The 57,671-nt window shown below is 64.8% G+C and carries 48 protein-coding genes and 1 tRNA gene (2 of these 49 cut by a window edge); 30 read left to right on the top strand and 19 right to left on the bottom strand.

Going from position 1 to position 57,671, the window contains the following annotated elements; genetic code table 11:
• The 13 genes from OOB33_RS22885 to OOB33_RS22825 form a co-directional block, all read left to right on the top strand.
• Positions 1-237: the end of a UDP-N-acetylmuramoyl-tripeptide--D-alanyl-D-alanine ligase gene (locus tag OOB33_RS22885; RefSeq protein WP_271010527.1), read on the top strand. It extends 1,167 nt beyond the left edge of the window; the window shows 237 of its 1,404 coding nt (coding positions 1,168-1,404); its start codon lies off the left edge, out of view; it ends in the stop codon at positions 235-237.
• 4 nt (positions 238-241) lie between these two features.
• Complete coding sequence (gene mraY / locus OOB33_RS22880; RefSeq protein ID WP_102766233.1) at positions 242-1,420, top strand: phospho-N-acetylmuramoyl-pentapeptide-transferase; 1,179 nt, start codon at positions 242-244, stop codon at positions 1,418-1,420.
• Between the two features lie 16 nt (positions 1,421-1,436).
• Positions 1,437-3,299 carry a UDP-N-acetylmuramoyl-L-alanine--D-glutamate ligase gene (gene murD, locus OOB33_RS22875; RefSeq protein ID WP_271010341.1) on the top strand — a complete coding sequence of 621 codons (1,863 nt, stop codon included), beginning with the start codon at positions 1,437-1,439 and terminating at the stop codon, positions 3,297-3,299.
• 11 nt (positions 3,300-3,310) lie between these two features.
• Positions 3,311-4,558 (top strand): putative lipid II flippase FtsW, encoded by a 1,248-nt coding sequence (gene ftsW / locus OOB33_RS22870; RefSeq protein WP_171827615.1) that lies wholly within the window; start codon positions 3,311-3,313, stop codon positions 4,556-4,558.
• Positions 4,555-5,643: an undecaprenyldiphospho-muramoylpentapeptide beta-N-acetylglucosaminyltransferase gene (gene murG / locus OOB33_RS22865; RefSeq protein WP_271010340.1), complete on the top strand. Its 1,089-nt coding sequence runs from the start codon at positions 4,555-4,557 to the stop codon at positions 5,641-5,643. Before ftsW ends, murG begins: the two co-directional genes overlap by 4 nt.
• Positions 5,640-7,046 carry a UDP-N-acetylmuramate--L-alanine ligase gene (murC, locus tag OOB33_RS22860; protein WP_102766237.1) on the top strand — a complete coding sequence of 469 codons (1,407 nt, stop codon included), beginning with the start codon at positions 5,640-5,642 and terminating at the stop codon, positions 7,044-7,046. The genes murG and murC overlap by 4 nt, the downstream gene beginning before the upstream one ends.
• A complete protein-coding gene (locus tag OOB33_RS22855; RefSeq protein WP_102766238.1) occupies positions 7,043-8,029 on the top strand; it encodes a D-alanine--D-alanine ligase in 987 nt (328 codons plus the stop codon). Before murC ends, OOB33_RS22855 begins: the two co-directional genes overlap by 4 nt.
• 53 nt (positions 8,030-8,082) lie before the next feature.
• On the top strand, positions 8,083-8,964 hold the full coding sequence (locus tag OOB33_RS22850; protein ID WP_171827613.1) for a cell division protein FtsQ/DivIB: 882 nt from the start codon (positions 8,083-8,085) through the stop codon (positions 8,962-8,964).
• A 13-nt stretch (positions 8,965-8,977) separates the two neighbouring features.
• Positions 8,978-10,207: a cell division protein FtsA gene (gene ftsA / locus OOB33_RS22845; protein ID WP_102766240.1), complete on the top strand. Its 1,230-nt coding sequence runs from the start codon at positions 8,978-8,980 to the stop codon at positions 10,205-10,207.
• Positions 10,208-10,345: 138 nt separating this feature from the next.
• Entirely contained in the window at positions 10,346-11,626 is a 1,281-nt protein-coding gene (gene ftsZ, locus OOB33_RS22840) for a cell division protein FtsZ (protein WP_271010339.1), read from the top strand.
• 296 nt (positions 11,627-11,922) lie between these two features.
• Positions 11,923-14,025, top strand: coding sequence for a sensor histidine kinase (locus OOB33_RS22835; RefSeq protein ID WP_171827611.1), 2,103 nt, complete (start codon positions 11,923-11,925; stop codon positions 14,023-14,025).
• A 17-nt stretch (positions 14,026-14,042) separates the two neighbouring features.
• Positions 14,043-14,978, top strand: coding sequence for a UDP-3-O-acyl-N-acetylglucosamine deacetylase (gene lpxC / locus OOB33_RS22830; protein ID WP_102766243.1), 936 nt, complete (start codon positions 14,043-14,045; stop codon positions 14,976-14,978).
• 57 nt (positions 14,979-15,035) lie between these two features.
• Complete coding sequence (locus OOB33_RS22825) at positions 15,036-15,221, top strand: hypothetical protein (protein WP_102766244.1); 186 nt, start codon at positions 15,036-15,038, stop codon at positions 15,219-15,221.
• Positions 15,222-15,266: 45 nt separating this feature from the next.
• On the opposite strand, the gene OOB33_RS22820 is transcribed toward OOB33_RS22825, so the two are convergent.
• On the bottom strand, positions 15,267-16,940 hold the full coding sequence (locus OOB33_RS22820) for a M20/M25/M40 family metallo-hydrolase (RefSeq protein ID WP_271010338.1): 1,674 nt from the start codon (positions 16,938-16,940) through the stop codon (positions 15,267-15,269).
• A 435-nt stretch (positions 16,941-17,375) separates the two neighbouring features.
• On the opposite strand from OOB33_RS22820, the gene OOB33_RS22815 reads away from it, so the two are divergent.
• The 4 genes from OOB33_RS22815 (at position 17,376) to OOB33_RS22800 (ending at position 23,270) form a co-directional block, all read left to right on the top strand.
• Positions 17,376-19,199 (top strand): M4 family metallopeptidase, encoded by a 1,824-nt coding sequence (locus tag OOB33_RS22815; RefSeq protein WP_271010337.1) that lies wholly within the window; start codon positions 17,376-17,378, stop codon positions 19,197-19,199.
• A 197-nt stretch (positions 19,200-19,396) separates the two neighbouring features.
• Complete coding sequence (locus OOB33_RS22810; protein WP_271010336.1) at positions 19,397-21,238, top strand: HDOD domain-containing protein; 1,842 nt, start codon at positions 19,397-19,399, stop codon at positions 21,236-21,238.
• A gap of 156 nt (positions 21,239-21,394) precedes the next feature.
• A complete protein-coding gene (locus OOB33_RS22805; RefSeq protein WP_271010335.1) occupies positions 21,395-22,867 on the top strand; it encodes an HDOD domain-containing protein in 1,473 nt (490 codons plus the stop codon).
• On the top strand, positions 22,812-23,270 hold the full coding sequence (locus tag OOB33_RS22800) for a GAF domain-containing protein (RefSeq protein WP_271010334.1): 459 nt from the start codon (positions 22,812-22,814) through the stop codon (positions 23,268-23,270). Before OOB33_RS22805 ends, OOB33_RS22800 begins: the two co-directional genes overlap by 56 nt.
• A gap of 25 nt (positions 23,271-23,295) precedes the next feature.
• Here the strand turns inward: OOB33_RS22800 and OOB33_RS22795 are convergent, their stop codons facing one another.
• The 12 genes from OOB33_RS22795 to OOB33_RS22740 form a co-directional block, all read right to left on the bottom strand.
• Positions 23,296-23,583 (bottom strand): hypothetical protein, encoded by a 288-nt coding sequence (locus OOB33_RS22795; RefSeq protein ID WP_102766249.1) that lies wholly within the window; start codon positions 23,581-23,583, stop codon positions 23,296-23,298.
• 62 nt (positions 23,584-23,645) lie between these two features.
• Positions 23,646-24,149 carry a DUF6265 family protein gene (locus OOB33_RS22790; protein ID WP_271010333.1) on the bottom strand — a complete coding sequence of 168 codons (504 nt, stop codon included), beginning with the start codon at positions 24,147-24,149 and terminating at the stop codon, positions 23,646-23,648.
• 818 nt (positions 24,150-24,967) lie between these two features.
• Positions 24,968-25,387, bottom strand: a complete 420-nt coding sequence (locus tag OOB33_RS22785; protein ID WP_271010332.1) for a hypothetical protein — start codon at positions 25,385-25,387, stop codon at positions 24,968-24,970.
• A gap of 641 nt (positions 25,388-26,028) precedes the next feature.
• On the bottom strand, positions 26,029-26,349 hold the full coding sequence (locus tag OOB33_RS22780; RefSeq protein WP_271010331.1) for a hypothetical protein: 321 nt from the start codon (positions 26,347-26,349) through the stop codon (positions 26,029-26,031).
• A 110-nt stretch (positions 26,350-26,459) separates the two neighbouring features.
• Entirely contained in the window at positions 26,460-26,879 is a 420-nt protein-coding gene (locus tag OOB33_RS22775; protein WP_271010330.1) for a hypothetical protein, read from the bottom strand.
• Positions 26,880-26,990: 111 nt separating this feature from the next.
• On the bottom strand, positions 26,991-27,413 hold the full coding sequence (locus tag OOB33_RS22770; protein ID WP_271010329.1) for a hypothetical protein: 423 nt from the start codon (positions 27,411-27,413) through the stop codon (positions 26,991-26,993).
• 762 nt (positions 27,414-28,175) lie between these two features.
• Entirely contained in the window at positions 28,176-28,496 is a 321-nt protein-coding gene (locus tag OOB33_RS22765) for a hypothetical protein (protein WP_271010328.1), read from the bottom strand.
• A gap of 794 nt (positions 28,497-29,290) precedes the next feature.
• Positions 29,291-29,734 (bottom strand): hypothetical protein, encoded by a 444-nt coding sequence (locus tag OOB33_RS22760; RefSeq protein WP_102766724.1) that lies wholly within the window; start codon positions 29,732-29,734, stop codon positions 29,291-29,293.
• A gap of 709 nt (positions 29,735-30,443) precedes the next feature.
• Complete coding sequence (locus OOB33_RS22755; protein ID WP_271010327.1) at positions 30,444-30,992, bottom strand: hypothetical protein; 549 nt, start codon at positions 30,990-30,992, stop codon at positions 30,444-30,446.
• A gap of 1,639 nt (positions 30,993-32,631) precedes the next feature.
• Entirely contained in the window at positions 32,632-33,048 is a 417-nt protein-coding gene (locus tag OOB33_RS22750; RefSeq protein WP_271010326.1) for a hypothetical protein, read from the bottom strand.
• A gap of 324 nt (positions 33,049-33,372) precedes the next feature.
• Complete coding sequence (locus OOB33_RS22745) at positions 33,373-35,091, bottom strand: ABC transporter ATP-binding protein (protein WP_271010526.1); 1,719 nt, start codon at positions 35,089-35,091, stop codon at positions 33,373-33,375.
• A 100-nt stretch (positions 35,092-35,191) separates the two neighbouring features.
• Positions 35,192-36,979: an ABC transporter ATP-binding protein gene (locus tag OOB33_RS22740; protein WP_271010525.1), complete on the bottom strand. Its 1,788-nt coding sequence runs from the start codon at positions 36,977-36,979 to the stop codon at positions 35,192-35,194.
• Positions 36,980-37,319: 340 nt separating this feature from the next.
• On the opposite strand from OOB33_RS22740, the gene OOB33_RS22735 reads away from it, so the two are divergent.
• Together OOB33_RS22735 and OOB33_RS22730 are read left to right on the top strand one after the other, a co-directional pair.
• Positions 37,320-40,358 (top strand): ExeM/NucH family extracellular endonuclease, encoded by a 3,039-nt coding sequence (locus tag OOB33_RS22735; RefSeq protein ID WP_271010325.1) that lies wholly within the window; start codon positions 37,320-37,322, stop codon positions 40,356-40,358.
• A gap of 63 nt (positions 40,359-40,421) precedes the next feature.
• A complete protein-coding gene (locus tag OOB33_RS22730; protein WP_271010324.1) occupies positions 40,422-40,937 on the top strand; it encodes a PEP-CTERM sorting domain-containing protein in 516 nt (171 codons plus the stop codon).
• Here OOB33_RS22730 and OOB33_RS22725 read toward each other — a convergent pair.
• The 3 genes from OOB33_RS22725 to OOB33_RS22715 form a co-directional block, all read right to left on the bottom strand.
• On the bottom strand, positions 40,927-41,541 hold the full coding sequence (locus OOB33_RS22725) for a LysE family translocator (protein WP_271010323.1): 615 nt from the start codon (positions 41,539-41,541) through the stop codon (positions 40,927-40,929). The genes OOB33_RS22730 and OOB33_RS22725 overlap by 11 nt on opposite strands.
• Positions 41,542-41,700: 159 nt before the next feature.
• Positions 41,701-42,249, bottom strand: coding sequence for a crossover junction endodeoxyribonuclease RuvC (ruvC, locus tag OOB33_RS22720; protein ID WP_102766266.1), 549 nt, complete (start codon positions 42,247-42,249; stop codon positions 41,701-41,703).
• A 43-nt stretch (positions 42,250-42,292) separates the two neighbouring features.
• Positions 42,293-43,492, bottom strand: coding sequence for a S1C family serine protease (locus OOB33_RS22715; RefSeq protein WP_171826794.1), 1,200 nt, complete (start codon positions 43,490-43,492; stop codon positions 42,293-42,295).
• A 37-nt stretch (positions 43,493-43,529) separates the two neighbouring features.
• On the opposite strand from OOB33_RS22715, the gene OOB33_RS22710 reads away from it, so the two are divergent.
• The gene (locus OOB33_RS22710) at positions 43,530-44,279 is read left to right on the top strand and encodes a Nif3-like dinuclear metal center hexameric protein (protein ID WP_271010322.1); all 750 of its coding nucleotides are present in this window, start codon (positions 43,530-43,532) and stop codon (positions 44,277-44,279) included.
• Complete coding sequence (pdxA, locus tag OOB33_RS22705; protein WP_102766295.1) at positions 44,276-45,334, top strand: 4-hydroxythreonine-4-phosphate dehydrogenase PdxA; 1,059 nt, start codon at positions 44,276-44,278, stop codon at positions 45,332-45,334. Before OOB33_RS22710 ends, pdxA begins: the two co-directional genes overlap by 4 nt.
• Before the next feature lie 18 nt (positions 45,335-45,352).
• On the opposite strand, the gene OOB33_RS22700 is transcribed toward pdxA, so the two are convergent.
• Positions 45,353-47,848, bottom strand: coding sequence for a DUF1631 family protein (locus OOB33_RS22700; protein WP_271010321.1), 2,496 nt, complete (start codon positions 47,846-47,848; stop codon positions 45,353-45,355).
• A 212-nt stretch (positions 47,849-48,060) separates the two neighbouring features.
• Positions 48,061-48,501 carry a large conductance mechanosensitive channel protein MscL gene (gene mscL / locus OOB33_RS22695; protein ID WP_102766297.1) on the bottom strand — a complete coding sequence of 147 codons (441 nt, stop codon included), beginning with the start codon at positions 48,499-48,501 and terminating at the stop codon, positions 48,061-48,063.
• A gap of 239 nt (positions 48,502-48,740) precedes the next feature.
• Here mscL and petA point away from each other — a divergent pair, with 239 nt between their 5' ends.
• The 6 genes from petA (at position 48,741) to OOB33_RS22665 (ending at position 53,230) form a co-directional block, all read left to right on the top strand.
• Positions 48,741-49,337 carry a ubiquinol-cytochrome c reductase iron-sulfur subunit gene (gene petA / locus OOB33_RS22690; RefSeq protein WP_102766298.1) on the top strand — a complete coding sequence of 199 codons (597 nt, stop codon included), beginning with the start codon at positions 48,741-48,743 and terminating at the stop codon, positions 49,335-49,337.
• A 44-nt stretch (positions 49,338-49,381) separates the two neighbouring features.
• Complete coding sequence (locus OOB33_RS22685; RefSeq protein ID WP_102766299.1) at positions 49,382-50,794, top strand: cytochrome b; 1,413 nt, start codon at positions 49,382-49,384, stop codon at positions 50,792-50,794.
• A gap of 21 nt (positions 50,795-50,815) precedes the next feature.
• On the top strand, positions 50,816-51,598 hold the full coding sequence (locus tag OOB33_RS22680) for a cytochrome c1 (protein ID WP_102766300.1): 783 nt from the start codon (positions 50,816-50,818) through the stop codon (positions 51,596-51,598).
• Between the two features lie 162 nt (positions 51,599-51,760).
• Positions 51,761-52,378 (top strand): glutathione S-transferase N-terminal domain-containing protein, encoded by a 618-nt coding sequence (locus OOB33_RS22675; protein WP_102766301.1) that lies wholly within the window; start codon positions 51,761-51,763, stop codon positions 52,376-52,378.
• A 36-nt stretch (positions 52,379-52,414) separates the two neighbouring features.
• Entirely contained in the window at positions 52,415-53,068 is a 654-nt protein-coding gene (locus OOB33_RS22670) for a ClpXP protease specificity-enhancing factor (RefSeq protein ID WP_271010320.1), read from the top strand.
• Positions 53,069-53,154: 86 nt separating this feature from the next.
• Positions 53,155-53,230, top strand: a tRNA-Thr gene (locus tag OOB33_RS22665).
• A gap of 107 nt (positions 53,231-53,337) precedes the next feature.
• On the opposite strand, the gene OOB33_RS22660 is transcribed toward OOB33_RS22665, so the two are convergent.
• On the bottom strand, positions 53,338-53,685 hold the full coding sequence (locus OOB33_RS22660) for a hypothetical protein (protein WP_223696641.1): 348 nt from the start codon (positions 53,683-53,685) through the stop codon (positions 53,338-53,340).
• A gap of 332 nt (positions 53,686-54,017) precedes the next feature.
• On the opposite strand from OOB33_RS22660, the gene secA reads away from it, so the two are divergent.
• From secA to OOB33_RS22640, 3 genes are all read left to right on the top strand, one after another.
• The gene (secA, locus tag OOB33_RS22655) at positions 54,018-56,762 is read left to right on the top strand and encodes a preprotein translocase subunit SecA (protein ID WP_271010319.1); all 2,745 of its coding nucleotides are present in this window, start codon (positions 54,018-54,020) and stop codon (positions 56,760-56,762) included.
• Between the two features lie 274 nt (positions 56,763-57,036).
• Positions 57,037-57,600, top strand: a complete 564-nt coding sequence (locus OOB33_RS22645; protein ID WP_108724336.1) for a PEP-CTERM sorting domain-containing protein — start codon at positions 57,037-57,039, stop codon at positions 57,598-57,600.
• A gap of 53 nt (positions 57,601-57,653) precedes the next feature.
• On the top strand, positions 57,654-57,671 hold the beginning of the coding sequence (locus OOB33_RS22640; protein WP_102766609.1) for a PEP-CTERM sorting domain-containing protein. The gene runs 678 nt beyond the window's last position; the window shows 18 of its 696 coding nt (coding positions 1-18); its start codon is at positions 57,654-57,656; its stop codon lies off the right edge, out of view.

Below are 57,671 nucleotides of genomic sequence, written 5' to 3'. Positions count from 1 at the left end.
TATGCCGCCGAGCGCGGCCTGGCGGCGCTGTGGACCGCCGGTTCGGCCGCGGCCGATGCCGCCGCGGCGTACGGCGCGAAGGCGCGCGCCTTTGCCACTGTGGCGGATCTGCTGGCCGCGCTGGCCGAGTCCGCGCCGAAGGTGCAGAACATTTTGATCAAGGGATCTCGCTTCATGCGTATGGAACAAGTGGTCGCTGCCCTGCTGCAGACGGCCGACACGAAAGCGGGGGCCTGAAGACATGCTGCTGACCCTGGCTCAATGGCTGCAAGGCCTTTACCCGGATCTGGGCTTTCTGCGCCTGTTCCAGTACATCACTTTCCGTGCCGTGATGGCCGCCATGACGGCGCTGCTGATCGGCCTGGCCTTCGGCCCCTGGGTGATCCGCCGCCTGACCGAGATGAAGATCGGCCAGCCCATCCGCGAGTACGGCATCCAGCAGCATCTGGCCAAGAACGGCACGCCCACCATGGGCGGCGTGCTGATCCTGATCGGCATCGGCGTCTCGACCCTGCTGTGGTTCGACTGGAGCAACCGCTTTGTCTGGGTGGTGATGCTGGTGACCATGGGCTTCGGCGCCGTGGGCTGGGTCGATGACTGGCGCAAGGTGGTAGACAAGAACCCCGAGGGCATGCGCAGCCGCGAGAAATTCTTCTGGCAATCGCTGATCGGCCTGGTGGCCGCGCTCTACCTGGCCTTCAGCGTGTCCGAGACCTCCTTCCTGGGCGTGGTGCAGCTGTTCTTCCGCTGGATCAGCAGCGGCTTCTCGACCGATCTGCCGCCCAAGGCCGACTTGATCGTGCCCTTCTTCAAGACGGTCAGCTATCCGCTGGGCGTGTTCGGCTTCATCGCGCTGTCCTTCTTCGTCATCGTTGGTTGCAGCAACGCGGTCAACTTCACCGACGGGCTCGATGGCCTGGCCATCATGCCGGTGGTGCTGGTGGGCTCGGCCTTGGGTCTGTTCGCCTACCTGACCGGCTCCTCGGTGTTCTCCAAGTACCTGCTGCTGCCCTACATCCCGGGCGCGGGCGAGCTGCTGATCTTCTGCGCGGCCATGGCGGGGGCAGGTCTTGCTTTCCTCTGGTTCAACGCCTACCCGGCCCAGGTCTTCATGGGCGATGTGGGCGCGCTGTCCCTGGGCGGGGCGCTGGGCACCCTGGCCGTGATCACGCGCCAGGAAATCGTGCTGGGCATCATGGGCGGTGTGTTCGTGGCCGAGGTGCTCTCGGTCATGTTGCAAGTGAGCTGGTTCAAGTACACCAAGAAGAAGTACGGCGAGGGCCGGCGCATCTTCAAGATGGCGCCACTGCACCACCACTTCGAGAAGACCGGCTGGAAGGAAACGCAGGTGGTCGTGCGTTTCTGGATCATCACCATGCTGCTGTGCCTGGTCGGCCTGGCCAGCCTGAAGCTGCGTTGAAGCGGGCGAGGCGAGCATGAAGCATCTTCAAGGCCTGCGCGTGCTGATCCTGGGGCTCGGTGACTCAGGCCTGGCCATGGCCGCCTGGGTGGCGCGCCATGGTGCGGAGCGCATTGCGGTGTGGGACTCGCGCCCGCAGCCGCCGCAGGCGGCGGCCCTGGCCGAGCAGGTGCCGGCCGCCCGTTTCTTCAGCGGCGAGCTGTCGGCCGACGAGCTGATCGGCGTGCAGCTGGTGCTCAAGAGCCCGGGCCTGTCGCCCCAGGATGCCCGCCTGCAGCCGCTGCTGAACCAGGCGCGCCAGACCGGCGTGCCGGTGCAGGGCGAGCTGGACCTGTTCGCCCGCGCCCTGGCCGATCTCAAGTCCGAGCGCGGCTATGCGCCCGCCGTGCTGGCCATCACCGGCACCAATGGCAAGACCACGACCACCTGCATGACGGCTTTGCTGGCCGAACGTGCCGGCAAGCGCGTGGCCGTGGCCGGCAATATCGGCCCCAGCATGCTGACGACCCTGGGCACGGCCCTGGATCTGGAGCCGGCGCCGGTGCTGCCGGAAGAGGTTCCGCAGGAGCTTGCTGCTGAAGCCGAAGTGCCGAATCCGGTGGCCGATGAAGCTGTGGCATCTGAAGCTTCACCTCAAGCCGCACCCGAAGCTGCGACAGAAGCAGAGGCAGCCCCGGCCGAGCTGGCTGTCGAGCCCGCTGCAGAGTCTGAAGCAGCTGAACCCGCGCCGGCCGAGGCCGTGCCCGCGACCGCGAGTGCAGAAGCCGCCGAGGCGCTCAGCACCCTGGACATGGTCGAAGCCCTGCTCGACGAGGCGCCCCTGCCCATCAAGCCGCCGCCCCCCAAGGGCCCGGTCTTCGAGCACCTGCCCGAGGTCTGGGTGCTGGAGCTGTCCAGCTTCCAGCTCGATGGCGTGCAGGGCTTCGAGCCCACGGCCGGCGCGGTGCTCAATCTCACGCAAGACCATCTCGACTGGCATGGCGATATGGCCGCCTACACCCGGGCCAAGGCGTTCGTCTTCGGCCAGAACGGGCTGATGGTCATCAACCGCGACGATCCAGTGGTCGAAGGCCTGGTGCCGGCCGCCGTGATGGTCAAGCAAGGCCGCGGCCGCGCTGCCAAATCGGTGCAGCGCGCCGTGACCCGCTTCGGCCTGGATGCGCCGGACCGCCCGGGCGACTTCGGCCTGGTGGAAGAGGGCGGCATGGCCTGGCTGGTGCGTGCCCGCGAACAAGACGAAACCCTCAAGCGCCGCAAGGACGAGGAAGAGGAAATCGTGCTGCAGCGCCTGATGCCCGCCGACGCCCTGCGCGTGCGCGGCCGCCATAACGCTGCCAATGCACTGGCCGCCCTGGCCCTGGCCAGCGCCGCCGGCTGCGCGTTGGCGCCCATGTTGCACGGCCTGCGCGAGTACCGCGGCGAGCCGCACCGCGTCGAGCATGTGGCCTCCATAGCCGGCGTGGATTTCTACGACGATTCCAAGGGCACCAATGTCGGCGCCACCGTGGCGGCCATCACCGGTCTGGGTGCCGACCGGGCGCCGGCCAAGCTGGTCTTGATCCTCGGCGGCGACGGCAAGGGCCAGGACTTCAGCCCCCTGGCCGCCGGCGTGGCTCGCCATGCACGCGCCGTGGCATTGATCGGACGCGACGGCCCGCAGCTCGCTGCCGCCCTGGCCGATTGCGGCGTGCCCATGCAGTCGCATGAGAGCCTGGAGGCCGCCACGGCCTGGTGCCAGGCGCAAGCGCAAAGTGGCGACAGCGTGCTGCTGAGTCCGGCCTGCGCCAGCCTGGACATGTTCCGCAACTACGCCCACCGCGCCGAGGTCTTTGTGGCCGCCGTGCAGCAGCTGGCCGAAGACCGGGGCTTGAGCCTGTGAGCCTCTCCGCCATGATCCAGCCTTGGTCCGAGCGCCTGCGTGCGCTGTGGGCAGGTCGCAAGGGCGGCGTGGAGAACGTGCCGGTGCGCGATTGGGTCAGCGTGTCGGCCGGTCAACCGACCAAGCTCAGCGGCTTTGACAGCACCCTGGTCTGGGTGGTTCTGGCCTTGATGGGCCTGGGCCTGGTGATGGTGTATTCCGCCTCCATCGCCATGCCGGACAACCCACGCTTTGCCAAGTACCTGCCCACCCATTTCCTGACCCGTCACATCGTGGCCATTTCCTTCGGTCTGGTGGCGGCCCTGATCACGGTGCAGGTGCCGGTGTCGACCTGGGAACGTTATGCGCCCTGGATGTTTGTGCTGGCCCTGGTGCTGCTGGTGGCCGTGCTGATCCCCGGCGTGGGCAAGGTGGTCTACGGTGCGCGGCGTTGGATTCCGCTGGGCGTGATGAACTTCCAGCCCTCGGAACTGGCCAAGATGGCGATTGCCATGTATGCGGCCAGCTACATGATGCGCAAGATGGATGTGAAGGAGAACTTCTTCCAGGCGGTGTGGCCGATGGCCGTGTCGCTGGCCATCGTCGGCGTGTTGTTGCTGGCCGAGCCGGACATGGGTGCCTTCATGGTGATCGCAGCCATCGCCATGGGCATCTTGTTCCTGGGCGGTGTCAACGGCCGCATGTTCTTCCTGATCGTGGCCGTGCTGGTCGGCGCCTTCGTGCTGATGATCACCTTCAGCGAGTTCCGCCGCGAGCGCATCTTTGCCTACCTCAACCCCTGGGACGAGAAGTACGCCCAGGGCAAGGCCTACCAGCTGACGCATTCCTTGATCGCACTGGGCCGTGGCGAATGGCTGGGCCAGGGCCTGGGCAGCAGTGTCGAAAAGCTGCACTACCTGCCCGAGGCTCACACCGACTTTTTGCTCGCCGTGATCGGTGAGGAGCTGGGCTTTGTCGGCGTGGCCTTGACCATCATCGGCTTCTTCTGGCTTTCGCGCCGCCTCTTCCACATCGGCCGCCAGGCCATCGCCCTGGACCGCGTGTTCGCCGGCCTCTATGCCCAAGGCATCGGCATCTGGGTGGGTGGCCAGGCCTTCATCAATATGGGAGTGAACCTGGGTGCGCTGCCGACCAAGGGCCTGACCCTGCCGCTGATGAGCTTTGGTGGTTCGGCCATTTTGATGAACTGCGTGGCCTTGGCCATCGTGCTGCGGATAGACATCGAGAATAGGCAATTGATGCGCGGAGGTCGCGCATGAGCACCAAACACCTCGTCATCATGGCGGCCGGCACCGGCGGCCACATCATTCCGGGCCTGGCTGTGGCCGAGGAGATGAAGCGTCGCGGCTGGAGCGTCAGCTGGATGGGCACCGAGCTGGGCATGGAAAACAAGCTGGTGCCGCCCACCGGCATCCCGCTCGATCGCCTGGCCTTTGCTGGCCTGCGCGGCAAGGGGCTGCTGCACACGGTCAAGGGTGTGTTCAAGCTGGTGCAGGCCTTTGTGCAAAGCCGCCAGGTGTTCGTCACGCGCAGCGCCGATGCGGTGCTGGGCATGGGCGGTTATGTCTGCTTCCCCGGTGGCTTGATGGCCTGGTTGATGCGCCGGCCCCTGATGCTGGTCAATGCCGATGCGGCCATGCTGCTGAGCAACCAGAGCCTCAAGCCCATGGCCCAGACCATTGCCTTTGGCTTTGACGGCGCGGCCGCGGCCTCGACGAGCAAGGCCGTGGTCACCGGCAACCCAGTGCGTGCCGAGATCGAAGCCCTGGCGCCGCCGGCCCAGCGCTATGCCGGCCGCAGCGGCCCGTTGCGCCTGCTGGTGGTGGGGGGCTCGCTGGGCGCACGCGCCATCAACGATCTGCTGCCCAAGGCCCTGGCCCTGTGGCCGGCCGATCAGCCGCGCCCGCAGGTGATCCATCAAACCGGTCAGGCCAATCTGGCGGCGGTGCAGGCGGCTTACAAGGCGGCCGGCGTGCAAGCCGACATCCGGCCCTTCATCGATGACATGGCGGGTGAGCTCGCTGCGGCCGATGTGATGCTGTGCCGCGCCGGTGCGGTGACCGTCAGCGAAATCTGCGCCGCTGGCCTGGCCTCGGTGCTGGTGCCTCTGGTGGTGAGCACCACCTCGCACCAGCGCGACAACGCCCGCTTCATGGCCCAGCATGGCGCGGCCGTGCACCTGCCGCAAGACGAGATGACGGCTGAATCTCTGCAGCAGCTGTTGCAAAACTTGGACCGCGAGCAACTGCTGGCCATGGCCGACAAGGCCCGTGCTCTGGCCCGGCCGCGCGCCGCCTCGCGGGTGGCCGATGAGATTGAAAAGATGACAGGGGCCCGCCCATGAAACACGCCTTGCAACGCATTCACTTCGTGGGCATCGGCGGCGCCGGCATGAGCGGCATTGCCGAGATCCTGCAAGCCCAGGGCTATCGCGTCTCGGGCTCGGACCAGTCCGACAGCGCCACTTTGCAGCGCCTGGCCAGCCTGGGCCTGCGCGTGCAGATCGGCCATGCGGCCGAGCACATCGGCGATGCCCAGGTGGTGGTCACCTCCACGGCCGTGCGCGCCGACAACCCCGAGGTGCTGGCCGCACGCGCACGCCACATCCCGGTGGTGCAGCGCGCCGTCATGCTGGCCGAGCTGATGCGCCAGCAAAAAGGCATCGCCATCGCCGGCACCCATGGCAAGACCACGACCACCTCCCTGGTCACCGATGTGCTGATCGAGGCCGGCCAGGACCCGAGCTTTGTGATCGGCGGCAAGCTGGCCAGCGCGGGCGCCAACTCGCGCCTGGGCCGGGGCGAGTTCATCGTCGTCGAGGCCGATGAGTCGGACGCCTCCTTCCTCAAGCTGCTGCCCATGCTGGCCGTCGTCACCAATATCGACGCCGACCACATGGATACCTACGGCCATGACTTCGCCCGCCTGAAGCTGGCTTTCGTCGATTTCCTGCACCGCATGCCTTTTTACGGCGCGGCGGTGATGTGCGCCGACGATGCCGGCGTGCGCTCCATCCTGCCGCTGCTCTCGCGCCCGGTGGTGACCTACGGCTTCGACGAAGACCTCGATGTGCGCGCGGTCGACATGCAAGCCCTGGCTGGCGGCGGCATGCGCTTCACCGTGCAGCGCCAGGGTCGGCCCGACCTGCCGGTGGTGCTGAATCTGGCGGGGCGGCATAACGTCTTGAATGCACTGGCCGCGATCGCCGTGGCCGACGAGCTGGAGCTACCGGACGCGCCGGTGCTGGCTGCGCTGGCCAAGTTCGGCGGCGTGGGCCGGCGTTTCCAGCGCTACGGCGAACTGCCGGCAGCGGGGGGCGGCCAGTTCAGCCTGGTCGATGACTACGGCCACCATCCGGTGGAGATGGCGGCGGTGCTGTCGGCCGCGCGCGGCGCCTTTCCGGGCCGCCGACTGGTGTTGGCCTTCCAGCCGCACCGCTACACCCGCACCCGCGACTGCTTCGCAGAGTTCGTGCGTGTGATCGCCGGCTTCGACGCTGTGCTGCTGACCGAGGTCTACGCCGCTGGTGAGGGCGTGATCGCCGGCGCCGATGGCCGCGCGCTGCTGTCCGCGCTGCAGAAGACCTCGCTGGCCGAGGCCGTGAGTTTTGTCGACGACGTCGCCGCCCTGCCGCAGGCCATTGCCGCGGCGGCGCGCGCCGACGACGTTGTGATCGTGATGGGCGCTGGCTCCATCGGTGCCGTGCCGGCACAAACCGTGACTTTTTTGAAGGGTGTCCAGCCATGAAACTGGATCTGAATATCGATCCCCGTTCGCTGGGGAAAGTGGCCGTGCTGATGGGCGGCTCGTCGGCCGAGCGCGAGGTCTCGCTGACCATGTCGGGCCCGGGCGTGCTCAAGGCCTTGCGTTCGCAAGGCGTGGATGCGCATGGATTCGATCCGTCCGAGCGGCCGCTGCAAGTGCTCAAGGACGAGGGCTTCGAGCGTTGCTTCATCGCCTTGCATGGCCGCCATGGGGAAGACGGCACGGTGCAGGGTGCACTGGAGCTGCTGGGCATCCCCTACACCGGCTCGGGCGTGATGGCCTCCAGCATCGCCATCGACAAGATCATGACCAAGCGCTTGTGGCTGGCCGATGGCTTGCCCACGCCGCGCTATGTCAAGCTCAAGAAGAGCGAGATCAGCCGCGAGAACTGCATGGCCATCCCCGACGAGCTGGGTCTGCCGGTCTTCGTCAAGCCGCCGCACGAGGGCTCGACCATCGGCAGCAGCAAGGTCGAGGGCTATTCGCAGATGCAAGAAGCGGTCGAGCTGGCCGCGCGCTACGACGACGAGATCCTCTGCGAGGAGTTCATCGACGGCCCCGAGCTCACCTGCCCGGTGCTCGGTGAGGGCGACACCGCCGTGGCCCTGCCGGTGGTGCAGATCGAAGCGGTCGGCGGCAACTACGACTACCAGAACAAGTACTTCACCGACACCACCCGCTACCTGACCGACACCCTGAGCGTCGAGCTCGAGCGCGAGGTGCGCGAGCTGACCCTGGCCGCCTACCGCTCGCTGGGCTGCCGTGGCTGGGCGCGCGCCGACGTGATGCTGCGCAAGCGCGACAACAAGCCCTTTCTGCTCGAGATCAACACCTCGCCCGGCATGACCTCGCATTCCCTGGTGCCCGTTTCGGCCAAGGCCGCTGGCATCAGCTACGAGCAGCTGTGCATGTGGGTGCTGTCTCAAGCTCGCCTGGACGGCCAGGTGCCGAGCAAGCAGGGCTGAGCCCGAACCCGCCCTCCTTTCAACCCGGAAGCTGAACCTCCTTCAACCACGCCATGCGCGCCGCCTCCGCCACCGTCAGCAGCCCGCTGCCGCCCGACATCCGCCTGATGAATGCGGTGACGGCGGTCTTGCTGCTGGGCGCGCTGCTATTGGCCGCGGGTCTGAGCCTGCGCTGGGTGTCCCGCCTGCCGGTGTTCGCCATCCGCGCCATCCAGGTGGAGGGTGATGTCTCACGCAACAGCGCTGCGTCCTTGCGCGCCAATGCCTTGCCCCAGCTTTCGGGCTCCTTCCTGAGCATGAGCTTGCAGCAGGGGCGCGAGGCCTTTGAGGCCGTGCCCTGGGTGCGCCGTGCCGTGGTGCAGCGGGTGTGGCCGAACCAGCTCAAGGTGCAGCTGGAAGAGCACAAGCCTGCCGCTTACTGGGAAACTAAGGCCGAAGGGGCGGATGCCAACAGCGACGCCACCGTTGAGCGCCGCTTGGTCAACAGCTTCGGTGAGGTGTTCCAGGCCAACCTCGGTGATGTCGAGGATGAAGATCTGCCGGTGCTGGCAGGCCCGGCCGGCACGGCCGCCAGCATGCTGCACATGTGGCAACGCCTGCAGCAAGCCAGCCGCGCCATGGATGACAGCATCGACCGGCTCGATCTATCCGGCCGGGGCTCCTGGCGCATCACCCTGGACAAGGGCGCGGTGATCGAGCTGGGCCGTGGTGAGGAAGACGAGGTGCTGGCCCGCTATGCGCAGCTGGTGCGCACGGTGACCCAGCTGACCTCACGCTTCCAGGCGCCGCTTTTGTCTGCCGATCTGCGTCACGCCGATGGTTATGCCGTGCGATTGCAGGGCTACTCCACCGTCGCCAAACCCGTCAAATCCAACAAACCGGCAGCCGCCGCGGCCAAACCCGCCGCAGCCGGCGCCGGAACCATAAGAAACTGAAGGAAGAACAAGCATGGCCAAGGAATACAAGGATTTGGTCGTTGGGCTCGATATCGGCACGGCCAAGATCATGGCCGTGGTGGCCGAGGTGCTGGGCAATGGTGAATTGCGCATCGCCGGACTTGGCGTGGCCAGCTCGAATGGTTTGAAACGCGGTGTGGTTGTCAATATCGACGCCACCGTGCAATCGATCCAGCAGGCCTTGAAAGAGGCCGAAATGATGGCCGACTGCAAGATTTCCCGGGTTTACACCGGCATCACCGGCAGCCATATCCGCGGCCAGAATTCCACCGGCATGGTGATCGTGCGTGACAAGGAGGTGACGCCGGTCGATGTTGCTCGGGTCGTGGAAACCGCCAAAGCCATCAATATTCCCAACGACCAGCGTCTGTTGCTGGTCGAGCCGCAGGAATTCGTGATTGACGGCCATGAGGTCAAAGAACCCATTGGCATGAGCGGTGGCCGCCTGGAAGTGAAGGTCCATATCGTCACCGGCGCCCAAAGCGCGGCCGAAAACATCGTCAAGTGCGTGCGCCGCTGCGGCCTGGAAGTGGACCAGCTGGTTTTGAATTCCAGCGCCTCCAGCCTGGCCGCCCTGACCGCCGACGAACGCGATCTCGGTGTCGCCCTGGTCGATATTGGCGCCGGCACCACCGATGTGGCGATCTTCACCGGCGGCTCGATCCGCCATACCGCCGTCATCCCCATCGCCGGTGACCTGATCACCAGCGATATCGCCATGGCCCTGCGCACGCCGACCAAGGATGCCGAGGAAATCAAGGTCGAGTATGGCGTCGCGAAACAGATGCTGGCCGACCCGGCCGACCAGGTCGAGGTACCCGGTTTGGGTGATCGCGCCCCCCGAATGCTTTCAAAACAAGCACTTGCCGGCGTTATTGAACCCAGAGTCGAGGAAATATTCTCGCTGGTGAATCAGGTCATCCGCGAAAGCGGGTATGAGGAACTGCTGTCCTCGGGGATTGTTCTGACCGGCGGATCGGCGGTCATGCCCGGTATGGTGGAACTCGCCGAGGACATATTCCTGAAACCCGTGCGACGTGGCAACCCGACCTATGGCGGTGCTTTGTTCGACATGGTTTCCAACCCGCGTTCGGCCACCGTCATGGGTTTGCTGGAAGAGGCCCGCCTGTCACGCACCCGGGGTTTGAAGGCGGCGCAGCAGGCCGGTTCGATGAAAACCCTGTTCGGCCGGGCCAAGGATTGGTTCCTGGGTAACTTCTGAAATTCACATCTGCTTACCGCTGGGGTAAGGAAGTGATCGATTAACTGTCGGAAAACAACGGCAGCGCATGAAAAAAAAGGGTCATCCCTATAGTTTTTCGGGCTTAGCAGCGGCACAATTGCTCAAGGAGAATTGATTATGGCGATCGAGATGATCGAAGAGTTTGACCAAGGCACCCAAATCAAGGTGATTGGTGTTGGCGGCGGCGGCGGCAACGCGGTGGACCACATGATCGCGCAGGGCGTGATGGGTGTGGAATTCATCTGCGCCAATACCGATGCCCAAGCCCTGAACCGATCCAAGGCGGACCAGCTCCTGCAGCTGGGCAGCACCGGCCTCGGCGCCGGCGCCAAGCCTGAAATGGGTAAAGCTGCAGCGGAAGAAGCCGAAGCACGCATCCGCGAGTCCATCCAGGGCGCGCACATGCTCTTCATCACCGCCGGCATGGGCGGTGGCACCGGCACCGGCGCCGCCCCCGTGATCGCTCGCGTGGCCAAGGACATGGGCGTCCTGACCGTGGGCGTGGTGACCAAGCCCTTCGAGTTCGAAGGTGGCCGTCGCTCCAAGGCGGCTGACGCCGGCCTGGCCGAGCTGGAAGCCAATGTCGACTCGCTGATCGTCGTGCTGAACGACAAGCTGCTCGATGTGCTGGGTGACGATGTCACGCAGGATCAGGCTTTCGCGCACGCCAATGACGTGCTGAAGAATGCGGTGGGCGGTATCTCCGACATCATCCACATCCCCGGCCTGGTCAACGTCGACTTCGAAGACGTCAAGACGGTGATGAGCGAACCCGGCAAGGCCATGATGGGCACGGCGCAAGCCAGCGGCCCGGATCGCGCCGCCAAGGCCGCCGAAGCAGCCGTGGCTTGCCCGCTGCTGGAAGGCATCGATCTGTCCGGCGCGCGTGGCGTGCTGGTGCTGATCGCGGCCAGCCGCGCCAACTTCAAGCTGAGCGAGTCCCGCAACGCGATGAACGCCATCAAGCGTTACGCCTCGGACGACGCCCATGTCATCTACGGCACGGCCTACGACGAATCGCTGGGCGATGCCCTGCGTGTGACCGTGATCGCCACCGGCCTGTCCTCGCAGCGTGCCCGCCAGCAGGCGCCGCTGCAGGTGGTGCAGCAGACGGCACAAACGCAGCTGCGCACCGGGACTTATGACGTGCCGGTCCTGACCGACCACGTCAAGATGCAGCAAGGCGCTGCCACCGTGGCGCAAGCCGGCGGTGCCGCGCTCGGCGGTATGGGTGGCATCAGCACCGGCGTGGCCTCGGGCCTGGGTGCCGATCTGGGCGGCTCGCACAGCGTCTGGCGCCATGGCCGCATGGCTGCGGCCACCAAGGTTGAAGCCCTGTCTTCCAACGGCATGGACGAGATCGAGATCCCGGCCTTCCTGCGCAAGCAAGCCGACTGATCTTGATCGACCACCGCTGCCGGCTTGGGTCAACAGGCTCCCCTTCTTGGGAGCTTGCTGCCTGAAGGCATGAGACCGAATTGAACGGACCCTGCGGGGTCCGTTTTTTTATGCCCTGAGGCGGCGCGTCGGTGAACGCCTGGCTCGCAGCAGGCGGCGACTTCCTCCCCGCATCGATCCGGGGGCTGTGTCCCCACGGCCTGTGGCATGCTCCAGCCTTTCGCCACGCTGAGGTGCTTTCGAGACCTCAGGTTCGACCGAGCTCCCTTGATAGAGAAGAAAAGAGGCTGCCGGGCATGCCCCCACTGCTTGTGTTTTCGTCCTTCTGGCGCCGCATCGAGCGGCTGGGCTCCGTGTCGGCCCTGGGTCTGCGCATGCGGTTGCTGCGCGCCCTCTGGCTGGGTCTGACCGGGGCCTGTCTGATCTTGCCTGCACAGGCGCAGGTGCAAGCCCTGGCGCTCGAAGACCTGCCGCCGAGCGCCGGTGGCGAACAGGCGCACAGCGCCGAGTTGGCGGTCAGCGTGTGGAGCCGCGCCGATGTAGAGGCCTGGTGGGCGGCGTTGCGTTCGATGGAGGGCACGCACGCCACGCTGCCTGCGCGCCTGCAGCCGCCTGCCGATCCCGCCGCTTGGGCCACGGTGTCTCTGCCCGATGTGCGCGCCCGCACGGCCAGCGCTGCCTCGGCCACGCCCGGCATGCCGCGCGAGTACGAGATGCGCTGGTACCGGCTGCGCTATGCCCCCCCGCAGGGGCGCTGGCCCACCAGCGTTGCGCTCTACACCCCGCGCCTGGTGTCCATGGCCGCGGCGGTGCTGGTCAAGACCGATGAGGGTTGGCGTCAGGTCTTCGACAACCAGTACGGCGCGCGCGAGCAATGGGTGCGCCCCTTGTGGGCCCTGTTCCCGCCGGCCCTGACCGAGCTGCACCACGACCGCAGCATCGAGCTGGTGGTGGCCGTGCCGGTGGTGCGCCACAGTTTCTACTCGGTCTCCACCGTCTGGCTGGGTTCGCGCGAGCAGCTGGAAAGCCTGCCGCGCAAGCGCTGGATGCTGCAGATCGGCGTGCCGCAGGCCATCAGCCTGACCCTGGTGGCTTTGGGCATGTTCTCGCTGGCGCTGTGGGTGCGCCGGCGTTCGGAGCCCGCCTATCTGCTGTTTGCCTTGGCCTCGGTGGCCTGGCTGGTGCGCAATCTGCATTACCACCTGAACCTGCCGCGCACGCCTCTGGGACTGGAGTGGTTCTGGTGGATGACGCATGCCTCCATGTCCTGGGTGATGCTGCTGACCTTCTTGTTTGCCCTGCGCTTCGCGCGACGGCAGTTTCCCCGCCTCGAGCGCGGTGTCGCCTTGCTGGTGGCCGCGGGCACGGTGCTGACCATGCCGCTCTGGGGCTTGTCACTGGACCCGGTTTTGCAGCAATCCATCAATGCCTTGGTCAGCGTGGCTGGCACGGTCTTCGTGGCCGTGGTGGCTTTGCGCGAAGGCAGCCGAGAACTTCGCCTGATTGCCCTCAGCCTGGCGCTCAGTCTCGCCCTGGGCGTGCACGATGTGATCCTGCTGGCCGGCTGGGCCTGGCCCCAGCACATCTATCTGATGCCCTACGCCACCTTGATCATCGTGGCCAGCTTTCTCTACGCGGTGCAGCGCCGCTACATCGGTGCGCTGGAAGAGGTGGAGCAGCTCAATGCGCATCAGGCCCAGCGCCTGCAGCAGCAGAGCGATGAGCTGCTGGCCCAGCACGAGCGCCTGCGCGAGGCCGAGCGCCAGCAGGCCTTGCTGCTGGAGCGCCAACGTCTGATGCAGGACATGCACGATGGACTGGGTTCGTCCCTGCTCTCGGCCATGGTGGCGGTAGAGCAGGGCCGCATGGAGCAGGACAAGGTGGTCGAGGTGCTGCGCGAATGCGTGGACGATTTGCGCCTGGTCATCGATTCGCTGGAGCCGGTCGGCCATGACTTGGTGTCGCTGCTGGCCACCATGCGTTACCGCCTGGGCAAGCGCCTGCAGATCGGTGGCCTGAGCCTGGAGTGGGATGTGCAAGACCTGCCCCCACTGACCTGGCTGGAGCCGCCCGACGCCCTGCATGTGCTGCGTTTGCTGCAGGAGGCATTGACCAATGCACTCAAGCATGCGCGGGCCACGCGTGTGCGCATGGTCACCCGCAACCAGGGCAGCCATGTCGAGATCCGGGTCGAGGACGACGGTGACGGTTTCGATCTCGCCACGGCACAGCGCGGCCGCGGCCTGAAAAGCCAGCAGCGCCGTGCTCAGCGCCTGGGCGGTTCGCTGAAGATCGAGTCCAGCCCAGGGCAGGGCACACGCTTGAGCTTGCGCCTCCCGGTGCAGCGCACTGCCACGGCTGAGGCCCCAGCAGCCCCAGGCCAGCAAGCCGCGCCCTGATCGCCGACAATCGGCACATGCTGAAACAAAGAACCCTGAAGGCGCTGACCAAGGCGGTCGGCGTCGGCATCCACAGCGGCCAGCGCGTGGAGCTGGTGTTGCGCCCGGCGGCCCCCGACACCGGCATCGTGTTTCGTCGGGTCGATCTGAGCAACCCGGTGGACATCCCTGTGCGCCCGGACACGGTCTGTGACACCCGCATGGCCACCACCATCAGCCCCGGCGGCGACCCCGGCGCGCCCAAGGTGCAGACGATTGAGCACCTGCTCTCGGCCTGCGCGGGCCTGGGCCTGGACAATCTGTACGTGGACATCAACGCCGACGAGGTGCCCATCCTCGACGGCTCGGCCGCCAGCTTTGTCTACCTGCTGCAAAGCGCCGGCATCGAGCAGCAGAACGCGGCCAAGAAGTTTCTGCGGGTGAAAAAGACGGTGGAAGTCCGCCAGGGCGAAGGCAAGCGCCTGATGTGGGCCAAGCTGGAGCCGCACCACGGCTACACCCTGAGCTTCCAGATCGAGTTCGACAACCCGGCGGTGTCGGCCACCGGCCAGCACTATGTCTTCGACATGGGCTCGGGCCAGTACAAGAAGGAAATCGCCCGCGCCCGCACCTTCGGCATGACCAGCGACATCGAGCTGATGCGCAGCCGCGGCCTGACCCTGGGCGGCTCCATGGACAACGCCATCGTCGTGGACGACTACCGCGTGCTCAATGCCGACGGCTTGCGCTACGACGACGAGTTCGTCAAACACAAGATCCTCGATGCCATCGGCGATATGCAGGTCGCCGGCTATCCTCTGCTGGCCGCCTACACCTCCTTCAAAGGCGGCCATGCGCTCAACAACAAGCTGGTGCGCGCCTTGCTGGCCGATGCCGAGGCCTACGAGATCGTCACCTTTGAAGACGCGGCACGCGCGCCGCAAGGCTTTGCCCAACTGGCTCCGGCCTGGTGAGGCAGGGGCCATGTCGGCTCGGCCGTGCTGCCTGAGGGTCAGGCCTGGAGTTTGCTCATGATGATGTTTCGCCTGGTCGCCGGCTTGCTGATGTTTGCCGGCATCGTCAGCTTCGCCCTCTACATTGCGACTGGCAAGGTGGTCTGGCGGCGTCGCGGCCTGGTCATCGTCAAATGGACCTTGTTGGCCGTGTTGGGCTTTTTTGCCGTGCTCCTTCTCGAGCGTCTGGTCCTCATGCTTTGAGGGCGCCCGCCCGGCACGCAGTGCGTGTCGGGCGGTACGTGCCGCTTACTGCGGCGTGTAGCTCACCGTCAGCTGGTAGTTGCCCGCGGTGTAGCCTTTCAGCAGCACATAGACATCGCTGTTGGCTGTGGCGGGAACGCTGCAAGTCTCGGTGGCGGTGCTGCCATCGCTCTTGCAGTCGAAGCTGCTGGTGGTGGGCACCGCGCCCTTCTTGACGTACAGATCGATGTCGCCGGTGCCGGTGGTGCTGGCCTTGAGCGTGCCACCCGCCTTGACCTTGAAGGGGCCGAAACTCTTGGTCTGGTTCTTGGTCAGGCTGCCATTGAAGTTCTCCACCTTGTCGGTAGGTGGTGGCGTGCCGGGGCCATCAGCGCCCAGCTCCACCGCATAGGCCAGGGCCATGCGTGCGAACTTGAGCGAGTGCTCGGCATTGCTGCCTGTGTTGGCATAGGTGTCGTTCGCCGTATGGATGCGGGGGTTGCTGGATGAGAAGGAGGCCTCAAACGGCATGGTCGCGTAGTAGCCCTGAGCGTTCCAGCTGGCATGGTCCGAACAGGCATAGCCGCAGCGATCGGTGCCGATCTTGAGTGTGGGCAGGTAGGTCTTGATCAGGTTGGTGACAAAGGTGTTCTGGCTGGCGTCGGTGTAGTCGGTGAAGATGTAGATGTCGTTCGCGGCGCCCTTGTAGTTGGTCATGTCCAGCTGCATCACGCCCACCACATTGGTGTTGGCCGCGGCGAAGCTGCGCGCAATCTCGGCCGAGCCACGCAAGCCCACTTCTTCGGCGGCATAGGCCATGAATTTGATGGTGCGCCGAGGTTTGAAGTTATTGGCCGTCAGCGTGCGGATGATCTCGGTCAGGCTGGCGACGCCGGAGGCGTCATCATCGGCGCCGGGTGCGCGCGTGGTTTCGCCCGTGCCGGAGCCGGCGATCGAGTCTAGGTGAGCGCCCAGCACCACCACCTGTGCGGCGTTGTCCGTGCCTTTGAAGGTCAGGATCACCGATTTCTGTGGCCAGCTGGCGTGGGTGAACTGTTCCACCGTGATGTCGCTGCGGCCGCCGGCCAGCGAGGACCAGCGGTTCTTCAGCCAGTTCGATGCATTGGTGCCGCCGCTGGTGGTGTAGTAGCGGTTGGTGTTGGCCGAGAGATCCAGAATGGTTTGCCCGATATTGCTGGCCTGCATCTGCGAGAGCATGGGCGTGATCAGGGCTTGCTGGTCGATCACATAGCTGGGCCGGGTGACCGTCGCCAGTGCCTGCATGGGGCGGCTCAAGGCGTTCAAGGTGCGCATGCCTTCGGCCTGGTTGGCATGGAACATATAGCCGCCGCAGCGCTTGAGCGTTTCATGCACGGCTGCCGACAACTCGTTCAGCAAGGACTCATCCACTTCGAGCAGATGCACCTGCTCGGCCGGCCGGGCACCGGTGTCATCGCTGATGGCGCGGCCATCGTTGGCCTGCTCCAGGGCACCGCTCAGCGAGGCGAGGGCCTTGACGCTGGCCGCTGGCCTGGCGCTGGGTTGAACTTTTTGAAGCTCACGGAAAGCGGCGTCGCCGAGGCTGATCCAGACCTTGTTGCCGCTGGCGGCAAGAGGGGTGGCCGCTTTGCCGGCCTTGGCCGCATCGTGGGCGTTGCTGCTCAAGGGCAGGCCGGCCAGAAGAATCAGACCGGCCAGGGCCGGGGCCAGGCGGGCCGGGAAGCGAGGGTGGGTGGACATGGTGAAGGTCTCCTTGTGGGTGTGTGGCGCAGGCGGTTGCCGGCGAGCGCGCCGAGGGTGGGGCGGGGCTTCGCGAGGAATCGGTGGCACCGCGTTTCGGCCGGTTTCGGGTGTGAGACCGGTCGAGCGCGCAACCATCTCGCCAGCTGTCTCAATCTGAAATTGGGGCGAATGCGGATGTCAGTTCTTACAGCTTGTGCGGAAACCGCCCGTAACTAGGATTCGCTCCCACTGACCGGCCGCCCTTGCGGGCAGCCGGCCCGGGTACTGGAGTCGAAACGGCTTGGCAGGCGGGTTGAAGCGGTCAGACGGTAAGGGGCACGGCCTTGCGATCCAGGGTTTGACCTTGCCGGCCTGCGGCGCTGCTTTTGGCGCTGGCGGGTCCACAAGCAAAAGGGGGCCGACAAGCCTCCGACAAACCTAGGAGTCCAACACATGCAAGCACGTTTCCAACTGTTGACCCGCGGTGCCCTGCTGGCCGCCGCAGCTTCTCTGGCCTGCCAGGCCATGGCGGCTGACCGCGTCGAACTCGAAGGCGCCGATCTGGCGCGTGTCGGCCTGGTGGCCGCGCGCGGCGTCACCGGCCCGGCCGCTCTGGGCCTGGCTGCCGACGAACTCAAGCTCTTGCGCAGCCAAACCTATGCCAGCGGTCTGGTCGTCACCCGCTACGAGCAGCACTACCAAGGTGTGCCCATCTGGGGCGAGGCCGTGGTCGAGCACCTGCCCAAGGGCAGCCGCACCCCGACTTTCTCGGGTGCCCTGGTTCGCAACATCAACCAGGACCTGGGTCATGTGCAGCCCAGCCTGAGCGAGCAAGCCGTCTTGGCCGTGGCCAAGAGCCGCGCCAAGGACGCATCCAAGGTGGGCAAGACCAGCAACGAGCAGGTCAAGCTCTTCGTCAAGCTCAATGAGCGCAATGTGGCCCAGCTGGTCTACCTGGTCTCCTTCCTGACCAGCCATGGCGATGAGCCCAGCCGTCCGCACCTGCTGATCGACGCCAACAGCGGCGCCGTGCTTGAGCAGTGGGAAGGCCTGAACCATGCCAACGCCACCGGCCCCGGCGGCAACACCAAGACCGGCAAGTACGAGTACGGCACCACCTACGGTCCCCTGGTCGTGACCAACGATTGCCAGATGAACAGCGGCAACGTCATCACGGTCGACCTCAAGGGCGGCACCAGCGGCAGCACGCCCTTCAAGTTCACCTGCCCGCGCAACGAGTACAAGCTGACCAACGGCGCCTACTCGCCCTTGAACGACGCACATTACTTCGGCAATGTGGTCTTCAATATGTACCAAGGCTGGTTCAACATCCGCCCGATCAGCCAGACCCTGTACATGAAGGTGCACTACGGCAGCAGCTACGAGAACGCCTTCTGGGACGGCTCGGCCATGCACTTCGGTGACGGCAAGACCACCTTCTATCCCCTGGTCTCGCTGGATGTGTCCGCGCACGAAGTCAGCCACGGCTTCACCGAGCAGAACTCGGGCTTGGTCTACTCCAACCAGTCGGGCGGCATGAACGAAGCCTTCTCCGACATGGCCGGTGAAGCCGCCGAGTACTTCATGAAGGGCACCAACGACTGGCTGGTCGGCTCGGAAATCTTCAAGGGCACCGGCGCTCTGCGCTACTTCGCCAACCCGACCCAGGACGGCCGCTCCATCGATCACGCCAGCAAGTACTACAACGGCCTGGACGTGCATCTGTCCAGCGGTGTGTACAACAAGGCCTTCTACCTGCTGGCCACCAAGCCGGGCTGGAACACCCGCAAGGCCTTTGAAGTGATGGTCGATGCCAATCGCCTGCACTGGACGGCCAGCAGCACCTTCAACCAAGGTGCATGCGGTGTCGAAAAGGCAGCAACGGCGCGCGGCTATGCCGTCGCCGATGTGACGGCAGCCTTCTCGGCCGTGGGCGTCAGCTGCGGCACCACGCCGCCCCCGGCCACCATCCCCCTGACCAAGGGCGTGGCCAAGACCGGCATCAGCCTGGCCAAGGGTGCCAAACTGACCTACACCCTGGTGGTGCCGGCCGGTGCCACGAACCTGAGCTTCAAGCTCTCGGGTGGCTCGGGTGATGGCGACATCTACCTGAAGTTCGGCTCGGCCCCGACCACCACCAGCTACGAGAAGAAATCCGATGGTTCGACCAACACCGAAACCATCACCGTGGCAGCCCCCAAGGCCGGCACCTACTACCTGCTCCTGAATGCATACTCTGCAGTCACGAACACCAGCCTGGTGGCCAACCACAACTGAGTCTGAAGGCCTGTGGGCGGCCGGCTGCTGACGCCGCCCGCCTCATGTCCGCAGCCAAGCCGGCCCTGCCTCCCGCAGGGCCGGCTTTCTTTTTTGCGGCGCAACTGCGCCCTTGATTGCGCTTTGGCCTGCGGCGGAACTGGTGCGAAGATGACTGCCGCCCCGTTCCTCGACCGTCAGCCACCACGCATCACCCCATGACTGAAGCTGGACCGCAAGACCCCGACGCCCCCGTGCCTGCCGCAGCTGCAGCGCCAGCTGCTGCTGCCGCCACCGCCCCCGCGGACGCTGATGCACCCACGGCGGAGGCTGCAGCGCAGGAACCCGGCGCCGAGGCGGGCCCGGTCACCGACCCCGAGGAAGCCGAGCGCCTGGCCGCCCAGCGCGAGGCCGAGGAAAAAGAAGCCGCCGAACGTGAGGCGCGCCTGCAACGCCTGATGCAGAAAATTGCCGCGCATTCCGACTTCGCCACGATGAAGGACTCGGTGCGCTCGATGCAGAAGATCAGCCGCTCCGAGAAAGCCCATGCCCGGGCTCTGACGGGTGAGATCTCCAACGACATCGCCATGACCGGCAAGCTGCTGCGCCTGGTCAATGCCGCCTTCTACAGCTCGGCCGGCGGCGGCAGCATCACCAGCATGGAGCGGGCCGTGGCCCTGATGGGCTTCCAGACCATCGGCATGGTGGCCAGCTCCCTCATGCTGTTCGAGCGCCTACCCAAGACCGCCGACGGCAACCGCCTGCGTCAGGAATTCGGCCGTGCGCAAATGGCGGCCCTGCTGGCCCATGAGCTGTGCAACAGCAGCAAACACATCGAGGGCGCCTACCTCAACGCCCTGTTCCAGAACCTGGGCAGCATGCTGGCCGGCATGCACTTCGCTGAAGACACCGCCGCCATCGAGGCGCGCTTGCAGGAAGAGGGTCTGGTTGAGGGCGAACCCGCCTGGCACGACAAACGCGAGAAGCTCGCCCGCCAGCAATGGGGCCTGGGCTTCGAAGAGATCGGCGTCGAGGTGGCCAAGAGCTGGGGCTGGCCCGAATCGGTGCGTGCTGCCATGCGCAGCCTGCCCCCCAGCAGCCTGGAGCGACCGGCCGGCCCCGAGGAATACCAGCGCGTGCTCTGCACCGCCGCCAACCGCCTGGCCGGCGATTTGCTGCGTCTGCCGGGTGGCGGCACGGCCGAGGAAAAGGCCGAGGCACGCAAAGCCTGCGTGCAGCGCTTTGCCGCCGAAATGGGTGTGCCCCTGAGCCTGGACCCCGAGGTGCTGCCCGGCGTGGTCGAGCAGGTCAAGCTGGTCTGGGACGATCTGGCCAAAGCCCTGGGCTTCGACCCGGTGCCGGCGCCTGCGGCCAAGGGCAAGCCGGCCGAGAAAAGCTCTGACAAAGCGGCCCCCGCCAGACCCGGGGCCAAAGCCCCAGAGCCAACCGCCGCCAAGCCTGTGGCGCCCGCCAAATCACCTGAAGCCGCATCGGCGCCCGCGCGCGCGCCGATGCCGGCCGCTGCCGCCAACCCGGTCATGGCCGAGGCTCTGTCGGCGGCGCTGGAACGCGTCAGCGATCTGGTGCTCTCCGGCGCCCCGGCGGCCAAGCTGCTGCAGCTGTGCATGAAGGAGATGCACGAGGCCTTGCAATTGCAGCGCGTCATCGTCTGCCTGCGCGACCCCGCCAGCGGCGGCCTGCGCGGCCGCATGGGCCTGGGCGAGCGAGCCCAGGAGCTGGCGCCGGTGTTCGACATCCCGCTCAAACCGCCCAGCGAGCTCTTCGGCCTGCTCTGCAGCAAGGGCGCCGACACCTTGATCTCTGACGCCTCCGACCCCGTCATCGCCCAGCGCTTGCCGCCCTGGTATGCCAAACAGGTGCGCGCCCAGACCTTTGTGCTGCTGCCCATGGTGGCGGGCGAGCAGGTGCTGGGCGCTTTTTACGGCGACCAGGCCGAGGCCGGCCGGTTGCAGATTGGCGAACGCGAGCTGCGCCTGCTCAAGACCCTGCGCAACCAGGTGGTCATGGCCATGCGCTTTGGCGGGGCGGCACCGGGCTGAAGGGGGGGGCTTGGCGGCCTGGCGGTGGGGCCAGGCCTTGTGCACAGTGCACAAAGCGGGGCAGCCCTTTGGCCTGGGTGTTGAGTTCGGCGTGGTGCGGCCGATGTAGCAGGGTCTGTCATCCGCTGCGCTTGATCCTGCTGCCCTCACACCTCCATGAATCTCGACTCCAGCCCTGAAGTCATCGTCACCGCGACCGCCGATTCCGCCGCTCCTTCGTCCTACCCCCACACAGAGCTCGACGCTTCCGAGGGTCAGGTCTTGCCTGACCCCGATCCCCACCTTGACTTCGACCCCGAGCAAGAGGCGGCTCGGCTGGCCGCGGAGCGTGCCGAGGCCGAACGCTTGGCTGCGGAGCAAGCCAAAGCCGAGGCCGAAGCGCAGGCCGCAGCCGAGCGCGAGGCGCGGCTGCAGCGCCTGATGCAGCGCATCGCCAAGCACGCCGACTTCGCCTCGATGAAAGACTCGACCCGGCTGCTGCAGAAGATCGCCCGCTCCGAGACCGCCCATGCCCGCGCGCTCAGCGGCGCCATCTCCGACGATGTGGCCATGACGGCCAAGTTGCTGCGCCTGGTCAATGCCGCCTTCTACAGCTCGGCAGGCGGCGGCAACATCACCAGCCTGCAGCGCGCCGTGGCGCTGATGGGCTTCCAGACCATCGGCATGGTGGCCAATTCGCTGATGCTGTTCGAGCGCCTGCCCAAGGGCGCCGATGGCAACCGCCTGCGCGGGGAGTTCGGCCGCGCCCAACTGGCGGCCCTGCTGGCCCACCAGTTCTGCAACAGCAGCAAGCAGCTCGATGGCGCCTACCTGATTGCCCTGTTCCAGAACCTGGGCGGCATGCTGGCCGGCCTGCATTTCGCCGAGGACATGGAGGTCATCGAGGCCGCGCTGCAGGCCAAAGGCCTGGAGGAGGGCGGCCTGGAGTGGCAGACCATGCGCGAGCAGCTGGCCCGCGAGCAATGGGGTCAGGGTCTGGAAGAGATCGCCGTCGAGGTGGCGCGTCAGTGGGGCTGGCCGGAATCGGTGCGCGTGGGCATGCGCACGCTGCGGCCCAGCAAGCTCGAGCGTGCCTGCAGCCCCGAGGAATACCAGCGCGTGCTCTGCACCGCGGCCAACACCCTGGCTGCCCAGCTGCTCAAGCTGCCGCACAGCGGCACGCCCGAAGAGCGCGCCGAGGCGCGCAAAGCCTGTGTCGAGCGCTTCGCCGCCGAGCTGGCCGTGCCCCTTAGCCTGGATCCCGAGCCCTTGCCCGAGGCGGTGGAAAGCGTCAAACAGGTCTGGGACGATCTGGCCAAGACCTTGGGTTTTGGTCCGGTCGTGGCAGCGCCGGGCCCAGCCAAGCCCAAGCCCGCGGACCCCAAAGCACTCCAGGCACAGAAGCCGCGGGCGGGCGGGCGTTGCGGCGCAGGCACCCGCTATGGCCGCACGGCCGGCACCTCCAGCCACGCCTGCGACTTCGCGCCCGGCCGCCTCCAACCCCGCCATGGCCGAGCCCTTGTCCAGCGCCCTGGAGCAGCTCAGCGAAATGGTCTTGTCCGGCGCCGCGCCGGGCCAGCTCTTGCAGCTGTGCATGAAGCAGATGCATGCCGCACTGAAGCTGCAGCGCGTCATCGTCTGCCTGCGTGATGCCGACGGCGCTTACCTCAAGGGCCGCATGGGCCTGGGCGAGCGCGCCACAGCCCTGGCGCCCCTGTTCGACATCCCGCTGGCGCCGCCAACAGAGCTCTTCGGCCTGCTCTGCAGCAAGGGCGCCGACACCCTGATCTCCGACAGCTCCGATCCCGTGATCGCCCAGCGCCTGCCCGCCTGGCACCGCCAGCAGGTGCGCGCCGGCACGTTTGTTCTGCTGCCCCTGGTCGCCGGCGGCCAGGTCCTGGGCGCTTTTTATTGCGACCGCGCCGAGGCCGGCACCTTGCACATCAGCGAGCGCGAGCTGACCCTGCTCAAGACTCTGCGCAACCAGGTGGTGATGGCGATGCGCTTTGGCGGCGGTAATGGCTGCGGCGGTGGCAGCAGTAGCAAAGGCTGAGTCGCCGTCTGCCTTGTGGGGCAAGCTAGTGCCACAGCCCGGCTTTGCGGTACCAGCGAAGGCAAAGGACCTCAGCCAGGTACAGCGAGCCCAGCGCCGGCAGCAGCAGCCACCCGTTCAGCAGGCTGCCCGCAAACAGGGGCAGGACCAGCAGCCAGCACAGTGCTTTGTAGCGAAACGGCAGGGCGCGGTAGCGCGCCGCCTTGTCCGGCGAGCGTTTGAATTCGCGGCGGTGCAAGCCTGCCACGGCGAGTGCGCTGAGCAGCCAGGTGCCCAAGAAGAGCAAGAGGTCGGCGCTGAGTTGCGAATTCATCGCCGGGGTTCAGCTGGCGTGGCTTCTGGCCATGGCTTGTGGTTGGCGCAACTTGTGTGGAATCACCCGCCTGCCAATGCTTCGCAAGCAACGCGCTTCATTGGAAATTCGATGCCGCGCAGGGCGCCGCCGCGTTGGCCTTCGATTCGCGCGAGCAGGCGATCACCGGGCAGTGCGCGGTAGCTGATGCGCTGCGGAAAGTCGTGCTGCGGGTTCTCAAATGTGACCGCGGTTTCGCTGACGCTTGTGCCCGTGAAGGTCGCCTCTCTCTGCCCTGAAGGCAGGGCGATGTACACGATCTGACCTTCGGCATTCAGCCGGATCTGCAAGAACTCATGCGCCACGGTCTTGCCCTTTTTCACCGTCCGGGCGACACCCAGCATGCTCCCGCCGGCCGGCGGCAACCAATGTTCGCCGGAGCCCGGCTCGCCCGACTCCGATGCCCAACAGCCGGACATCCAACGCAATGACGACAAGGGCGCCTCCTGGCTCTGGGCCGCCGAAGTCAGGCAAAGCGCTGTCAGTGCGGTGAGGGTGGCCAAGGTGGCGATGCTGGGGTATCGCATGGAGAAGCTGTCCTTCCGAGATTCATCGGCGGCGTCGTGGCAACAAGCCCGCTACTAGAAATGCAGTCTGTCTTGCTCAGTGCCCCAGCAGCGCACGATTCCCAAACCCGGTCAGCGCCGATGCCCGGTCAACTCGATAACCCGTCTGCGACCTCACGGTCACGCCGAGCGAATAGAGCCCGGCGCATCGGCGCCCTTATGCAACCCGCGCAAATTAAGCACTAGCAAAAGAACACCAGCCATTTATTGATTGACTCGAAAGGAAGTCCTACTAGACCGGTTATGGCTCAGGCTCTGCATTGCGGCCAATCCTCTTCCTTGATCTGAGCCAAGTGGACAGCCAAAACTTCCGCCCTGTCATGCCGCTCTTCCGTGATCGGAACTTCGAACAAAAAACAGATGCACTCGCCCGGCTCATTTAGCACTGGCGGTGCAGTAACAGGAAGCAGTACTGCCGCTAGAGGATCTCGCGAAGCGTCCTGTAGGCACCAGGTAAGAAACTCAAGGGTGCGCCACCCGTTCTCTGACTTCTCGAGTTGAAACTTGATCCAAGCAAACTGCTGCCTATTCTCACCAATTTGGTCCTCTCTGGTTCCGCAGGTCGCCCAGCGAACTCCCTCGAATGACGCAATGACATTCCGCAGTGTCTCAGTGTTCTTCATAGGCCATAACGTTGAAGTTGAGCCGCGAGCGGCGGTTGGGCGCGGAAGGCCCAGAATGAAATGGGGCCTGTAGAGACCAGCCGTTGCGAGTCGGCTCGAACGCAGGGTTAGGCCGTTCGTAGTTCCAGGCTTGGCAGCGATGCATTCAAGGTAAATCTACCAACTCACAAAGTACCGGCCGTCCCGCCGCACAATAGAAAGCAGGCTCGTCTCTTGCTGTACGGAGCCGTCTGACAACTTAACAGGCACGAAGACGATTTCAGCCCAAGCTTCAGGGGGAGTCGCATCTGATCGTCCCAAGCGAGCCATTGCCTTCTTGTATCTCTGCTCGTGCACCGCAAATGGGACGATCTTCACTGACTCAATGCGCATCTTGGACTGCGTAGCGAACTGCTGCTCGGCTACTGCACGCTCTTGCTTCGTAGACAAGGCAAACAAGTCAAGGAACGCTTTCTGATTCTGGTTCCGTAGTGCTGTTGAATAGGCCTGGGAAAGCTGCTCTGGCGAATCGGCCCCTTGGGCAAGCGCATAGTTGCAAAGAGAGAGCAGAAGGGTCGCAAGGAAGAAGCGCAGCATGTGGTTTGTGCTCCGTAGATATTGGGATGTGAGCGGCCTAACGTTGAAGCGAACTGGCCCGCGACGGCATGCTGCCGGAGGGCCAGAATGAAATGAGGCCCGTAGGCGGCATACCGTTGCGGGTCCGGTTGAGCGACTGGTTATCCCGCACCGCGCACCCCGTGTTCGCTTGATTGGCTCAGTATCTGCTGGACTGACCAATTACGGGTTATCCAGATTGTGAGCGCAGCACCTGAAAGGTGCCACCAGAACATGCCCGACGTACGTCGATGAACCAGCAGATGGCCCGAAGCAACTTGCCACGCGGCAAGCACTCCTGGATCTTGCGGTGCACCCCGGACCGTAGACAAGAGATACGAGTAGGGATTGAGCCTCGGGACCTTTGGCGTTCCTACACCTCGCACACGGTGCCAGGATAGGGCTTGCTGCTCTGTAGTCGCGACCGCAGATGGCGGAATTGGCAGGGTATCAATTGCGTCGAGCCCAAGCCAGTAGAGCGCCATCGGCCCAGCGGCGGCCAAAAATGCTGTGGCGACGACTAGACCAAATGCTAGGCGGAGAATCAGCTTAGCCATGCGGGATAACGTTGGAATTCAGCCGACCGGCCGGCGCAGCCGGCCTGGGTCGGCTGCAATGAGAGGTTAGCCGCGGCGGCGAATGAAGGATACACAGGCGACCACTATAGAAAAATTGGTGATTGCGGGTAGCAGGTTGGCAGCGAGAAAACCAATTGGTTTGTAGTCGAACGCGATGTTCAATGGGGCGTCTGTTTCCCAGCTGGCCGTGAACGAAGATTCAGGCGAGAACAGGTAGGCGAAAAGCAGAGCAGATAGGCCGGCCACTAGAAGTGACACACCGGCCACTCGGTGTCGACGAACAAACGAAGCGCCGCCCAGCACTACCCAAGTCACGGGAAACAGCCATTGGGAGACGGTCGCCCATTGAGATGCGAGGTTGTCCATAGAGCGGCTAACGTTGGAGCTGAGTCGCGAGCGACGGCTGGGAATGGAAGGCCCAGAATGAAATGAGGGCCTGAAGAGAGCAGCCGTTGCGAGTCGGCTCGAGCGCAGGGTTAGGCATAGCCTCTCCACACACGGATGAGCACGCTGACGAGGAAAGTTGCAACGGGTGCCGAAGCAGACCAAACCGTCAGCTGGACTGGGTTGGCTGGCCTTGGGAATTGCGCAAGCACAGTGGAAATCACTGAGATCAGAACCAAAGTGGCGATGAGCCGCCAAGAATTTGAGCTTGCGAGGAGTGATGCAATCAGCGCCCCCAGCCCGAATGAGATGCCGCGAATGATCGCATCTCCGCGCCAGAAAGAAGTCTCGCCCGCGACGAGTACGACAAGACCACTCCGATCTTCGTTGTCAATCCAGTCGAAAGTAGTTACTGGCAAGGCGCCGAAAAGAACTTGCGAACCCAGCGAGACCAGCAGAGCAACAAGGGCGACAAACCAGATCGAGCTGGTGAAATTTTGAGTCGCTGACATGGGATGCCTAACGCCCAAGTTCAGGGGCGCCTGCTTGGCATGGCCGAAGCGTGCAGTGGTTGAGGCGTCCCCTGCAACGCCCAGTTAGGCAGGGGCCAGAGCGCTCGAACATTACGAGCCGACTTCCTTGCTGGGCGTACCTAAGTACGTGGCATTGATGGCTGCAAATGGCGCGAGTTGCCTGATGACCTCTTTGGCCAAGTAGCGCAGAGGTTCCCAGCTGGGATGGTTCATTGCCACGAGATTAGCCTCTTTGCCTGGCCCGGATGGAAGGGCTTGGGTATTGACGGAGTTGAGTGCTTCGGAGAGTGCCTGTACCCAGGCTTCTTGCTCCGAGGTGAGGTAACCACGCCCAACAAGATACTTGCCTGCGCTCGCATCGTCCTTCAACTCCCAGGCGACGTTGTAGTTGCCCATAAGGTCGCATTGCTCTTCAGCGGAGGCTGCGAGCATCTCTAGCGAGGACAGGTAGTAGTGGAAGGAGTTGTGAAACGCTTCCTCTTCTTGCAGAGGTGGTTGTGTGCGGCGGATCACGAGCGCTCCAAGTCGAGTGGCCTAACGTGAAAGTGAGCGGACGCCGAAGGCGGTCCGCTCCAATGACAGGTTGTGCAGAGCCACCTCGGAGGCACTGCCGTGGAACTGGCCCACAGCATACCGAAGCGGTACCCACGCGGCGAACGCCCGAGGCGCCAAGCGCCTTGTCCGCCTGCCAGGTAGCGGCGCAAGACGAAACGGAGAACAAGCGGTCTTGCTCAGCCAGGCAAGATCACGGCGGCCAGGGACTGACAGCGCTTGAACTGCGCCCGACTCGAACATGCGCGATGGGCATTGCCCTGCGAGACCGTGGCGAGCGACAGACCGAAGGCGGATCTTCATGCGTTGCTTAGCTTGCTGCACAACGTGTGAGCTCAGCGGGCGGCGAAGCCGTCCGCTGCAGCGACCTGTTGTGCGGAGCCATGTTGAAAGCCCCACGGGTTGAATGCAAAAACTGTACATCGGAGCCACACCCATGTGGCGAACACCCGAGGCGACAGGCTGGCCGCAAACTCAAAGACTCGTCGCGCACCATGGAAAGTGCACGCCCGACTTCGCCTGAACCGGCGAAATCTCTACTGGCAAAGCCTGATGCCAATGGAGTGACGACCGAACTGGCAAACCGTTTCGGAAATTGCTCCGCGTGATCGCGCCAAACGCGCAACCGGCCACGGCTCTTTGATGAAGGACTAGCCTGCTGCACAACGTTGGAATTCAGCCGACCGGCCGGCGCAGCCGGCCTGGGTCGGCTGCAATGAGAGGTTAGCCGCGGCGGCGAATGAAGGATACACAGGCGACCACTATAGAAAAATTGGTGATTGCGGGTAGCAGGTTGGCAGCGAGAAAACCAATTGGTTTGTAGTCGAACGCGATGTTCAATGGGGCGTCTGTTTCCCAGCCGGCCGTGAACGAAGATTCAGGCGAGAACAGGTAGGCGAAAAGCAGAGCAGATAGGCCGGCCACTAGAAGTGACACACCGGCCACTCGGTGTCGACGAACAAACGAAGCGCCGCCCAGCACTACCCAAGTCACGGGAAACAGCCATTGGGAGACGGTCGCCCATTGAGATGCGAGGTTGTCCATAGAGCGGCTAACGTCAAAGCTCAGCGGGTGGCGAAGCCGTCCGCTGGAGCGAAAGGTTAAACCGCAGAGTGGCGCGCACCTTCTTCATGAGTTTTCACTCGGGTGCGTGGGATCTTTGGATAAAACAGTCTTTCCCCGAGTTCGAAGATGCTTGGCTGCGCGAGCGAACCCTGCAATCGCGCATAGGAGGAAGACAAAGAAAGCCAATCCGAAGAGAACGTTCGCGGCACCTCTGCCTGCGGAAGAGAGATCAAGCAAACTCGGAGCCATGATGGAACCCGCCGCGAAAAGCCAGGCTAGGTTTGCGACCAGCCGAAGAGCGCTCCGTTTCCGCTTTGCGTCGACAGGCTCGTTGTTGTGATCGGTACTCATCGTCGATTTGCTAAAGGCCCGGGCTCTGCGGTTTAACGTTGAAGCTGAGCCGGAGCCGCAGGCGATCGGCTCGAGCGACCAGTTATGCAGAGCCAGGTCGAAGGCACTGCGGTGGAGGTGGCCGACAGCATACCGAAGCTGTACCCATGTGGCGCTCGGCTGAGGCGGCAAGCGCGTTGTTCTTCTGCGGGCCGCGGGCGGACCAAGAAGAGAGCACGAGCAGCCTGGCCAAGACCGGCGAAATCACGGCGGCCGCAGGCTGGCAATGTGCGGGAAGCCGCCGACCCCGAGGAAATCACGGCGCAATGTACAGAGAAATCGTGGCGGTCGCGAGACCGAAAACCGCCCTTCAAGCGTTTCTTAGCTTGCTGCATAACGTTTGAAATCACCGGCCGCCGGAGGCGGTCCGGTGGAATGAATGGTTAAGCCGCACTTTGCTCAAATTCCGCGACTAGGGCCTGAAGATTGACGAGCTCTTCAGCCGACAAGTTGCTCGCGGTGTCAGCGACGAGAGCGACTGCGAGGTAATACTCAACCTCTCCACGTATGCGCCCGCGTTTCAGAATGGCGGCAAGACGTGTTGAGTAACGTCGGCGGATTTCAGACAAGGTGACGATGCCAGCTTTGCGGAGGGCGGCATCCATGCTCATAACCTGATCGGCTGACCAGTGGCTCGACATTTCAATGCAATCGTTGACTGCCATTCGCCAGCCTTTAAGTGCGGTCTTCGGCGCGCGCAGTTCGCTCTCATCGAGTTCTGTGCACGGTGCAAAAGTCAGCTCCTCGACTTTCGAACCAGCAGAGGACATCACCGCCAAGGCGAACGATTTGAGCTCTAACAGTTGTTCGCGGACTGAGGTGGCCATGGTAGCTGGATGACTGTGCGGCTTAACGTTCGAGCTGAGGGGCCGCAGCCAGCTGGCCGCGCGGAGCTGAAAATATACAGGCAGCGTAGCGCGGCCAGCTGGCGGAGGTCCACTCGAGCGACCAGTTAGACCGAGTCAATTTGCCTATAGAAATTGGCAAGACACTTAGCTCCTTGTTCTCTGCGAAGTACGTCGAACAACGCCAGCCCTCATGAACCAAAGTAGCGAGCAGGCGGCGGATGCGAGAACCCCTATGCGAAGCGACCGTGCAAGTCTGTCCCATATCAATAGGCGGTCCTCGGCGTGATTGACTTTGTCGTTGAGTCCACTAGCCTTGCAGACCGCAACAGCCGCTTCGCAGAAGTCAGCGTCCATCGGCCCGAACTTTTGCATTGCTGTGCAAGAGGGCACTTTTCTGGTTTCCCGAGCCCAACAATCCCAGCGGTTCTGATGGGATTGGATAGCGATGCCTTCAGCCCGATTCAACATCAACTCACAGAGAAGCACAGCGCCGCATAGGCTCGTGCCAACGATTGTTGAAGTACGAAAACGTGCTGTCTTTGATTGCATCGAAAAAGGCCGGTGCCGTTGGGCGCGGTCTAACGTTTGAGCTAACTGGACCGCCGCGGCAGGACGCCGCAGGGCCAGAATGAAATGAGGCCCGAAGGCGGCACGCCGCTGCGGGTCCAGTTGAGCGACAGGTTGGGCCTCATCGCGCGTCATCTCGGGATGCGCCAGACGGAAAGAGCACCTCGTTCCCAACTTCAAGCCACGCGAAGTGTATGGCCCGCGAAGCGTCATATGGATTGGCCTGAGTGCCACACTCCTCACAGGCTGCCTGAACGCCCCGGAGAAAACTGGCGTTTGCTCCTGAAAGCTCAGATCGCTCATGCGCGGCGCGCGACAGATGAGTGACCTTGAAAATTGGCATTCCAAAGCCGTAGCTCATTTGAAGTGAGGGCACGTCCTCTGACTTAGCGTACGCTGCGTCGAAGACGGCTTGGCAAACTTCCCGATGAGCCTTCTGGCGCTTTCGCACCCTTGCCATGAATACGATAAACAAGAGGAAGAGCGCGCCCGCCATGATGAGGAAACTCTTCATTCGACGATTCGCGCGGATGCTACCTTTGAGGCCCAACGTTTGAGCTAACTGGACCGCCGCGGCAAGACGCCGCAGGGCCAGAATGAAATGAGGCCCGAAGGCGGCACGCCGCTGCGGGTCCAGTTGAGCGACAGGTTGGGCCTCATCGCGCGTCATCTCGGGATGCGCCAGACGGAAAGAGCACCTCGTTCCCAACTTCAAGCCACGCGAAGTGTATGGCCCGCGAAGCGTCATATGGATTGGCCTGAGTGCCACACTCCTCACAGGCTGCCTGAACGCCCCGGAGAAAACTGGCGTTTGCTCCTGAAAGCTCAGATCGCTCATGCGCGGCGCGCGACAGATGAGTGACCTTGAAAATTGGCACTCCATAGCCGTAGCTCATTTGAAGTGAGGGCACGTCCTCTGACTTAGCGTACGCTGCGTCGAAGGCGGCTTGGCAAACTTCCCGATGAGCCTTCTGGCGCTTTCGCACCCTTGCCATGAATACGATAAACAAGAGGAAGAGCGCGCCCGCCATGATGAGGAAACTCTTCATTCGACGATTCGCGCGGATGCTACCTTTGAGGCCCAACGTTCGAGCTAACCGGCCCGCGACGGCATGACGCCGAAGGGCCAGAATGAAATGTGGCCCGCAGGCGGCATGCCGCTGCGGGTCCGGTTGAGCGACCGGTTAGACATCTTCTACCTAAGTTACTGCGGAACCTGCGAGGCAACTATGCGCAGTATTGGGTTACGAACTAGCGAAAGCCATGACGAGCAGGATTGAAATTACTACGCCAGTTATCAGCAGCTTCCCAAACGCAACTATCCCGAGTAAAAGATACGAATTCAACCAACAGCCCAGAAATGCAGCAATTGAACTTACTTGATTTACAACGCCAATTGGATATGTCGCTTTCAGGTACTCCTCGATCGGAACCGAAACGAGGGACCAAGGAAAGCCAAAAACAATCAAAGGTAAATACATGAAAAAGCCATATGACGTTTTTGCGTCATAAACCTTGATGCCCATCATGAAGAAATGAACCCCGTAGAACACTATCAAGAATGGAAGTACGAGGAGAAATGCTTTTCGGGCTCTCTCGAGTTTTGGCATAGATGTCTAACGTAAAGGTCAGCGGACGCCGCAGGCGGTCCGCTGCAACGACCGGCTATGCAGAGCCACCTTCGGAGGCACTGCGGAGGAAGTAGCCGAGAGCATACCGAAGCGGTACCCACGCCGCAGGCGGCTGAGGCGCCAGGCTGCCTCCTCACCATGCGGCAGGCGGCGAACCAAGGAAAGCGGACGGCCAGTTTGGCTTGACCCGGCAAGATCACGACGACCGGAAGCGGGGGCTGTTTGCGCTGAGCCCGAATGCGAGAACACCTCGGCCCGTAGAGCCGCGTAATTGCCGCGAACGCGCAACCCAGAACGGCTCGTCGAAGAATTCTTAGCCTGCTGCATAGCGTTGAAGCTGAGCCGGAGCCGCAGGCGATCGGCTCGAGCGACCGGTTATGCAGAGCCAGGTCGAAGGCACTGCGGTGGAGGTGGCCGACAGCATACCGAAGCTGTACGCATGAGGCGTTCGGCTGAGGCGGCAAGCGCGTTGTTCTTCTGCGGGCCGCCGGCGGACCAAGAAGAGAGTACGAGCAGCCTGGCCAAGACCGGCGAAATCACGGCGGCCGGAGGCTGGCAATGTGCGGGAAGCCGCCGACCCCGAGGAAATCACGGCGCAATGTACAGAGCAATCGTTGCGGTCGCGAGACCGAAAACCGCCCTTCAAGCGTTTATTAGCTTGCTGCATAACGTTGGAATTCAGGCGCGGCCGGAAGCCGTCGCCTGCAATGACGGGTTAGAGCGCATTGCGCGCATGACAACCCACAACGCAGCTCCTGAAATTGCGCCCGTTACCAAGGCAAGTGCGGTGCTCATAAGCCAAGTGCGCTGAAAGTAGAGAGTGTTTTCTGGTGCGAGAACAAAGTAGAGGCCAGGCAATGTTGAGACGATGCCACCCAGAATGCAATGCCAGACCTTGAGCGAACCAAGCAAGCGCTTTGCAAGTAAGTAGAGCGGAAGCCCTACCACAAGTGCGCATGGGTAAGCAAAGAATAGGCCGAAACCGAAATACAGACCCCAAGCTGGAAGCTCACCAAACATTGGCGTAATGAGCAGTGCGGCGAGAAGGACACCAATGAATGGCGCCACAGCAAAGGCGATGGCGATGCTCAGCATTTGATGCGCTCTAACTTGTTTTATATCGCTGGCAGACGCCGCATATCACGGCTGGTGTCGCAATAACCGGATGCGCGCACGGCCAGGCAAGTGTCTGTCGGGATTGAATTTTCCTGCGAATTGTCTGCATTTCATCCAGCATTAATCTTCACGACAAAAGCCGCGCTTGTTACAAACAGCCTGGGCGGTTCGCGCAGCGTTTGCAGGAGAGTTGTCAGTCGCGATGTTGCCATCAGATCGTAGCGTTATTCCAGGGCCAATCACTCGTCCGCGCATTCACCCGTTCACCCGTTCACCCGTTCACTTACGCGCTACCTCACTCACTCACTCACTCAGATCCTGCAACTGCACCAGCCTCTGATACAGCCCGCCCTCGATCGCCATCAGCTCGCCATGGCTGCCGCGTTCGACCAGGTGGCCGTGGTTGAGCACGACGATCTGGTCGGCGTCGCGAATGGTGGAGAGGCGGTGGGCAATCGCCACGACGGTGACGCGGCCGCGCAGCGCCGTCAGGGCCTCGCCGACGATTTGTTCGGTGGCGCTGTCGATATTGGAGGTGGCTTCGTCGAGGAACAAAATCTTGGGGGCGCCGGCCAGGGCTCGGGCCATGGCGATCAGCTGCTTTTGGCCGGTGGAGACGCGCGTGCCGCCTTCACCGAGCAAGGTGTCATACCCCTGGGGCAGGGCGGACAGGAAGTCGTCGATGCGTGCGGCGCGGGCGGCCTCGCGCATCTGGGCTTCGCTGATGTCGGGGCGGCCCATGGTGATGTTCTCGCGTGCGCTGGCGGCCATCAGATAGGGCTCTTGCGGCACCAGGCCCACAGCGCTGCGGAAAGCCTCGTCGGGCACGCTGTCCAGAGGCTGGCCGTCGATCGTGATGCGGCCTTGCTGGGGTGCGTAAAAGCGCAGCAGCAGGGATAGCAGGGTGGACTTGCCGCTGCCCGTGTGGCCGACGATGCCGACAAAGCTGCCGGGCTCGAAGTGCAGGTTCAGGCGCTCAAGCACCGGGCGGCCGGGCTGGTAGCTGAACGCGAGGTGTTCGATGCGGATCTCGCCGGCTTCGATGCGCCGGCCGTCCGTCTGTGCGCTGCTGACCGGCGCGGTTTCCTGCAAGAGGCTGCGCACGCGCGCGGCGGCAATCATCGATTGCTGCAGCTGGCTGAACTGCAAGGTGATCTGACTCAGCGGCTCGACCACCCGGGCGATATAGCTCAGGAAAGCGTAGAGCAAGCCCACTTCCAAGCCGCTCAGATCGCGCTGGCCGAAGCCGTAGATGACGGTCACCAGCAGCAGCACATTGAGCAAATCGAGGGCCGGGCGCAGCAGCCAGGCATTGGCGCTGAGCTCGCGCACGCGCGCGCTCCGGTGCTGGGAATTGGTGGCCTCGAAGCGGGCGCTGAAGCGCGGCGCGGCGCCGGCCGACTGCAGCATGGCCATGCCGGCCATGCTCTCGGCCATCTGGGCGTTGATGTCGCTACGCAGCTCGCGCGCACGCGCCACGGCCGGCGCGCTGAGGCGGCGGTAGATGCTGATGATGATCAGCATGGCCGGCACCAGCATGGCCACGATCAGCATCAGCCGCCAATCCAACCACGCCATGGCGATCAGCGAGCCCAGCACGACGATGCTGGAGTCGAGCATCACGTACAAGACCTGGCGGTACAGGGTGTTGACCGCCTCGCTGTCGTTGGTGACGCGGCTGACCAATTGGCCGGTGATGGCGCGGTCGAAGAAGGCCATGGGCAGGGCCAGCACATGGTTGTACACCCGCTCGCGCAGGCGCTGCACCGAGCGCCGCGCCACACCGGCCATGCGGCTGAGCTGGGCGAAGCGGATCCAGCTGGCCGCCCAGCCGGTCAGCAGCAGGGCGGCCAGCAGGCTGGCCATGGCCTGTACGTCCATCCCGTCGAAGCGGCCGGGTAGCAGATAGGCGTCGATGTAATGCTTGCCGAGGATGGGCCCCAGCGCCTCCAGGCCGGCGGCCGTGATCAGCCAGGCCAGGCCGCGCCAGAGTTGGGGCCGCTCGGGTTGGGCGGCTTCCATCAGCAAGCCGACGGCGGCCCAAGGGGACTCGGGCTTGCTGGCCTCGGCGGTACTGCCGTTGTTGTTTTCGTTCTTGCTGTCGCTGCCTGCCGCGGCGGTGTCAGAGTGCGTCAAGGCTGGCCTCCAGTTGTTGATAGCGCCACTGGGTGGCATACCAGCCACCCAGGGCGAGCAGCTCGGCGTGGCTGCCTCGCTCGGTGATGCGGCCGCCGCGCAGCACCAGGATCTGATCGGCCTCCATGACCGCGCTCAGGCGGTGGCTGACGATGATGGCGCTGTGCTCGGGGCGCTGGCGGCGCTGGGTGCGCAGGTGGTCGAGGATCTGTGTTTCGGTGCCGCTGTCCACGGCCGAGAGCGCGTCATCGAGGAGCAGCATCCCCATGCCGCCTGAATGTGCTGGCCCGGCGCTTGGAACACCGAGATGGAGCAGCGCCCGGGCGATCGCCACCCGCTGGCGTTGGCCGCCCGAGAGCGTCACGCCGCGCTCGCCGATTTCCGTGGCATAGCCCTGCGGCAGGCGCTGGATGTCCTCGTGCACGGCGGCCAGGCGGGCGGCTTCTTCGATCTCGGCGGGGCTGGCCTCGGGCCGGGCCAGGGCGATGTTCTCGGCAATGCGGGCCGAGAACAGAAACGGTTCTTGCGGCACCCAGGCCAGGGCGCGCCGCAGCGCGGCCAGGCGCAGCGCAGGCAAGACCTGGCCCCCGAAGGTGATTTGGCCTTGGCTGGGCTCGAACTGGCGCAGCAGCAGGCGCAGCAGGGTGGATTTGCCCGATCCGGTCGGGCCCACCAGGCCCAGGGTCTGGCCGGGCGGCAGCTCCAGCGCGATGTCTTGCAGCGCGGCTTTCTGGGCCTCGGGGTAGCTGAAGCTGACGCCCTCGAAGCGCAGGGTGGCGGCCGGCGGCAGCTCGGCCTGGCCTTCGTCCTGCAGGCTCAACGGCGCTTCCAGCACCGGGCCCAGGCGGTCCCAGGCGGCGCGGCCGCGCTCCAGCAAGGACAGCACCCAGCCGGCGGCGAACATGGGCCAGATCAGCTGGCCCAGGTACATGGTGAAGGAGGTCAGCTGGCCGATGCTCAGCTCCTGGCGCGCCACCAGCCAGCCGCCCAGGCCCAGGGCGATGGCCATGGCCGCGCTCAGGGTCATGCCCACGGCGGGCTCGAATGCCGCCTCCCAGCGCTGGGCCTGGAAGCTGGCCTCGCCGGCTCCAGCGGCCAGCTCGCTGAACTGGCGGGTGTTGCGCGGCAGCAGGCCCAGGGCGCGCAGGGTGCGCACGCCGCTCAGGCCTTCTTGCACATGCTGGTTCAGGCCCGAGAACTGGGCCAGCGAGCTCTGCCAGGCCTGGTGCACATGGTTGGAGATGCGCCAGAAGGCGAAGGCCATGAAGGGGAAGGGAATGAGCGTTGCCAGACCCAGGCGCCAGTCCACCCCCACCGTCATCATCAAGAGCACCAGCAGCAAGGTCAGGCTGCCGTCAAAGGCAGCGAGCAGGGCTTCACCGGCCGCCATCTCGACGGCGTCGATGTCGTTGGTGGCCAGGGCCATCAGGTCGCCGGTGCGCTTGGCTTGGAAGTAGGCCGGGCCTTGCAGGCTCAGCCGGGCATAGAGCCGGGTGCGCAGCTGCTGGCCCAGGCGGTAGGCAGCGGCGAACAAGGCCAGTCGCCAGCCCACGCGCAGCAGGTAAATGGACACACCGGCCCCGACCAGCAAACCCAGCTCGCGCAGCAGGGCCGCGCCTTGCAATCGGCCGGCCACCAGGCCGTCCACCACCTGGCCCACCTGGCGCGGGATCCAGACGATCAGCAGGGCAATGCCCGCCAGCATCAGGGCCGAGCCGGCATAGGCCGGCCAATGCCGGCGCACAAAGCCGGCGAGCATCTGGGTCAGGGTCATGGGGTCGAAAGCTGCGGGTTGGGGCAAGGCGGGGCTGCGGCCGGTCGATGCGGCCCACATTCCAGCGGGTCGACATGCCGGGCGCGGCTGGCAGGGCTGGGCGGGATTCTAGGAGGCGTACCTGCTTGGGCTTGTCAGCAGCGTGTCCAGGTCTCAGCCCCCCGTGTTTCGGGTGTCTCAAGTTGTCATCTATCCGCACTAGCATCTATTGCGCCGAGCTTGAAATCCTCAAAAACTGCTCTGGCAAACGTTTGTTTGCAGCTCGGCCAGGGGGCGGAGCTGCGGTTTCTCCCCCCCACCACCTTCCTGTCCCTCCATTTCTGTTCATGTCGGAGTCCTCATGAAACTGAACACCCTCGTCGGCCTCCTGGCCACTGCGTTCGCCGCCCCGCTGGCCCTGGCGTCGAGCAATGGCCTGGTCATCAGCCAGGTCTACGGCGGTGGTGGTGCCACCACCGGCAGCCCCAGCTTCAAGCATGACTACATCGAGCTCTTCAACGCCGGCAGCCAGCCGGTCAACCTGGCCGGCTACTCGCTGCAGTACGGCAGCGCCACCGGCACCGGCAACTGGAACGTCTCGGCCCTGAGCAATCTGAGCAACACGGTGCTGCAGCCGGGGCGCTACCTGCTGATCCGCCAAGGCTCGGGCGGCAGCCTCGGTGCCGACATCACCACACAGGACGGCACCGGCACGCTCAACCTCAGCGCCAGCGCCGGCAAGATTGCCCTGGTGGCCAGCACCACGGCCTTGAGCGGGGCCAACCCAGCTGCGGCCAGCTACATCGACCTGGTCGGGTATGGCGGCGCCAACGGCTTCGAGACGGCGCCCACGCCGGTGCTCTCGAACACCAGCTCGGCCCAGCGCAAGAATGCCGGCTGCAAGGACGACAACAACAACAGCCAGGATTTCGACATCGGCAGCCCGCTGCTGCGCAACTCGGCCACGCCGGCGAACGTCTGCGGCGGCACGGTGCCGGGTGACCAGCCCATCGTGCCGGTCTGCCCCGACAGCTCGGTCACGGCCGGCCAGACCAGCCGCTTCAGCGTGACGGCCAGCGACGCCGACAGCATCGTCAACGCCCGCGCCATCTCCGGCAACTGGCCCGCCGGCATCACCCTGGGCGCCTTCACCCCGGCCCAGGCCGATGGCGGCGTGGCCACGGCCGAGATTGAGGTGGACGCCTCGGTCGGCGGCGGCAGCTACAGCCTCAATCTGCAATGGGCCAACAACGAAGCGCAGACGGCGGTCTGCAGCTTCAAGGTCAATGTGGCCGGCCTCACGCCCATCTACAGCATCCAGGGCAGCGGCGTCAGCAGCCCGCTGCTGAACCAGACCGTCAGCACCGGCGGCGTGGTCACCTACCTGAGCCCCACCGGCTTCTACCTGCAAGACCCGCTGGGCGACGGCAACCCCGCCACCTCGGATGGCATCTTCGTCTTCACCAGCACCGCACCCACCGTGGCCGTGGGCCAGAAGCTGCAGCTCAGCGGTGTGGTCACCGAGTTCACTGCCGGCCAGGGCACCATCACCCAGCTGAAGAACATCAGCGGCCTGACGGTGCTGAGCAGCGGCCACCAGATCGAACCGACGGCCGTCGACTTGAGCCACTTGGCCTCTGGTGCATTGGAGGCCTACGAGGGCATGCTGGTCACCCTGAGCGGCCCCATCACCGTGCAGCAGAACTACTTCCTGGGCCGCTACGGCCAGCTGACCCTGGCCGCCGGCGGCCGCCTGCTGAACCCGACCAACATCCTGCGCCCCGGCCCGGATGCCAACGCCCTGGCGCAGGCCAATCTGGCACGCGCCATCATCCTGGACGACAACAGCCTGGCGCAGAACCCCAACCCCGTGCCCTTCATGGGCCAGGACAACACGGTGCGCGCCGGTGACACGATCGAGTCGCTGACCGGCGTGATCGACTTCGGCCCCGCCACCAGCAATGTCACCGGTGCCTCGATGTACCGCCTGCAGCCGGTGGGCACGCCGCAGTTCCAGCGCAGCAATCCGCGCCCGCAGACTGCGCCGGCCGTGGGCGGCAATGTGCGCATCGCCAGCGCCAATGTGCTGAACTTCTTCACCACCTTCGTCAATGGCCAGACGGCGTCGGGCCAGACCGGCCAAGGTTGCAGCCTCGGCGGTACCAGCTCGGCCGCCAACTGCCGCGGCGCCAACAACCTCGATGAGTTCAACCGCCAGAAGGCCAAGATCGTGGCCTCGCTGAGCCGCATGAACGCCGATGTGGTGGGCCTGATGGAGATCCAGAACAACGGCCAGGTGGCTGTTCAACATCTGGTGAACAGCCTGAACGAGGTGATGGGGGCCGGCACCTATGCTTCGGTGGCCTTGCCCTCGGACACCGGCGACGACGCCATCCGCGTGGCCATGATTTACAAGCCGGCCAAGCTGAGCCCGGTGGGTGCGCCCTTATCTGACACTGACCCCATCAACAATCGCCCGACCCTGGCGCAAGGCTTCCGCGCCGCCAATGGCGAGCGTTTTGCGGTGCTGGTCAACCACCTGAAGTCCAAGAGCTGCAGCGGTGCCTCGGGCGCGGACGCCGACCAGGGCGATCTGCAAGGCTGCTACAACGCCACCCGCCAGCAGCAGGCGCAGCGTCTCAAGGTCTTCGTCAGCCAGGTACAGGCTGCGGCCGGCACGCAGGATGTGATCCTGCTCGGTGACTTCAACGCCTACGCGAAGGAGGATCCGATCGAGACTCTGACTGCAGGCGGCAGCATCGTCGACCTGATCGGCCGCATCGACCCCGAGCACTACTCCTATGTCTTCGATGGCTTTGCCGGTCGGCTGGACCATGGTTTTGGCACGGCCTCCATCGTGCCCAAGATCACTGGCGCCAACTCCTGGCACATCAATGCCGACGAGCCCACCGTCATCGACTACAACACCGAGTTCAACCCGGCCGGCTACTACAGCGCCGACCCCTTCCGCTCCAGCGACCATGACCCGCTGTTGCTGGGCCTGAACCTGTACAAGAGCATCAAGGGCACGGCCGGCCGCGACACCCTGGTGGGCACGGCCGGTGACGACCTCATCGAGGGCGGCCCCGGTGCCGACACCCTGACCGGCGCTGCCGGGCGCGATCAGTTCGTCTACACCAGCATGTCCGACGCGGGCGATGTGATCACCGATTTCAACCCCGCCGACGACCTGCTCGATGTGCGCGCCCTGCTGCAAAGCCTGGGCCTGAACCTCGCCGACCCCTTCGCCCAAGGCCATATCGTCTGCACCAACAGCGGCGCCAACGCCGTGGTCGGCATCGATGCCAAGGGCAGCTCGGGCTTCCAGAAGAGCCGCCCGCTGGTGCAGCTCAAAGGCCTGCGCTGTGATCAGCTGAGCCCCGTCAACTACCGTTATTGATGCCAAGGTGCGAGGGCTTGCCGCCCTCGCGCATCGGTTCACTTTTACTGGGAATTCCAGACCATGAAGTTTTTTTCGCCCACCCTGACCCGCGGCGGCGCCGCCCTGGCCCTGCTCACCGGCGCCCTGGCCGCCCAAGCCGCCACCTTCAACTTCAGTGGCACGGTCAGCTTCGGCCCGCAGCTGGGCCAGCAGCTCAGCGGCCAGTTCAGCTTTGACGATGCGGCCGCCGCCCTGGCAGGCCCGGACGGCACCGTGGCCCTGAGCAGCCTGAGCCTCAGCTTCCTGGGCCAGACCTTCCAACTGGCTCAGGCCATCGACCCCTACGCTCAGTTCGAAGGCGGCCAACTGCTGGGCCCGAATGCCGGCTTCACAGGCTTCGCCACGCCGGGCGCCACGCTGCAGCTGCAGTCCTTTTTCGGCAGCAGCGGCTTCACCTACAGCGCCAACGGTCAGGACAGCCTGGGTGACTTGACCGTCAGCGCCGTGCCCGAGCCTGCCAGTTGGGCCCTGGGCTTGGCCGGTCTGGCCGTGGTGGCGGGCCTGAGCCGCCGCCGCCGCGTGGGTTTCAGCGGCTGAGTGCCAATCGCAGCCCGAAGCCCAGCAGCATCAGCCCCGCCAGCTTCTCCAGCCAGCGGGCGATGCTGGGGTTGGCGCGCATGCGTGCCGCCAGGTGCTGGGTCAGCAGGCTGGCCACCACGCCGTAGCTGAAGCCGAGCACGGCGATGGTGGCGGCCATGGCCGCGAAGGTATGCAGGCCCGGCTTTTGCGTCGGGTCCACGAACAGCGGGAAGAAGGCCATGTAGAAGACGATGGCCTTGGGATTGAGCAGGGTGATGAAAAACGCCTGCTGGAAATACTGGCGCGGCCGGATGTTCAGAATCGGTGCCGCGCCCGGCTTGGCGCGCAGCATCTTCAGGCCCAGCCAGGTCAGATAGCCGGCGCCCAGCCATTGCACCGCGGCAAAGGCCGTCGGGTAGGCCGCCAGCAAGGCCGCCACACCGGCCACCGCCAACCACAGCAGCACCTGGTCCCCGGCGACGATGCCGGCGGACGCGGCAATGCCGCCGCGCAAGCCGCCCTTGCTGGTCGAGGTGATCAGGGCCAGATTGCCCGGACCGGGGACCAACAGAAACACCAGGATGGCGGCGACAAAAGCGCCGTAATCTGCGATGCCGAACATGGTTGGTGGCTCTCGGTGGGGGCGGAGAGGTGATGTTAGGTGAACGGGTGAATGGGTGAACAGGTGAACAGGTGAACAGGTGAACAGGTGAACAGGTGAACAGCTGGGCGCCCGCTACTTCACCCATTCACCTGTTCACTCGTTCACCCAAGGCTCCAATCAATACGTCCTGCTCCCCTTGAACTGGGCGTGCTGGCGCCGCTGCAGGGTCGTGCTGCGGCTCATGGCCGCGAAGCTGACGCTGGCGTGGGCATGCATGATGGCCAAGCCTAGGGCGTCGGCTGCGTCTTTGCCCGGCTCGCCGGGCAGGTTGAGCAGGCGCTGCACCATGTGCTGCACCTGTTCCTTTTTGGCGTGACCGTTGCCGACGATGGCTTTCTTCATCTGCAGGGCGGTGTACTCGGCCACCGGCAGATCGCCCGCCACCAGGCCGGTGATGGCCGCGCCGCGCGCCTGGCCCAGCAAGAGCGTGGACTGCGGGTTGACGTTGACGAACACGATCTCCACCGCCGCGCACTGCGGCTGGTAACGGGCGCAGACCTCGCGCACGCCGTCAAAGATGATCTTCAGCCGTGCCGGCAGATCACCGGCCGCCACGGCGCTGGTCTTGATGGTGCCGCTGGCGATATAGCTCAGCCGCGGGCCATCCGCATCGATGATGCCGAAACCGGTGGTCTGCAAGCCGGGGTCAATGCCAAGAATTCTCATGCCGCAAGTGTCGCAGCAGCCAGTCCCCTGGACTCTTGCGTCCTCACTCCCGCTCCACCTGCGGTTTGGGCCGCTGAGCCACGGTGATGGCGATGTCCAGCTCTTGGCCGGCGCGTTGCACGGTGACCTGGGTGCCGGTTTTGGGCTTGAGGGCGGAGACGGCGGCGAGCAGCTGGGCCGGGGTGGCGACCGGGGTGTCGCCGACGCGGGTCAGCACATCGCCGGGCTTGAGGCCGGCCTTGGCGGCTGGGGCGTCGGCCACCACGCCGCTGATCAGCACGCCTTGCTTGACGGTGACCTTGAAGGCCTCGGCGAACTCGGGCGTCAGCTCGCGGGTCTGCACGCCGATCCAGCCACGGGCGACCTGGCCGTCGCGGATCAGCGACTCCATCACCTGGCGCGCGGTGCTGACCGGAATGGCGAAGCCGATGCCCAGGCTGCCGCCGCTGCGCGAGAAGATGGCGGTGTTGATGCCGACCAGGTTCCCTTCGGCGTCGACCAGGGCGCCGCCCGAGTTGCCGGGGTTGATGGCGGCATCGGTCTGGATGAAGTTCTCGAAGGTGTTGATGCCCAGCTGGTTGCGACCCAGGGCGCTGACGATGCCCGAAGTGACCGTCTGGCCGACATTGAAGGGGTTGCCGATGGCCAGCACCACATCGCCCACCTCCAGGCTCTCGGCATGGCCGAGCTGGATCACGGGCAGGCGCTCGAGTGCGATCTTGAGCACGGCGACATCGGTCTCCGGGTCGCTGCCGACCAGGGTGGCGCGGGCCTGGCGGCCGTCGCTGAGCATGACCTCGATGTCCGAGGCGCCTTCGATCACATGGTTGTTGGTGAGCAGATAGCCGTCGGCCGAGACGATCACGCCCGAGCCCAGGCCGGTCTGAGGCCGCTCAGACGGCTGACCCCGGCCGCGTGGGCCGAAATGGAAGCGGAACCAGGGGTCGTTGCTGTCGGCCGTGCGGCTGGGCGCCTTGCTGGCGGTGATGCTGACCACGGCCGGCGCGGCGCGGCGTGCGGCCAGGGCATAGCCGCTGCGTGCCGGGGCGGAGGCGCCGCTGGCTGCCGGCGCGGCCGGGCTGGGTTCGGCGATCTTGAACAGGGGCAGGCTGGCGGCCGGGCCACCGGCGCTGCCCGCGAGGCCGCGGCCTTGCAGCCATTGCGGTTTCAGGGTGCTGACCACGAAGAGCAGGGCCAGCACCACCGTGGTGGCCTGAGCGAAAATCAACCAAAGTCTGCGCACTACAACAACTCCTCTTTCGAACCCGAGCGGCCCACCGATGACTTCACGACACAGCCTGGAACGACATCTCCATATGGAGCTCAATGTCGACCGTTTCAAGGATTATGGGCCGAACGGTTTGCAGGTGGAGGGGCGGGCCGAGGTGCGTCATCTGGTCTGCGGCGTGACGGCCAGCCTGGCCTTGATCGAGGCAGCGATTGCCGCCGGGGCTGATGCCATCCTGGTCCACCACGGCCTGTTCTGGCGCGGCCAGGACGGCCGCGTCACCGGTTGGATGAAGCAGCGCCTGGCGCGTCTGCTGGCCGCCGATGTCAGCCTGCTGGCCTACCACCTGCCGCTGGACGCCCATGCCGAACTCGGCAACAACGCCCAGCTCGGCCGCGTGCTGGGCTGGCAGGCCGACGGCCGCTTCGGCGAGCAGGACCTGGGCTTCATCGGTGCGGCTGCGCAGCCTTTGAGCTTGCAGGCCCTGGGCGAGCAGATCGAGCAAGGCCTGGGCCGTGCGCCGGTGCTGGCGCCCGGTGATGGGCGCGCGCTGAAGCGCATTGCCTGGTGCACCGGCGGGGCTCAGGGTTATTTTGAACAGGCGATTGCGGCCGGCGCCGATGTGTTCGTCACCGGCGAGATTTCCGAGCCGCAAGCCCATCTGGCTGCCGAGACCGGCGTGGCCTTCATCGCCGCCGGCCACCATGCCACCGAGCGCTACGGCGTGCAGGCCCTGGGTCAGCATCTGGCTCAGCAGTTCGGCCTGAGCCAGCAGTTCATCGATCTGCCCAATCCGGCATGAGCACGCTCACGTCAAGCCCGCGGCCCTTGCTGCTGAGCATGGGCGATGTCTGCGGCATCGGCCCCGAGGTGGCGGTGGCGGCCTGGGCGGCCGATCTGGATCTCAGTGGTCGCAGCGATCTCTGCCTGGTCGGCGATGTGGCCGTGCTGCGTCGGGCCCTGGGCTTCATGGGTCTGCAGGCGCCGGTGCTGCAGCTGGAATGTTTGCAGGACTTTGCCCAGCGCCCGCCCCATGCCCTGCCGGTGTGGCAACCCCCGGGCCTGGCGGTGGGTTTGGTCGATGAGGCGCTGGGCCAGATCTCGGCGCGCGCTGGTGTGGCGGCGGCCCTGTGCATCGAGGCTTCGGTGGCCGCCCTCCTGGCTGGGCAGGCTCAGTGCCTGGTGACAGCGCCCATCCACAAAGAGGCCTTGCATGCGGCCGGCGTGGATTTCCCGGGGCATACCGAGCTGCTGCAGGCGCGCTCGGTGCCGGCCGGCGCGGCCTTGCCGCCGGTGCGCATGATGCTGGCCAATGAGGAGCTGCGCACGGTGCTGGTCACCATCCATTGCTCGCTGCGCCAGGCCATCGAGCAGATCAGCGCCGCGCGGGTGCTGGAGACGCTGCGCATCACCCACCAGGCGCTGCAGCGCATGGGCATCGCCCGGCCGCGCATCGCGGTGGCGGGCTTGAATCCGCATGCGGGCGAGGGTGGGCTGTTTGGCGATGAGGAGATCCTGCACATCGCGCCGGCCATCCAGCAGGCCCGGGCCGAGGGCCTGGACGCCAGCGGTCCTTACGCGCCCGACACGGTCTTCATGCGCGCCCGCCATGCGGCTGGCCACCCGGGCGAGTTCGATGTGGTGGTGGCCATGACGCACGACCATGGCCTGATTCCAGTGAAGTATCTGGGCGTGGAGCAGGGCGTCAATGTGACCCTGGGTTTGCCCTTTGTGCGCACCAGCCCCGATCACGGCACGGCTTTTGATCTGGCCGGCAGCGGCCGGGCCGATCCGGCCAGCATGGCGGCGGCGATTCGCATGGCGCGGCGCTTGATGCAGCCGCCAGTGGCGACCTGAACAGGCGGCCTGAGGTTTTCAGCTCTTGCTGCCGATGGCGGCCAGTTGCTTGCGGGCGCGCGAGATGGCGCGCTCCATCAGGTAGGCGTGCTCAAAGGCGCGCAGGCGGCCCGATTCGCACAGGCGCTTGAGCATGCGCGCGGTCATGGTGACCGTTTCCTGGTGCTTGGCACCCTGGGTGAAGATGAAGAAGCTGCGACCGGCGCTGATATGGGCCAGGCGCACCTTGTGCCAGCTGTCGCCGGTGTGCATGCGGTAGGCGAAACCGAGCTGCAGGTGGTCGATCAGCAGCTCGCCCTCGCTGGGCTCGGGCGCTTCGGTGGCGGCGGGCAGGCCGTCGATGCTGATGTCCACGGCCTGCAGCGGCGCTTGCGGTTCATCGTCGCCGAGCACGATGTCGACCGTGCCGTCCCAGTCGACCCCGCTTTCACTCACCAGGCCCAGGCTCTGGGCTTCCTGCGGGCTCAGGCGGCTGCCCATGTCCAGGTCTTGCGGCACGGTGACCGGCGCATCGGCGGGCAGGTCGCGCTCTTCCGGCGGCGCGCAGCCGAACACGCCGTCCAGCTGCTTGATCAGCAGATTGGTTTCCAGCGCGCTGGGCGCCACGCCCTTGAGGGATTCGGCATGGGCCGGCAGCAGGGCGCCGAAGAAGACCTTGCGGGCGGGCTCGGGCCAGGCGATCAGGTCCAGGCCTTCGCCGAGGGTGCGCATCAGGGCGGGCAGCTGGCTCAGGAAGGCCTGCCGCTGGGCCGTGCCGCCCTTGGGCTGCACGCTCATCACCAGCTCGCGGCCGAGCTGACGGAAGCGCAGGGTGCGCTCGGGCGTGCCCTTGGGGTCGCGCGAGGACAGCACGATGGCCTGACTCCAGACCTGGGCCAGGAAATCGCGCAGGAAATCCTGCATGGGCACGGGGGCCAGCGCGGTTTGCAGCTGCTGGGTGTAGCGCTGCTGCAGGCGCAGGTCGATTTCCTTGCGGTCCAGCAGCTCGGCCATATCGCCGACGGCGCTGCCTTCGCTGGCGCTCTTCAGTGTGCCGGCGATCTGCTCCTGGATGAAACGCTCCAGGGCATCGAGCTTGCTTTCGTAGACCTCCATGCGGTCGAAGTCGCCGCTGGCGACCTCCTGCACGAGATCGCGCACATGGGCCAGGAAATCGCTGCCGGGCGCTTCGCTGAAGTCATCGAAGGCGCAGGCCAGCGAGGCCATGCGATTGACAAAGCGGCGCACCGGATGCCGGCGCGAGGAGAAAAAGCTCGGGTCGCCCAGGGCCGCGCGCAGCACCGGCAGCTGCAGCCGGGCCAGCAGGCGCGCCATTTGCGGAGGCACCTTGGGGTCCGACAAGACCTGGTCGAACAGGCTGCTGACCACATCGATGACCATGTGATCCAGGCGCCCGGTGGCCGCCTGACGCAGCTCGTCGCGGTGGATCTGAATCAGATTGGGGGGCTGCACGCCTTGCCAGGCGGAGCCGCCGAAGTCTTCGGCCCAGTCGCCCGGCGCGGCGCCGAGTGCCGCGGGGCCCAGGGCTGCGCTGCCCGCATGGCCGCCGACCGCGCCCGACGGCAGGCCGCCGCTCATGCCGCTCATGCCGCCGAAGCCGGAAACACCGGCCGGTGCCGGCGCCTGGGCGAGGCGGCGCAGCAGGTCCATCAGCTGGCCGTCGACCACGCCCATACCGCCGGCGTTGGCGCTGCCGTAACGGCTGTGGCCGCCGGCCATGCCTGCGCCACCATAACTGCTGCCGCTGTAACTGTTGCCAAACTCGCTGCGAGCACTGCGCGGGCCGTTGTGGCTGAACTGCGCCTGCCCACCCGGGCCGGAATCGAGCTCGCCGTGCACCGAGGCGCCACCGGCCAGGCCCTGCGCGCGGGTGCTGGCGTTGGGGGATTCGTTGCCGCGCACGCGCAGGTCTTGCGGGCGCAGGCCGCGGTGGCGGAACAGTTCCGCGATGTCGGCATAGCAGGCGCGCATCTCCTGTGTCATCGCCCGCGTCATTTCATCGACCAGGATCTGTCGGCTTTCGCTATCCTCGGTCACGGCGTGGACGGCGGCCAGCAGGGCGCGTGCGACCAACTCGGGCCGCAGGGGGTTGCGATCGCCATTGCGCAGGCTGGCCACATAGGACTCGACCTCGCGCAGCTCCCACTCGCTCTGGTGGCCGATGGCCAGGCCGATGCGGTCGCTGACCACCAGGGCGTCGACCGCGTCATCGTCCATCAGGGACAGCTCGGTCCAGTCCTTCTTGGCGGCGGTGGTGGCTTCGGCCTTGGGGGCCTGTTCCTGGCTCAGCTGCTGGCGCAGCTCCTGAGTGAAGCGTTGGCTGAACAGGCCCTGCTGGCGGCGAAACACCAATTGGGTGGCCAGCAGCAGATCACGCCGCTTGGCTTGGCCGGCCGAGAGCGCCGCCAGACCCATGCCCTCGGCGCAGCGCTCCGAGGCCTGCTCGGCGGCTGTGCGAATGCGCTGGAGGGCAGCCTCCAGATGGGGGTTGAGTCCGAGGTCGGGCGAATTCATGAAGAGGGTGGGGGTGGAGCTGTCGTGAGCGTGCCACAAATCTGGGGTCAGTATCGCGTCAATACAAGGCCATCTCCAGCCAGATGTGCGGGCCTCGGCGCCTGAGCTTGCCAAATAGCTAACGCCCGGTGCCTGCGAAACTTTTGCTTACAGGCGGTCCGGGCGTTACGGGGCGGGGTGGCGCCGGTTTCAGCGGCGCCACAGGCGGGTGATCAGCGCTTCAGCGAGTCGCGGATCTCGCGCAGCAGCACGATGTCTTCCGGCGTCACCGGAGCCTCGGCCGGGGCGGGCGCCGGGGTGTCGGCGCGCTTGAGGCGGTTGATCTGCTTGATCATCAGGAAAATGATGAAGGCCAGGATGACGAAGTTCAGCAGCACGGTCAGGAAGCTGCCGTAGGCGAACAGAGGCACGCCGGCCTTGGTCAGGGCTTCGTAGGTCTGCGCGCCCTTGAAATCGGCCGGGATGCTGCCCAGCACCACAAAATAATTGGAGAAGTCCAGGCCGCCGACCACCTTGCCGACGATGGGCATGATCAGATCCTTGACCACCGAATCGACGATCTTGCCGAAGGCGCCGCCGATGATGACGCCGACCGCCAGGTCAACGACATTGCCCTTGACCGCAAACTCCCTGAATTCCGAGAAAAAACTCATCGATCTCTCCGTGGGCGGCCAGAGGCCGCGCTTTCCTTGTTGATGGATAAAAAACCATGCGAGCGCCCATGGGGCGCGCAACGGCCATGATTGTCGACGGCGATGGCCCCGCACAGCGGTAAAACGCTGATACTGTGGCGCGGAAAACAGTTTCGGATGCGGTTGCCGATACTGAGAGCTGATAGCGTCCGTTAGAATCCCGGGTTGCCCCCGATCAGAAGTCTCGTTTGAGGATCCTCATGAGTGACCAGCAAGTGGACCACGGCAAGCGCACCTGGCTCATCGCCACAAGTTGCGCCGGTGCCGTTGGCGGCGTAGCCACCGCCGTACCTTTCGTCAGTACTTTCACACCGTCCGAGCGTGCCAAGGCCGCCGGTGCCGCCGTGGAAGCCGATATCAGCGGCCTCAAGCCGGGTGAGAAGATGACCGTCGAATGGCGCGGCAAGCCCGTGTGGATCGTCCGTCGTACGCCCGAGCAGTTGGAAGCCCTGAAGGGTATTGACGGCCAACTGGCCGATCCGAACTCGGACCGCAAGGCCTACCCGACGCCCGAGTACGCCAAGAATACCCATCGCTCGATCAAACCCGAGTTCTTCGTCGGCGTGGGCATCTGCTCGCACCTGGGCTGCTCGCCCAGCGACAAGTTCCAGGCCGGTCCTCAGCCCTCGCTGCCGGATGATTGGCACGGCGGCTTCCTGTGCCCCTGCCATGGCTCGACCTTCGACCTGGCTGGCCGTGTGTTCAAGAACAAGCCGGCGCCCGACAACCTTGAGGTGCCCCCTCACATGTACCTGTCCGACGCCAAGATCCTGATTGGCGAAGACAAGAAGGCTTGATGCTCCGGCATCAAGTCGCACAAGGCTAAAGGACAGAGGTCAACATGGCTGCTGAATTCAAAGAAGCTCCCGCCGGCGCTGGCGCTGGCGAAAAACTGCTGACGTGGGTGGACAACCGCTTCCCGGCTAGCAAGCTCTACAAAGAGCATCTCTCGGAGTACTACGCTCCGAAAAACTTCAACTGGTGGTACATCTTCGGGTCGCTGGCCCTGGTGGTGCTGGTGATCCAGATCGTCACCGGCATCTTCCTGGTGATGCACTACAAGCCCGACGCCAATCTGGCGTTCGCCTCGGTCGAGTACATCATGCGCGATGTGCCCTGGGGTTGGCTGATCCGCTACATGCACTCCACCGGCGCTTCGGCGTTCTTTGTGGTGGTGTACCTGCACATGTTCCGTGGCCTGATGTACGGTTCTTACCGCAAGCCGCGCGAGTTGGTCTGGATCTTCGGTTGCGGCATCTTCCTGTGCCTGATGGCTGAAGCCTTCATGGGTTACCTGCTGCCCTGGGGTCAGATGTCCTACTGGGGCGCCCAGGTGATCGTGAACCTGTTCGCGGCCGTGCCCTTCGTCGGTCCGGATCTGGCCCTGTTGATCCGCGGTGACTTCGTGGTGGGCGACGCGACCCTGAACCGCTTCTTCAGCTTCCACGTCATTGCCGTGCCGCTGGTGCTGCTGGGTCTGGTGGTGGCGCACATCATTGCGCTGCACGAGGTGGGTTCCAACAACCCCGACGGTGTTGAAATCAAAGGTCCGAAGGCGCCCAAGGATGCCCAAGGTCATCCCCTGGACGGCGTGCCTTTCCACCCGTACTACACGGTGCATGACATCTTCGGCCTGAGCCTGTTCCTGATCGCGTTCACCAGCGTTGTGTTCTTCGCGCCGGAGTTGGGTGGTTACTTCCTGGAGTACAACAACTTCATCCCGGCTGACCCGCTGAAGACGCCGGCGCACATCGCCCCGGTCTGGTACTTCACGCCTTTCTACTCCATGCTGCGCGCCACGACCGACACCATGGTCAATGTGCTGGTGGGCATCATCGGGCTGGGCGCATTGCTGGCGGTCATCAAGGGCAGCTTCAGCGGCAAGGCCAAGATGGCGGTGCTGGTGCTGGCGGTGGTGGCCTGCTTCCTGCTCAAAGTCTTCGACGCCAAGTTCTGGGGCGTGGTGGTGATGGGCGGTGCCGTGGTGATTCTGTTCTTCCTGCCTTGGCTGGACCACAGCCCCGTCAAGTCGATCCGTTATCGCCCTGACTGGCACAAGTATGTCTATGCCGTGTTCGTGGTGTTCTTCCTGGTGCTGGGCTATTTGGGTATCCAGCCGCCGACCGACCTCGGCACGCTGGTTTCGCAAGTGGGCACGCTCTTCTACTTTGGCTTCTTCCTGCTGATGCCCTGGTGGAGCAAGCTGGGCACGCCCAAGGCTGTGCCTGACCGTGTGACCTTCCACGCCCACTGAACAAGCACCGGAGTCCAAAGAATGAAGAAACTCATCGCTACGCTGCTGACCGCCCTGTCTTTGGGTATGGGGCTGGTCTCCGGCGCCCATGCTGCCGGCGGCGGCATCGAGTGGGACAAGTTCCCCAAGGAAAAGATGACCGACATGGCGGCGCTGCAAAACGGTGCCAAGCTGTTCGTCAACTACTGCCTGAACTGCCACGCTGCAGCCTTCAATCGCTACAACCGTCTGCGTGACCTTGGCCTGACCGAAGCGCAGATCAAGAGCAATCTGCTGTTTGCGGGCGACAAGGTGGGCGAGACCATGAAGGTGTCGCTGGATCCCAAGCAAGCCAAGGACTGGTTCGGCGCGACGCCGCCGGATCTGACCGTGATCGCACGTTCGCGTGCTGATGGCTCCAAGGGTTCGGGTGCAGATTATCTGTACACCTATCTGCGCACTTACTACCGCGACGACACCAAGGCCACGGGCTGGAACAACCTGGCCTTCCCCAGCGTGGCCATGCCGCATGTGCTGTGGGAACTGCAAGGCCAACGCGGCGCCAAGTTCGCTGAAGAAGCCGATCCGCATGACGCCAGCAAGACAGTCCATGTCTTCAAGGGCTTCGAGCAACTGACCCCCGGTACCCTGGACGCTCGCGCGTACGACAGCGCCGTAGGCGATTTGGTCGCCTATCTCCAATGGATGGGCGAGCCGGCCCAGGCCCAGCGCTTCCGCCTGGGTGTGTTGGTGCTCTTGTTCCTGTCGGTGTTCACGGTGTTTGCATGGCGCCTGAATGCCTCGTACTGGAAAGACGTGAAGTAACGTCTTCCGTCCCGGTCCTGGCGGCTGCGAGAGCGGCGGCCGGGTCCAACACGCAGTGGGTGGCTCGTCCGGAGCGCCCGCTGCGTTTGTCTTTTGTGCGGCTCACTGCAAGACCCGATGTGACCCGCAGCCTTTTCACCTGACCTCTCGGAGCCTGCCGCCATGATGGTGCTTTATTCTGGAACCACCTGCCCCTACTCGCATCGCTGCCGCTTCGTGCTGTTCGAAAAGGGCATGGACTTCGAGATCCGTGATGTGGACTTGTTCGCCAAGCCCGAAGACATCGCCTTGATGAACCCGTACAACGAAGTGCCCATCCTGGTCGAACGTGACCTGATCCTGTACGAATCGCACATCATCAACGAGTACATCGACGAGCGCTTCCCGCACCCGCAGCTGATGCCCGGTGACCCGGTTGCCCGCGCCCGCGTGCGCCTGTTCCTGCTGAATTTCGAGAAGGAACTGTTCGCCCATGTGAACGTGCTGGAAGGCCGCGGCCAGGCCGTCAAGGCGACCGACAAGCAGCTGGAAAAGGCCCGCGCGCAAATCCGCGACCGCCTGACTCAGCTCGCCCCGATCTTCCTGAAGAACAAATACATGCTGGGCGACGATTTCTCGATGCTCGACGTGGCCATCGCTCCGCTGCTGTGGCGCCTGGACTACTACGGCATCGACATGTCGAAGAATGCCCTGCCGCTGCTGAAGTACGCCGAGCGCATCTTCTCGCGCCCGGCCTACATCGAAGCGCTGACGCCTTCTGAAAAGGTGATGCGCAAGTAAGCGCCGACCTCAGCGTAGCGAGCACAAGAGTTCGAAATGGATCAAAGCCCCGACAAGGGCGGGCCGGGCAGCAGCTCGACCCGTCCCTACCTGATTCGCGCCCTGCACGACTGGTGCACTGACAACGGCTTCACGCCCTACATCGCGGTCCACGTCGACCGCCTCGTGCAGGTGCCGATGGAGTACGTCAGCAACAACGAGATCGTGCTCAACGTCGGCTTTGACGCCACCAGCGGCCTGGACCTCGGCAACGAGTTCATCCAGTTCAAGGCCCGCTTCGGCGGCACCGCACGCGAGATCATGGTTCCGGTCGATCATGTGGTGGCCATCTACGCCCGTGAGAACGGACAGGGCATGGCCTTTCCTGCGCCTGAGCTTGCCGACACCACGGCGCCCGCTGCCGGTGCTGTGGCTGCGTCTCCGTCGGTCGCGGAGGCGCCGAAGCCCGCGCGTGGCTTGCGCCTGGCTTCTGTGCCATCGCCTGCTCCCGAGGCGGCAGACGAGTCACCTGCGACCGAATCGCCGCTTGAATCGCCTGCTGCGGCGCCTGAACCTGCCGCTGCAGCCCCGGCGCTGACTACGGTGCCGGCCTCGCCTGCTCCGGCCGCCGATGCGGCACCGGGCGATGGCTCGGAGCCTGACGGCCCGGGGCCGGGTGCCGGTCGTCCCGCACTCAAGCGGATCAAGTGAAGGACAAGACCGATCGGGTCTGACTTCACGTTCTTGAATCCTTCGGGCTTGGGGCGTCAAAACTCCGGCTATACTGAAGGGCTAGTGCCGGCTTAGCTCAGTTGGTAGAGCAACCGCCTTGTAAGCGGTAGGTCATCAGTTCGAATCCGATAGCCGGCACCAGACGCACAAACGAAAAAACGAGTCTTCGAGAGAAGGCTCGTTTTTTTTCGTCCCTGCCGTCCGTGGCTGGTTGGAACCGGCTCGGCGCCGAAGCGGCGTCTCGGGCCTCAGCCCTGCTGCTCGACCTTGATGCGCACCTTGTGCGGCTGAATGCCTTGCTCGGCCAGCAATTCTTCCAGCCGTGGCTGCAGCTGGCGCAGCTTGGCGGCCACGGCGGCGTTGGCAGCGATCAGGCTCCAGCCTTCTTCGTCCACCGGGCCGGGTTTGATGAAGCGGCTCAGCGCGCCGGGCAGGGCGGGGGCGACCACGGCCATGCGGCGCTTCGATTCATGCAGCAAACGCCCGAGGCGGGCCAGGGCGTCATGGCCGGCCAGGGCCTGCGAGATCGGCAGCGGGTCGGGCACCGCGCATGGGCTGGGGCTGCCGGGGGGGCGGATTCGAAACGGTGCGCGCATGGCGGCAGTGTAAGGCGCGCTGCCTGCTGACGGCCCCGCAAGCCGGGGCTTGCCCGGGGGGCGAAGCCCCAGGTTTGTCAAATGGCGAATGCTAAACTGACGGGCTTTTGCGCCTGGAGCACCGTGGATTTTGCGTAGGGCCGCGCTTGCAAGTGCGGCAGCACGCCCCATATGGACCGGGCGCATTCAGAAACAACACAAGAAGACCCGTCTCACACAGAAGGCCCAGTCTCGCGGCGCGAATTTCACGATGCACGCCGGCAGCGACAGCCGTCACCAGGAGCTTGCCCGTGCGGGCTCCCGTTCCACGACCGAACAAACCATCACGCTGCATGTTGCCCAAGCTTCTCACCCAGATTTTCGGTAGCCGCAATGAGCGCTTGCTCAAGGGCTATCGCCGCGTCGTCCAGCAGATCAATGCGCTGGAACCCAAGTTCGAAGCCCTCGATGACGAAGCCCTGCGGGCCAAGACCGCCGAGTTCAAGGCACGCGTGGCCCAGGGCGAATCGCTCGATGCCCTGCTGCCCGAGGCCTTTGCCGTTGTGCGCGAAGGCAGCAAGCGCGCGCTCAAGATGCGCCACTTCGATGTGCAGCTGATCGGCGGCATGGTGCTGCATGCCGGCAAGGTCGCTGAAATGCGCACCGGTGAAGGCAAGACCCTGATGGGCACGCTGCCGGTCTACCTGAATGCACTGACCGGCAAGGGCGTGCATCTGGTGACGGTCAACGACTACCTGGCCAAGCGTGACGCCGAGTGGATGGCCCAGCTCTACAACTTCCTCGGCTTGAGCGTGGGCATCAACCTGCCCAATATGCCGCGCGAGCAGAAGCAGGCCGCCTACGCCGCCGATGTGACCTACGGCACCAACAACGAGTATGGCTTCGACTACCTGCGCGACAACATGGTCCACGACGTGGCCGACCGCGTGCAGCGCCCGCTGGCCTACGCCATCGTCGACGAGGTGGACTCCATCCTGATCGACGAGGCGCGCACCCCGTTGATCATCTCGGGCCAGGCTGACGACCAGACCGATGTGTACCTGGCCATCAACCAGGTGGCACCGCGCCTGAAGAAGCAGATCGGCGAACTCGACCCGCGCACGGGCGAGGGCGTGATCGAGCCGGGTGACTTCACCGTCGACGAGAAGTCGCACCAGATCTACCTGACCGAAGACGGTCACGACAACGCCGAGCGCCTGCTCGCCGAAGCCGGCCTCCTGCCCGAGGGCGCCAGCCTTTACGACGCGGCCAATATCTCGCTGATGCATCATCTGTATGCAGCGCTGCGTGCCCACCACATCTACCACCGCGACCAGCATTACGTGGTGCAGAACGGTGAAGTCACCATCGTCGACGAGTTCACCGGTCGCCTGATGACCGGCCGCCGCTGGAGCGATGGCCTGCACCAGGCCGTGGAGGCCAAGGAAGGCGTGGCGGTGCAGAGCGAGAACCAGACCCTGGCCTCGATCACCTTCCAGAACTACTTCCGCATGTACGGCAAGCTGGGCGGCATGACCGGCACGGCCGACACCGAAGCCTACGAGTTCCAGGAAATCTACGGCCTGGAAACCGTGGTGATCCCGCCCAACCGCCCGACCCAGCGTCGCGACGAGCTGGACCTGGTCTACAAGACCAACAAGGAAAAGTTCGAAGCCGTGGTGCGCGACATCCGCGACTGCCACGAGCGCGGCCAACCCGTGCTGGTGGGCACCACCTCGATCGAGAACTCCGAGCTGATCTCGGCCCTGCTGAACAAGGAAAAGCTGCCGCACCAGGTGCTGAACGCCAAGCAGCACGCCAAGGAAGCCGAGATCGTGGCCCAGGCCGGCCGCCCCGGCGTGATCACCATCGCCACCAATATGGCCGGTCGCGGCACCGACATCGTGCTGGGCGGCAATGTCGAGAACCAGATCAAGGTCATCGAGGCCGACGCCTCGCTGCCCGATTCGGTCAAGGCCGAGCGCATCGCCAAGCTCAAGAGTGAGTGGGCCGGCTTGCATGAGGCCGTCAAGGCCCAAGGCGGCCTGCGCATCATTGCCACCGAGCGCCATGAAAGCCGCCGCATCGACAACCAGCTGCGTGGCCGTTCGGGCCGCCAGGGCGACCCGGGCAGCTCGCGCTTCTACCTGTCGCTGGACGACCAGCTGATGCGCATCTTCGCGGGCGACCGCGTGCGCGCCATCATGGACCGCCTGAAGATGCCCGAGGGCGAGGCCATCGAGGCCGGCATCGTCACCCGCTCGATCGAAAGCGCGCAGCGCAAGGTCGAAGGCCGCAACTTCGACATCCGCAAGCAGCTGCTCGAGTACGACGACGTCTCGAACGACCAGCGCAAGGTCATCTACCAGCAGCGCAACGACATCCTCGAAGCCGATAGCCTGGTCGAGCAGATCACCAATCTGCGCGCCAGCAGCCTGACTGATGTGGTGCGCACCTTCGTCCCGGCCGAGAGCCTGGAAGAGCAGTGGGACCTGGCCAGCCTGGAGCGCGTGCTGCGCGACGAGTGGCAGCTGGAGGTGCCGCTCAAGGCCCTGGTCGAGAAGAGCGACGCCATCACCGACGAAGAAATCGTCGAAGCCGTGGTCAAGGCCGGTGATGCCTCTTTCAACGACAAGATCGCCCGCGTCGGCATCGAGCAGCTGACGCCTTTCATGCGCATGGTGCTGCTGCAAAGCATCGACCAACACTGGCGCGAGCATCTGGCCTCGCTGGACTATCTGCGCCAGGGCATCCACCTGCGCGGCTATGCCCAGAAGAACCCCAAGCAAGAGTACAAGCGTGAAGCCTTCGAGCTGTTCTCGCAGCTGCTCGACGTGGTGAAGATGGAAGTCACCCGCACCCTGCTCAATGTGCGCATCCAGTCGCAGGAAGAGGCCGACCGCGCCGCCCAGGCCATGGAAGCGCGTGCCGACCAGGTCAGCAACGTCACCTACACCCATCCCAACGAGGATGGCTCGGTCTCGCAGGACCCAGCCGATGGCTTCGATGTGTCCAAGTACGGCCATGTCGGCCGCAACGACCCCTGCCCCTGCGGCAGCGGCAAGAAGTTCAAGGCCTGCCACGGCAAGCTGAGCTGATCGCCCGCGCGTCGCGGCGCGCTTGCGAGCCCAAAGACGCCCCGCCTGTCGGGGCGTCTTTCATTGGGGGCCAGGCCTGCTGGTCCTAGGTTTACATCTCTAAAAGCCCCGACTTCCCGTGCTTTTCACACGAGCACGCGTGCCGAGCCCCTGCTCAGGGGGGCGACGTCATCGGGGGCTTCCCCTAGCATCTCCCCCTAGATTGAAGTGGTTTTCGATTGGACTGGTTTCACCGGTTCAGACCACGAAACTTTCGAACCGGAGGGTGATAGAGATGCGTACAAAACAAGCTGTCGTCGTGATGTCCCTGGCCACCGCCCTGATGGGCCTGGCTTCGCAAGTCCAAGCCGGCCCGGTCACTCAGCTGACTCTGGGGGCCGATGGCGCATTCTCGAACCCGAGCGTTGGCAACAAGAGCGGCCAGAACTTCGCCAACGTCTTCAGCGGCTTGCTGCTGAGCGCCGACACCCTGGTCAGCGGCAATCTCTTCACCAAGGCCAATATGGCCGTGGACGTGGAAGAGGTGTTCCTGCTCAAGCTCGATGGCAATGGCAAGGCCGACCCGGCCAGCCGCCTGTCCTTCACCCAGACCGTGGGCCGTGACTGGTCCAAGCCCGGCTACGGTGCCGAAGAGTGGACCCTGGCTCCTGTGAGCCTGAGCGCCGGCCAGTGGGAGCTGCATGTCAACGGCTACCTGGAAGGTGCCAAGCATGGCGCGGCTTTCAACGGCCAGCTCAAGACCGGCAGCAACAACGTGCCCGAGCCACAAAGCCTGGCCCTGAGCCTGGTGGCTCTGGCCGCCATGGCCGGCCTCAGCCGCCGCCGCCAGAAGGCCTGAGCCCGCCGCCGTTCACCGATCTGCCGAATGCACCGAATCGAAAGTCAATGACCATGTCGACCCTGTTCAAG

It is taken from the genome of Paucibacter sp. B51, assembly GCF_027863535.1.
In the GTDB taxonomy this organism is placed as follows: Bacteria; Pseudomonadota; Gammaproteobacteria; order Burkholderiales; family Burkholderiaceae_C; genus Paucibacter_A; species Paucibacter_A aquatilis.
The sequence above is the reverse complement of the archived record's forward strand: the minus strand, read 5'-3'. Positions and strand labels throughout refer to the sequence as shown.

Coding starts and splice junctions, on each gene's coding strand:
- mraY (WP_102766233.1), top strand. CDS start 242: ATGCTGCTGACCCTGGCTCAATGGCTGCAAGGCCTTTACCCGGATCTG.
- murD (WP_271010341.1), top strand. CDS start 1,437: ATGAAGCATCTTCAAGGCCTGCGCGTGCTGATCCTGGGGCTCGGTGAC.
- ftsW (WP_171827615.1), top strand. CDS start 3,311: ATGATCCAGCCTTGGTCCGAGCGCCTGCGTGCGCTGTGGGCAGGTCGC.
- murG (WP_271010340.1), top strand. CDS start 4,555: ATGAGCACCAAACACCTCGTCATCATGGCGGCCGGCACCGGCGGCCAC.
- murC (WP_102766237.1), top strand. CDS start 5,640: ATGAAACACGCCTTGCAACGCATTCACTTCGTGGGCATCGGCGGCGCC.
- OOB33_RS22855 (WP_102766238.1), top strand. CDS start 7,043: ATGAAACTGGATCTGAATATCGATCCCCGTTCGCTGGGGAAAGTGGCC.
- OOB33_RS22850 (WP_171827613.1), top strand. CDS start 8,083: ATGCGCGCCGCCTCCGCCACCGTCAGCAGCCCGCTGCCGCCCGACATC.
- ftsA (WP_102766240.1), top strand. CDS start 8,978: ATGGCCAAGGAATACAAGGATTTGGTCGTTGGGCTCGATATCGGCACG.
- ftsZ (WP_271010339.1), top strand. CDS start 10,346: ATGGCGATCGAGATGATCGAAGAGTTTGACCAAGGCACCCAAATCAAG.
- OOB33_RS22835 (WP_171827611.1), top strand. CDS start 11,923: ATGCCCCCACTGCTTGTGTTTTCGTCCTTCTGGCGCCGCATCGAGCGG.
- lpxC (WP_102766243.1), top strand. CDS start 14,043: ATGCTGAAACAAAGAACCCTGAAGGCGCTGACCAAGGCGGTCGGCGTC.
- OOB33_RS22825 (WP_102766244.1), top strand. CDS start 15,036: ATGATGATGTTTCGCCTGGTCGCCGGCTTGCTGATGTTTGCCGGCATC.
- OOB33_RS22820 (WP_271010338.1), bottom strand. CDS start 16,940: ATGTCCACCCACCCTCGCTTCCCGGCCCGCCTGGCCCCGGCCCTGGCC.
- OOB33_RS22815 (WP_271010337.1), top strand. CDS start 17,376: ATGCAAGCACGTTTCCAACTGTTGACCCGCGGTGCCCTGCTGGCCGCC.
- OOB33_RS22810 (WP_271010336.1), top strand. CDS start 19,397: ATGACTGAAGCTGGACCGCAAGACCCCGACGCCCCCGTGCCTGCCGCA.
- OOB33_RS22805 (WP_271010335.1), top strand. CDS start 21,395: ATGAATCTCGACTCCAGCCCTGAAGTCATCGTCACCGCGACCGCCGAT.
- OOB33_RS22800 (WP_271010334.1), top strand. CDS start 22,812: ATGAAGCAGATGCATGCCGCACTGAAGCTGCAGCGCGTCATCGTCTGC.
- OOB33_RS22795 (WP_102766249.1), bottom strand. CDS start 23,583: ATGAATTCGCAACTCAGCGCCGACCTCTTGCTCTTCTTGGGCACCTGG.
- OOB33_RS22790 (WP_271010333.1), bottom strand. CDS start 24,149: ATGCGATACCCCAGCATCGCCACCTTGGCCACCCTCACCGCACTGACA.
- OOB33_RS22785 (WP_271010332.1), bottom strand. CDS start 25,387: ATGCTGCGCTTCTTCCTTGCGACCCTTCTGCTCTCTCTTTGCAACTAT.
- OOB33_RS22780 (WP_271010331.1), bottom strand. CDS start 26,349: ATGGACAACCTCGCATCTCAATGGGCGACCGTCTCCCAATGGCTGTTT.
- OOB33_RS22775 (WP_271010330.1), bottom strand. CDS start 26,879: ATGTCAGCGACTCAAAATTTCACCAGCTCGATCTGGTTTGTCGCCCTT.
- OOB33_RS22765 (WP_271010328.1), bottom strand. CDS start 28,496: ATGGACAACCTCGCATCTCAATGGGCGACCGTCTCCCAATGGCTGTTT.
- OOB33_RS22760 (WP_102766724.1), bottom strand. CDS start 29,734: ATGGCCACCTCAGTCCGCGAACAACTGTTAGAGCTCAAATCGTTCGCC.
- OOB33_RS22755 (WP_271010327.1), bottom strand. CDS start 30,992: ATGACGCGCGATGAGGCCCAACCTGTCGCTCAACTGGACCCGCAGCGG.
- OOB33_RS22750 (WP_271010326.1), bottom strand. CDS start 33,048: ATGCTGAGCATCGCCATCGCCTTTGCTGTGGCGCCATTCATTGGTGTC.
- OOB33_RS22745 (WP_271010526.1), bottom strand. CDS start 35,091: ATGGAAGCCGCCCAACCCGAGCGGCCCCAACTCTGGCGCGGCCTGGCC.
- OOB33_RS22740 (WP_271010525.1), bottom strand. CDS start 36,979: ATGACCCTGACCCAGATGCTCGCCGGCTTTGTGCGCCGGCATTGGCCG.
- OOB33_RS22735 (WP_271010325.1), top strand. CDS start 37,320: ATGAAACTGAACACCCTCGTCGGCCTCCTGGCCACTGCGTTCGCCGCC.
- OOB33_RS22730 (WP_271010324.1), top strand. CDS start 40,422: ATGAAGTTTTTTTCGCCCACCCTGACCCGCGGCGGCGCCGCCCTGGCC.
- OOB33_RS22725 (WP_271010323.1), bottom strand. CDS start 41,541: ATGTTCGGCATCGCAGATTACGGCGCTTTTGTCGCCGCCATCCTGGTG.
- ruvC (WP_102766266.1), bottom strand. CDS start 42,249: ATGAGAATTCTTGGCATTGACCCCGGCTTGCAGACCACCGGTTTCGGC.
- OOB33_RS22710 (WP_271010322.1), top strand. CDS start 43,530: ATGACTTCACGACACAGCCTGGAACGACATCTCCATATGGAGCTCAAT.
- pdxA (WP_102766295.1), top strand. CDS start 44,276: ATGAGCACGCTCACGTCAAGCCCGCGGCCCTTGCTGCTGAGCATGGGC.
- OOB33_RS22700 (WP_271010321.1), bottom strand. CDS start 47,848: ATGAATTCGCCCGACCTCGGACTCAACCCCCATCTGGAGGCTGCCCTC.
- mscL (WP_102766297.1), bottom strand. CDS start 48,501: ATGAGTTTTTTCTCGGAATTCAGGGAGTTTGCGGTCAAGGGCAATGTC.
- petA (WP_102766298.1), top strand. CDS start 48,741: ATGAGTGACCAGCAAGTGGACCACGGCAAGCGCACCTGGCTCATCGCC.
- OOB33_RS22685 (WP_102766299.1), top strand. CDS start 49,382: ATGGCTGCTGAATTCAAAGAAGCTCCCGCCGGCGCTGGCGCTGGCGAA.
- OOB33_RS22680 (WP_102766300.1), top strand. CDS start 50,816: ATGAAGAAACTCATCGCTACGCTGCTGACCGCCCTGTCTTTGGGTATG.
- OOB33_RS22675 (WP_102766301.1), top strand. CDS start 51,761: ATGATGGTGCTTTATTCTGGAACCACCTGCCCCTACTCGCATCGCTGC.
- OOB33_RS22670 (WP_271010320.1), top strand. CDS start 52,415: ATGGATCAAAGCCCCGACAAGGGCGGGCCGGGCAGCAGCTCGACCCGT.
- OOB33_RS22660 (WP_223696641.1), bottom strand. CDS start 53,685: ATGCGCGCACCGTTTCGAATCCGCCCCCCCGGCAGCCCCAGCCCATGC.
- secA (WP_271010319.1), top strand. CDS start 54,018: ATGTTGCCCAAGCTTCTCACCCAGATTTTCGGTAGCCGCAATGAGCGC.
- OOB33_RS22645 (WP_108724336.1), top strand. CDS start 57,037: ATGCGTACAAAACAAGCTGTCGTCGTGATGTCCCTGGCCACCGCCCTG.